This is a genomic window from Brevundimonas sp. FV1ps31S (assembly GCF_058681265.1).
On the sequence record NZ_CM178735.1, the window covers coordinates 1,976,089 to 2,033,759 of the forward strand.

Annotated in this window: 44 protein-coding genes (2 of these 44 only partly in view); 18 read left to right on the forward strand and 26 right to left on the reverse strand. The window is 67.1% G+C overall.

Translation table 11 applies throughout. The features are described from left to right. The 4 genes from pelA to ACVPT3_RS09350 form a co-directional block, all read right to left on the reverse strand. Positions 1-1,285 carry the 5' portion of a pectate lyase gene (pelA, locus tag ACVPT3_RS09335; RefSeq protein WP_492040639.1) on the reverse strand. 23 nt of this gene lie to the left of the window's left edge, so the window shows 1,285 of its 1,308 coding nt (coding positions 1-1,285); it begins with the start codon at positions 1,283-1,285; its stop codon lies beyond the left edge, outside the window. A gap of 88 nt (positions 1,286-1,373) precedes the next feature. Then, positions 1,374-2,507: an FMN-dependent L-lactate dehydrogenase LldD gene (lldD, locus tag ACVPT3_RS09340; RefSeq protein ID WP_492040640.1), complete on the reverse strand. Its 1,134-nt coding sequence runs from the start codon at positions 2,505-2,507 to the stop codon at positions 1,374-1,376. 18 nt (positions 2,508-2,525) lie between these two features. Then, positions 2,526-3,287: an L-rhamnose 1-dehydrogenase Lra1 gene (lra1, locus tag ACVPT3_RS09345; protein ID WP_492040641.1), complete on the reverse strand. Its 762-nt coding sequence runs from the start codon at positions 3,285-3,287 to the stop codon at positions 2,526-2,528. A 23-nt stretch (positions 3,288-3,310) separates the two neighbouring features. Continuing rightward, on the reverse strand, positions 3,311-4,117 hold the full coding sequence (locus ACVPT3_RS09350) for an IclR family transcriptional regulator (protein WP_492040642.1): 807 nt from the start codon (positions 4,115-4,117) through the stop codon (positions 3,311-3,313). 140 nt (positions 4,118-4,257) lie between these two features. Between ACVPT3_RS09350 and rhmD the strand changes: the two genes are divergently transcribed. The 8 genes from rhmD (at position 4,258) to ACVPT3_RS09390 (ending at position 15,981) form a co-directional block, all read left to right on the forward strand. Further along, positions 4,258-5,451 (forward strand): L-rhamnonate dehydratase, encoded by a 1,194-nt coding sequence (gene rhmD, locus ACVPT3_RS09355; protein WP_492040643.1) that lies wholly within the window; start codon positions 4,258-4,260, stop codon positions 5,449-5,451. 12 nt (positions 5,452-5,463) lie between these two features. Then, positions 5,464-6,312 carry a 2,4-didehydro-3-deoxy-L-rhamnonate hydrolase gene (locus tag ACVPT3_RS09360; RefSeq protein WP_492040644.1) on the forward strand — a complete coding sequence of 283 codons (849 nt, stop codon included), beginning with the start codon at positions 5,464-5,466 and terminating at the stop codon, positions 6,310-6,312. Further along, a complete protein-coding gene (locus ACVPT3_RS09365; RefSeq protein WP_492040645.1) occupies positions 6,309-7,058 on the forward strand; it encodes an SDR family NAD(P)-dependent oxidoreductase in 750 nt (249 codons plus the stop codon). The genes ACVPT3_RS09360 and ACVPT3_RS09365 overlap by 4 nt, the downstream gene beginning before the upstream one ends. Before the next feature lie 12 nt (positions 7,059-7,070). Next, entirely contained in the window at positions 7,071-7,973 is a 903-nt protein-coding gene (locus tag ACVPT3_RS09370; protein ID WP_492040646.1) for an amidohydrolase family protein, read from the forward strand. Between the two features lie 60 nt (positions 7,974-8,033). Continuing rightward, the gene (locus tag ACVPT3_RS09375) at positions 8,034-9,296 is read left to right on the forward strand and encodes a sugar MFS transporter (RefSeq protein WP_492040647.1); all 1,263 of its coding nucleotides are present in this window, start codon (positions 8,034-8,036) and stop codon (positions 9,294-9,296) included. Next, the gene (locus ACVPT3_RS09380; protein WP_492040648.1) at positions 9,296-11,575 is read left to right on the forward strand and encodes a hypothetical protein; all 2,280 of its coding nucleotides are present in this window, start codon (positions 9,296-9,298) and stop codon (positions 11,573-11,575) included. The genes ACVPT3_RS09375 and ACVPT3_RS09380 overlap by 1 nt, the downstream gene beginning before the upstream one ends. Positions 11,576-11,597: 22 nt before the next feature. Further along, positions 11,598-13,040: an oligogalacturonate lyase family protein gene (locus tag ACVPT3_RS09385; RefSeq protein WP_492040649.1), complete on the forward strand. Its 1,443-nt coding sequence runs from the start codon at positions 11,598-11,600 to the stop codon at positions 13,038-13,040. A 217-nt stretch (positions 13,041-13,257) separates the two neighbouring features. Beyond that, positions 13,258-15,981, forward strand: coding sequence for a TonB-dependent receptor (locus tag ACVPT3_RS09390; RefSeq protein WP_492040650.1), 2,724 nt, complete (start codon positions 13,258-13,260; stop codon positions 15,979-15,981). Positions 15,982-16,081: 100 nt separating this feature from the next. Here the strand turns inward: ACVPT3_RS09390 and ACVPT3_RS09395 are convergent, their stop codons facing one another. After that, positions 16,082-17,470: a glycoside hydrolase family 28 protein gene (locus ACVPT3_RS09395; protein WP_492040651.1), complete on the reverse strand. Its 1,389-nt coding sequence runs from the start codon at positions 17,468-17,470 to the stop codon at positions 16,082-16,084. Between the two features lie 217 nt (positions 17,471-17,687). Between ACVPT3_RS09395 and ACVPT3_RS09400 the strand changes: the two genes are divergently transcribed. Then, complete coding sequence (locus ACVPT3_RS09400) at positions 17,688-19,940, forward strand: glycoside hydrolase family 88 protein (RefSeq protein ID WP_492040652.1); 2,253 nt, start codon at positions 17,688-17,690, stop codon at positions 19,938-19,940. 57 nt (positions 19,941-19,997) lie between these two features. Here the strand turns inward: ACVPT3_RS09400 and manD are convergent, their stop codons facing one another. The 3 genes from manD to ACVPT3_RS09415 all read right to left on the reverse strand — a co-directional run bounded on the left by manD (position 19,998) and on the right by ACVPT3_RS09415 (position 25,471). After that, complete coding sequence (gene manD, locus ACVPT3_RS09405) at positions 19,998-21,239, reverse strand: D-mannonate dehydratase ManD (RefSeq protein WP_492040653.1); 1,242 nt, start codon at positions 21,237-21,239, stop codon at positions 19,998-20,000. Positions 21,240-21,392: 153 nt separating this feature from the next. Then, on the reverse strand, positions 21,393-22,652 hold the full coding sequence (locus ACVPT3_RS09410) for an alginate lyase family protein (RefSeq protein ID WP_492040654.1): 1,260 nt from the start codon (positions 22,650-22,652) through the stop codon (positions 21,393-21,395). After that, positions 22,652-25,471, reverse strand: a complete 2,820-nt coding sequence (locus ACVPT3_RS09415; protein WP_492040655.1) for a TonB-dependent receptor — start codon at positions 25,469-25,471, stop codon at positions 22,652-22,654. The genes ACVPT3_RS09410 and ACVPT3_RS09415 overlap by 1 nt, the downstream gene beginning before the upstream one ends. Positions 25,472-25,629: 158 nt before the next feature. On the opposite strand from ACVPT3_RS09415, the gene ACVPT3_RS09420 reads away from it, so the two are divergent. Both ACVPT3_RS09420 and ACVPT3_RS09425 read left to right on the forward strand, forming a co-directional pair. After that, a complete protein-coding gene (locus tag ACVPT3_RS09420; protein WP_492040656.1) occupies positions 25,630-26,808 on the forward strand; it encodes a glycoside hydrolase family 88/105 protein in 1,179 nt (392 codons plus the stop codon). Positions 26,809-26,915: 107 nt separating this feature from the next. After that, a complete protein-coding gene (locus ACVPT3_RS09425; protein WP_492040657.1) occupies positions 26,916-28,775 on the forward strand; it encodes a hypothetical protein in 1,860 nt (619 codons plus the stop codon). Positions 28,776-28,794: 19 nt separating this feature from the next. Here ACVPT3_RS09425 and ACVPT3_RS09430 read toward each other — a convergent pair whose 3' ends face one another. Both ACVPT3_RS09430 and ACVPT3_RS09435 read right to left on the reverse strand, forming a co-directional pair. Then, positions 28,795-29,499 carry a LamG domain-containing protein gene (locus ACVPT3_RS09430; RefSeq protein WP_492040658.1) on the reverse strand — a complete coding sequence of 235 codons (705 nt, stop codon included), beginning with the start codon at positions 29,497-29,499 and terminating at the stop codon, positions 28,795-28,797. 112 nt (positions 29,500-29,611) lie between these two features. After that, entirely contained in the window at positions 29,612-32,485 is a 2,874-nt protein-coding gene (locus tag ACVPT3_RS09435; RefSeq protein ID WP_492040659.1) for a TonB-dependent receptor, read from the reverse strand. Positions 32,486-32,861: 376 nt separating this feature from the next. On the opposite strand from ACVPT3_RS09435, the gene ACVPT3_RS09440 reads away from it, so the two are divergent. Then, positions 32,862-34,421, forward strand: coding sequence for a carboxylesterase/lipase family protein (locus tag ACVPT3_RS09440; RefSeq protein ID WP_492040660.1), 1,560 nt, complete (start codon positions 32,862-32,864; stop codon positions 34,419-34,421). A gap of 15 nt (positions 34,422-34,436) precedes the next feature. Here the strand turns inward: ACVPT3_RS09440 and ACVPT3_RS09445 are convergent, their stop codons facing one another. The 3 genes from ACVPT3_RS09445 to ACVPT3_RS09455 all read right to left on the reverse strand — a co-directional run bounded on the left by ACVPT3_RS09445 (position 34,437) and on the right by ACVPT3_RS09455 (position 37,668). Beyond that, positions 34,437-35,423 (reverse strand): alpha/beta hydrolase, encoded by a 987-nt coding sequence (locus ACVPT3_RS09445; protein WP_492040661.1) that lies wholly within the window; start codon positions 35,421-35,423, stop codon positions 34,437-34,439. Positions 35,424-35,483: 60 nt separating this feature from the next. Then, positions 35,484-36,767, reverse strand: a complete 1,284-nt coding sequence (locus ACVPT3_RS09450; RefSeq protein WP_492040662.1) for an MFS transporter — start codon at positions 36,765-36,767, stop codon at positions 35,484-35,486. 82 nt (positions 36,768-36,849) lie between these two features. After that, positions 36,850-37,668, reverse strand: a complete 819-nt coding sequence (locus tag ACVPT3_RS09455; RefSeq protein ID WP_492040663.1) for a 2-keto-4-pentenoate hydratase — start codon at positions 37,666-37,668, stop codon at positions 36,850-36,852. Between the two features lie 169 nt (positions 37,669-37,837). On the opposite strand from ACVPT3_RS09455, the gene ACVPT3_RS09460 reads away from it, so the two are divergent. From ACVPT3_RS09460 to ACVPT3_RS09480, 5 genes are all read left to right on the forward strand, one after another. Further along, complete coding sequence (locus ACVPT3_RS09460) at positions 37,838-38,887, forward strand: LacI family DNA-binding transcriptional regulator (protein WP_492040664.1); 1,050 nt, start codon at positions 37,838-37,840, stop codon at positions 38,885-38,887. Positions 38,888-39,031: 144 nt separating this feature from the next. Continuing rightward, positions 39,032-39,877 carry a 5-dehydro-4-deoxy-D-glucuronate isomerase gene (gene kduI, locus ACVPT3_RS09465; RefSeq protein WP_492043805.1) on the forward strand — a complete coding sequence of 282 codons (846 nt, stop codon included), beginning with the start codon at positions 39,032-39,034 and terminating at the stop codon, positions 39,875-39,877. Positions 39,878-39,897: 20 nt separating this feature from the next. Then, entirely contained in the window at positions 39,898-40,656 is a 759-nt protein-coding gene (gene kduD / locus ACVPT3_RS09470; RefSeq protein ID WP_492040665.1) for a 2-dehydro-3-deoxy-D-gluconate 5-dehydrogenase KduD, read from the forward strand. A gap of 21 nt (positions 40,657-40,677) precedes the next feature. Beyond that, on the forward strand, positions 40,678-41,721 hold the full coding sequence (locus ACVPT3_RS09475) for a PfkB family carbohydrate kinase (protein WP_492040666.1): 1,044 nt from the start codon (positions 40,678-40,680) through the stop codon (positions 41,719-41,721). 118 nt (positions 41,722-41,839) lie between these two features. Further along, positions 41,840-43,486, forward strand: a complete 1,647-nt coding sequence (locus tag ACVPT3_RS09480; protein WP_492040667.1) for a pectate lyase — start codon at positions 41,840-41,842, stop codon at positions 43,484-43,486. Positions 43,487-43,530: 44 nt separating this feature from the next. On the opposite strand, the gene ACVPT3_RS09485 is transcribed toward ACVPT3_RS09480, so the two are convergent. Genes ACVPT3_RS09485 through uxaC form a run of 3 tightly spaced genes read right to left on the reverse strand, consistent with a single transcriptional unit; the run spans position 43,531 to position 47,944 of the window. After that, positions 43,531-45,030, reverse strand: coding sequence for a UxaA family hydrolase (locus ACVPT3_RS09485; RefSeq protein WP_492040668.1), 1,500 nt, complete (start codon positions 45,028-45,030; stop codon positions 43,531-43,533). After that, a complete protein-coding gene (locus ACVPT3_RS09490) occupies positions 45,027-46,517 on the reverse strand; it encodes a mannitol dehydrogenase family protein (protein WP_492040669.1) in 1,491 nt (496 codons plus the stop codon). Before ACVPT3_RS09490 ends, ACVPT3_RS09485 begins: the two co-directional genes overlap by 4 nt. Beyond that, the gene (uxaC, locus tag ACVPT3_RS09495) at positions 46,514-47,944 is read right to left on the reverse strand and encodes a glucuronate isomerase (RefSeq protein ID WP_492040670.1); all 1,431 of its coding nucleotides are present in this window, start codon (positions 47,942-47,944) and stop codon (positions 46,514-46,516) included. Before uxaC ends, ACVPT3_RS09490 begins: the two co-directional genes overlap by 4 nt. A gap of 347 nt (positions 47,945-48,291) precedes the next feature. On the opposite strand from uxaC, the gene ACVPT3_RS09500 reads away from it, so the two are divergent. Next, positions 48,292-49,320, forward strand: a complete 1,029-nt coding sequence (locus ACVPT3_RS09500) for an SMP-30/gluconolactonase/LRE family protein (protein WP_492040671.1) — start codon at positions 48,292-48,294, stop codon at positions 49,318-49,320. 2 nt (positions 49,321-49,322) lie between these two features. On the opposite strand, the gene ACVPT3_RS09505 is transcribed toward ACVPT3_RS09500, so the two are convergent. The 10 genes in view from ACVPT3_RS09505 to gspD are tightly spaced (at most 13 nt apart) and all read right to left on the reverse strand, a layout consistent with a single transcriptional unit that may run on beyond the window. After that, positions 49,323-49,793: a type II secretion system protein M gene (locus tag ACVPT3_RS09505; RefSeq protein ID WP_492040672.1), complete on the reverse strand. Its 471-nt coding sequence runs from the start codon at positions 49,791-49,793 to the stop codon at positions 49,323-49,325. Beyond that, complete coding sequence (gene gspL, locus ACVPT3_RS09510) at positions 49,790-50,902, reverse strand: type II secretion system protein GspL (RefSeq protein WP_492040673.1); 1,113 nt, start codon at positions 50,900-50,902, stop codon at positions 49,790-49,792. The genes ACVPT3_RS09505 and gspL overlap by 4 nt, the downstream gene beginning before the upstream one ends. Beyond that, positions 50,899-51,885 (reverse strand): type II secretion system minor pseudopilin GspK, encoded by a 987-nt coding sequence (gene gspK / locus ACVPT3_RS09515; protein WP_492040674.1) that lies wholly within the window; start codon positions 51,883-51,885, stop codon positions 50,899-50,901. Before gspK ends, gspL begins: the two co-directional genes overlap by 4 nt. Continuing rightward, positions 51,882-52,496, reverse strand: a complete 615-nt coding sequence (gene gspJ / locus ACVPT3_RS09520; protein ID WP_492040675.1) for a type II secretion system minor pseudopilin GspJ — start codon at positions 52,494-52,496, stop codon at positions 51,882-51,884. Before gspJ ends, gspK begins: the two co-directional genes overlap by 4 nt. Then, complete coding sequence (gene gspI / locus ACVPT3_RS09525; protein WP_492040676.1) at positions 52,493-52,888, reverse strand: type II secretion system minor pseudopilin GspI; 396 nt, start codon at positions 52,886-52,888, stop codon at positions 52,493-52,495. The genes gspJ and gspI overlap by 4 nt, the downstream gene beginning before the upstream one ends. Then, entirely contained in the window at positions 52,881-53,381 is a 501-nt protein-coding gene (locus ACVPT3_RS09530; RefSeq protein WP_492040677.1) for a GspH/FimT family pseudopilin, read from the reverse strand. Before ACVPT3_RS09530 ends, gspI begins: the two co-directional genes overlap by 8 nt. Next, on the reverse strand, positions 53,350-53,799 hold the full coding sequence (gene gspG / locus ACVPT3_RS09535) for a type II secretion system major pseudopilin GspG (RefSeq protein WP_492040678.1): 450 nt from the start codon (positions 53,797-53,799) through the stop codon (positions 53,350-53,352). The genes ACVPT3_RS09530 and gspG overlap by 32 nt, the downstream gene beginning before the upstream one ends. A gap of 13 nt (positions 53,800-53,812) precedes the next feature. Beyond that, a complete protein-coding gene (gene gspF / locus ACVPT3_RS09540; protein WP_492040679.1) occupies positions 53,813-55,030 on the reverse strand; it encodes a type II secretion system inner membrane protein GspF in 1,218 nt (405 codons plus the stop codon). Continuing rightward, complete coding sequence (gene gspE / locus ACVPT3_RS09545) at positions 55,030-56,526, reverse strand: type II secretion system ATPase GspE (protein WP_492040680.1); 1,497 nt, start codon at positions 56,524-56,526, stop codon at positions 55,030-55,032. The genes gspF and gspE overlap by 1 nt, the downstream gene beginning before the upstream one ends. 4 nt (positions 56,527-56,530) lie before the next feature. Further along, a protein-coding gene (gene gspD / locus ACVPT3_RS09550) for a type II secretion system secretin GspD (protein WP_492040681.1) crosses the window boundary here: on the reverse strand, positions 56,531-57,671 show its 3' portion. It continues 1,016 nt past the right edge of the window; 1,141 of the gene's 2,157 nt are visible here — the last part of the coding sequence; the start codon falls outside the window, past its right edge — the gene reads right to left on this strand; it ends in the stop codon at positions 56,531-56,533.

The following is a 57,671-nucleotide window of genomic DNA, read 5'->3' on the forward strand; positions in this document are numbered from 1 at the left end:
CGGCGTAGAGGTCCAACGCCCTCTGCGGCGAGGCGATCCACCACGAGTAGCCGTTGCGCCGGCCGATCGAGATCTCGTTGACGTCGTCGTGGATGGTCTGGTCCTTGTCGCCGAAGATCGGCTGTCCCGTCACCAGATCATAGTTCCGCGACCAGAGGGGGCCGGCGCCGGGCTTGTCGATCAGCTTGCGGCCCTGGTCCGTCATCTCGAACGACTTGTCGTAGACGCGGACCGACTCCAGCCAGGCCGCCGCGCCCCGCACAGCCGCCTTGACCTCGGGCGACGGGTCCGGCTCGCGCATCAGGAAGATCAGGATGTCGGTGGTCTCGCCGCTGGCGATGGATCGGGGTTCGTAGTTGCGGGCGCTGGTCGGAACCAGACGCATCGGCTCGATCTGCTGGGGCCAGCCCATCAGGCGGTCGCCATGGCGCACCTGGGCCGCCAGGATCACGTCAACGGCCTTCTTGGTCGCCTCGGCGGCCCGCGCCTTCAGACCGGCGGGGACAAAGTCGAAGCCCTCGCGTCCATGGGCCACGTCCCGCAGCAGCATGGCGGCGTTGGCGACGGCGTTGTCGTTGAAGGTGATGGAGTCATGGAATCCGCCTTCCAGCGGCCAGATCTGGGGCCAGCCGCCGTTGGGATACTGGGCGTTCAGCAGATAGTGGACGCCCCGGACGATGCTGGCCCGCCAGCCCTCCCCCTCGGCTCCAGGAGCGTGGGCCGCGACCTTGGCCAGGAACCGCATCTCGCTCCAGGTCGCCTCGTTGTCCAGGGTGCCGACGAAGGTCCAGAACCGGTCGGCGGGCGCATCGAAGTTGGCCGGGTTCTGCTCCATGGTCTCGGCGTCGTTCGAGAACCGCTGCCCCGGCAGACGTGCGATGCTGCGGTCCTGATTCTTGCTCCAGCCGCCTGCGGGCGTCTGGAAGCTGACGATGGCGTCGGCGATCGCGCGCGCTTCCGCCGTGCCATACCAGTCCGAGGGGCGGTCCAGCGGCATATTGTAGTGACTGGGGCCGACCGCCTGGGGCGGCGGGGGCGGCGTCGCGCCAGGGGGCAGTTCGGCGGCCAGGGCCGCCCGGTCCGCGAGATGCTGGGCCTGCGAACGGGCCAGATAGTCCGCCCACACGCCGCGTTCCGCGTCCGGCAGGGCGCCGATCCGGTCGATCATCAGCCCGACTGCAGGCGTGTTCAGGCGCAGAACCTCAGCCTGGGCGCCCGCGCTCGCAAGGCCGGCGGCGGTCAGGGCGCCCAAGGCGACCAAGGAACGGACGAAAACCGATCTCATAAAGCGTACTCCCGTAATTTTGGGAAACACTTCTACATGCTGAGACAAAAGACGCAACCTGGCCCTGGTCGGGCGCTGGGCGGCGCAGTCATTCCGCCAGCAGGGTTCGGTCGATCGCGGCGATCGACTTGGCGCCGGTGAGGGTCATGGCCACGCGCAACTCCTTCTCGAGCAGGTCGAGCAGGTTCACGACCCCCGCCTCCCCCCCAGCCGCCAGGGCGTAGACGAAGGCGCGGCCCAGCATGACGGCGTCGGCGCCCAGGGCCAGGGCGCGCGCCACGTCCAGCCCGTTGCGGACGCCTGAATCGACCAGGATGCGCAGATCGCCCTGTACCGCGTCAGCGATCGCGGGAAGCGCGCGCGCCGAGGAGAGGACGCCGTCCAGTTGGCGCCCGCCGTGGTTCGACACCACGATCCCGTCGGCGCCGAAGCGCACCGCCTCGCGCGCATCGTCAGGATCCAGGACGCCCTTGATGATCATCGGACCGTCCCAATCGTCGCGGATCCACTGGAGATCCTTCCACGAGATCGACGGATCGAAATTGGCGCCGAGCCAGCCGATATAATCCGCCAGTCCGGTCGGCTTGCCCAGGAAGGCCGAGACGTTGCCCAGGTCGTGCGGCGTTCCGCGCAAGCCCACATCCCAGGCCCAGGCGGGATGGGTCATGGCCTGGACCATGCGGCGCAGGGCTGCGCGGGGCCCGCTCATGCCCGAATGGGCGTCGCGATAGCGGGCGCCGGGGGTGGGCATGTCGACGGTGAAGACCAGGGTCTTCACCCCCGCCGCCCGCGCGCGCTCAAGCGCATGTCGCATGAAGCCGCGGTCCTTCAGCACATAGAGCTGGAACCACATGGGCCGCGAGATCGCAGGCGCCACCTCCTCGATCGCGCAGACCGAGACGGTGGACAGGGTGAAGGGCACGCCACGGGAGGCCGCCGCCTTCGCCGCCTGGACCTCGCCGCGACGTGCGTACATGCCGGTGAGGCCGACGGGCGCCAGAACGATGGGCAGGCGAAGCGTCTCGTCGAACAGCCGCGTCTCCAGGCTCAGCGCGCTCATGTCGCGCAGCACCCGCTGGCGCAGGGCGATGGCTCGCCAATCCTCGACGTTGCGCCTCAGCGTTTGCTCTGCGTAGGCGCCGCCGTCGATATAGTGGAACAGGAAGGGCGGCAGCTTGCGACGCGCGGCCTCGCGATAGTCGTCGGGCGAAGAGATGATCATCTCGAACCGCAGCCGATCCTATTGGAGGTTCACGAAGGCGCCGCCGTCCACCAGCAGCGCCGCGCCGGTGACATAGGCCGCCATGTCCGAGGCCAGGAAGGCCACTGCGCCGCCGATGTCCTCGGGCTGGCCAAGGCGGCCGAGCGGGATCCGCCCCTCCATGTACCGGCGCTTGGCGGGATCGGCGAGATCGTCCTTGTTGATGTCGGTCAGGATGGTCCCCGGCAGGACCGAGTTGCACCGGATGCCGTGCCGCCCCAGCGCAATGGCGCAGGATTGCATCAGGCTGTGAACCCCCGCCTTGGTCGGGGTGTAGTGGGTCTGGAACTCGCCGCCGACCAGGGCGGAGATCGAGCTGATGGCGATGATCGCCCCGCCTTGTCCCTGTTTCACCATCTGGTTCGCCGCCGCCTGGGTCATGAAATAGGCTCCGTGGAGATTGACCTCCATCGTCCGTTTCAACACCTCGACCGGCATGTCGAGGAAGGCGTGGAACGGGCAGATTCCGGCGTTGGAGACGAGGACGTCCACCTTGCCGAAGGCGTCGACCGCCGCCTGCACGAAGGCCGTCGCCGTTTCCGGCAGGGCGACGTCCCCCTCGACCCACAGGGCGCGTCGACCGTGCGCCTCGACCGCAGCGACGACCGCGTCGACGGCGTCCCCACCGGCATGGCTGTTGATCGCCACGTCGGCGCCCTGTCTGGCCATTTCCACCGCAACGGCGGCCCCGATGCCTCTCGTTCCGCCGGTGACGAGAACGACTTTGTCTTTGAGCAGCATGGGGTCTCCAGGGCTGTTTCGGTTCAGGATTGGGGCGTCCAGCCCAGTTCGGCGCTGATCGCATTCGCCGCGCTGGTGACCGTCCGGGTCAGGTCGGCCATCCGTTCGTCGGACATGTATTGGGCGGCCGAGGAGACGCTGAGGGCGGCGACCACCTGGCCGTTCACCGAACGGATCGGGGCGGCGACGCAGCGGATCTGGTCCTCATTCTCTTCGAGGTCGAAGGCGTAGCCCTTCTCGGCGTAGCTGCGCATACGCTCAAGCCAGACGGCGCGCTGGGCCGAATCAAACGGCTGGCCTTCCGGGGCGTAGAACTGCATCCACTCGGCTTCGGTCTTGTCCAGGATCAGCGCCTTGCCCAGGCCGGTCGAGGCGATCGGGTGGCGTTCGCCCAGACGTGAGCCGATGTTGATCCGCCGCCGCCCCGGCACCTTGTCCAGATACAGCGCATGGCGGCCGTCGAGCACCCCGAGATGCACCGTGTCGTCGGTCTGGGCCGAGAGTTGTTCGAGCCAGGGCCGCGCGACGCGCGGCAGATGCATCTGCTGGCTGGCGGCGTGACCCAGCTCCAGCAGTTTGGCCCCCAGGCTGTAGCCCTCGCGCGGCCGGAACGACAGCAGGCGGCGGTCCACCAGGGCGGACGCCAGCCGGTGGGTCGTGCTGCGGGTCAGGTCCAGTTTCTCGGCCAATTCCGTCAACGGCAGCGGGCCGTCGACCAGGGCGTCGATCACGTCCAGGCCACGCAGCAGGGTTTGACTGCCGGACGCCTTGGCGCCGATCTCTTCTTCCCCATCGACCTGCGCGGTCCTGATTGACGCCGTTCGTCCCATTTCGTAATCCTCATTCTCAGAATGTAGCAAAACGCGCAAGTCACCCTGTTCCAGGGTTGTGAGTTTGACGCGGCTAGCGGAGGAAAGCCAGTGCCATCCCGCAATATGGGAACAAATCACCATTCGGCGCCCACGCGCCGATGAGTCGCTTGCCTCGCATCAAACATGTGCGCGCCTTCGTCGTGAAGAACGACGGGACGGGCGGCGGCGCGGACTATCACGACCAGGGCGACGGCCACTGGATCGACGACCACATCGCCACGCCGATGGCGAAGTATCCCGAGTATCGCCAGAGCCGCCGCAGCTTCGGCATCAATGTTCTGGGCACGCTGGTGGTCGAGATCGAGGCGGAGAACGGCGTCGTCGGTTTCGCGGTGACGACCGGCGGCGAACCCGCCGCCTATATCGTGGAGAAGCACCTGGCGCGGTTCCTGGAGGGGCGCGATCCGTCCGAGGTCGAGAAGATCTGGGACCAGATGTATTTCTCGACCCAGTACTATGGCCGCAAGGGCCTGGTCGTGAACGCCATCTCGGGCGTCGATCTGGCCCTGTGGGACCTGTTAGGCCGCCTGCGCCAGGAACCGGTCTTCGCTATGCTGGGTGGACCGGTGCGCGACGAACTGACCTTCTACGCCACCGGCGCGCGGCCCGACAAAGCCAAGGAACTGGGCTTCATCGGCGGCAAGATGCCCCTGCACCACGGTCCGGCCGAGGGCGAGGAAGGCCTGCACAAGAACCTGGCCGAACTCGAAGCCATGCGGAACGCCTGCGGCGACGACTTCTGGCTGATGTTCGACTGCTGGATGGCGCTGGACCTGAACTATGCGACCCGGCTGGCGCATGAAGCGCACAAGCTGGGCCTGAAGTGGATCGAGGAGGCGCTGAGCCCCGACGACTACTGGGGCTATCAGGCGCTGAAGAAGAACGCGCCCAAGGGGATGCTGGTGACCACCGGCGAGCACGAGGCCACCCGCTGGGGCTTTCGAATGCTGCTGGAGATGGAATGCTGCGATATCATCCAGCCGGACGTCGGCTGGTGCGGCGGCGTCACCGAACTGCTGAAGATCTCAGCCCTGACCGATGCCAAGGGCGTGCTGATGATCCCGCATGGCTCGTCGGTCTATTCCTACCATTTCGTGGTGACCCGCCATAACAGTCCGTTCGCGGAGTTCCTGATGATGGCCCCCGGCGCCGACGAAGTCGTGCCCATGTTCCATCCGCAGCTGATCGGCGAGCCAGTCCCAGTGAACGGCCGCCTCAAGGTCCCCGACACCCCCGGCTTCGGCGTGGAGCTGAACCGCGACATCGCCCTGCACCGCCCCTATGAACGATAAGAAAAGTCACCCATGAAACTGCTCCGCTATGGACCCAAGGGCCAGGAAAAGCCTGGCCTGCTCGACGCCGACGGCCGTATCCGGGACCTGTCAGGCGTCGTGGCCGACATTACGCCGGACCTGTTGTCCGCAGAGAACCTGAAAAGGCTGGCGTCGATTGACACCGGTTCCCTGCCCCTGGTCGACGGCGAGCCGCGCTACGGCGTGCCGGTCAGCGGCAGCCGGAAATTCATCGCCATCGGCCTGAATTTCGCCGACCACGCGGCGGAGTCGAACCTGCCGATCCCGGCCGAGCCCGTGGTCTTCACCAAGGCCATCACCTGCCTGAACGGACCGAATGACGACGTCGTCATTCCGCGCGGCTCCGAGAAGACCGACTGGGAGGTCGAACTGGGCGTGGTGATCGGCAAGACCGCGTCCTACGTCACCCGGGAAGAGGCGCTGGACCACGTCGCCGGCTATGTCCTGATCAACGACGTGTCGGAACGCGCTTTCCAGATCGAGAGAGGCCCCACCTGGGACAAGGGCAAGGGCTGCGACACCTTCGGACCCGTGGGGCCCTGGCTCGTCACGGCCGACGAAGTGGGCGACGTCCAGAACCTCGACATGTGGCTGGACCTCAACGGCCAGCGAATGCAGACGGGAAACACCCGGACGATGATCTTCAGCGTCGCCGAGATCGTGTCCTACCTGTCCGAGTTCATGACACTGGAACCCGGCGACCTGATCACCACCGGCACCCCGCCCGGCGTCGGCCTGGGCCAGAAGCCGCCCCTGTATCTGAAGCCGGGCGACACGGTTCGCCTGGGCATCCAGAAGCTGGGCGAACAGGGTCAGACGTTCGTGGAATGGACCCGATGAGCGCTTACGCAGGACGTTTCGCGGGCCGCACCGCCGTGGTGACCGGCGGCGCCTCGGGCCTGGGCAAGGCCTCGGCCGCCCGCATCGTCGCCGAGGGCGGCAGGGTGGTGCTGTGGGACCTGAACGCCGATGCGCTGAAGGCGGCGGCTGAAGAAGTGGGCGCGGTCCACGTCGTGGCCCTGGATGTCTCGGACGCGGACGCCGTGGCTGCGGCGGCCGAGGTCTCCAACAAAGCGCTGGGCCGCATCGACATCCTGATCGCCTCGGCCGGGATCACCGGCGCCACGGTCCCGGTGCACGAGTTCCCGATCGACAGCTGGAAACGGGTCGTCGACATCAACCTGAACGGCGTCTTCTACTGCGCCCGCGCCGTCGTGCCCTTCATGCTGGCCAACGGCTATGGCCGGATCGTCAACGTCGCCTCGGTCGCAGGCAAGGAAGGCAATCCGAACGCGAGCGCCTACTCCGCCTCCAAGGCCGGGGTGATCGGCTTCACCAAGTCGCTGGGCAAGGAACTGGCCGGCAAGGGCGTCATCGCCAACAGCCTGACGCCCGCCACCTTCGAAAGCCCGATCCTGGAGCAACTGCCCCAGACCCAGGTCGATTACATGCGCGCCAAGATCCCGATGGGCCGTCTCGGCGAGGTCGACGAAAGCGCCGCCATGGTCTGTTTCATGGCGTCGGAAGAGTGCAGCTTCACCACCGCCTCGACGTTCGACACGTCGGGCGGTCGCACCACCTACTGACGGAGACCGCAGGTGGCCTCGGACCTTCGCATCGTCGATCCGCACGTCCACCTGTGGGACCTGTCACGCGCGCGCTACGGCTGGCTGCAGGATGATCCCCTGCCGAACAATCCGGCGGGGGACATGACCCCTATCGCGCACAGGAACTATCTGCTGCATGACTATCTGTCGGACACGGCGGGCTGGCGCGTGGACAAGATCGTCCACGTCGAGGCCGGCCAGCCGGCAGGCGCACAGCTCGGCGAGACCGACTGGCTGCAGACCATGGCCGATCAGGACGGCTATCCGCAGGGAATCGTCGCGGGAGCCGACCTCCTGGATCCGGACCTCGACGCCTTGCTGGAGGCGCACGCCGCCCGACCGAACGTGCGCGGCGTGCGCCAGATCGTCTGCTGGCACGAGGATCCGCTGAAGACCTATACCGACCGCGACCTGCTGCGCGATCCGCAATGGGTCGAGGGGTTCACCAAACTGGCGCGCCACGGCCTGTCGTTCGACCTGCAGCTCTATCCGTCGCAGATGGCGACCGCCGCCATCATTGCAGCCCACCACCCCGACATCCCGATAATCATCAACCACGCCGGCCTTCCAACCGACCGGAACGACATCGGAGTGGAACGCTGGCGGATAGGATTGCGCCTTCTGGCCGCCCAGCCCCAGGTGTCGATCAAGATCTCGGGCCTGGGCATCACCGACCGCACCTGGACCTTGGACTCCATCCGACCGACGGTCCTTGAGTGTATCGAGGTCTTCGGGACCGAGCGGACTATGTTCGCCTCAGACTTCCCTGTCGAAAGCGTCCACGGGACTTTCGACGCCTTCTATTCCGCCTTTGACGCGATCACGGCCGACTTCTCGACCGATGAGCGCGACCGCCTGTTCGCCGCCAACGCCGAGGCGATCTACCGAATCTGATTTCACCGCCGAAGCCGCGCAAAGACGGCAAGGCCCCGGAAGGACACCAGGAGAGACATCATGGTCATAGAGACCGACGCGGCCCACACCCCCGGAGGGCTGGCCCGACCCGCCGGTTCCCTGAGGGGCCCGCTGGCCTTCGCCATCGCGTGTTTTCTGATCTGGGGACTGGCCTATGGTCTGCTGGACGTCCTCAACAAGCATTTCCAGGAGACGCTGAGCATCAGCCAGGCCGACAGCGCCTGGCTGCAGATCGCCTATTTCGGGGCCTATCTGCTGCTGTCGATCCCGGCGGGCATGTTGCTGCACGCGAGGGGGTACAAGTTCGGCATCGTGTCGGGCCTGGCGGTCACCGCCATCGGCGCTCTGCTGTTCATTCCAGCGGCAGGCGCGGGCGCCTTCCTGCCGTTCGTCGGCTCGATGTTCGTCCTCGCCGCCGGCCTGTGCATTCTGGAGACCAGCGCCGACACCTACGTCAACGTGCTGGGGGATCCGGCCAAGGCTTCGCAGCGGCTGAACCTGGCTCAGTCCTTCAATGCCCTGGGCGTCTTCTTCGGTCCGCTGATCGGCGGCGCGGTCTTCTTCAGCCCGACCACCACCGAGGCCCTGGGCGGCGCAACCCGCTCGATCCAGATCGTCTACGGCCTGATCGCTGTCGGGGTGGTCCTGTTCGCCATCGCCGTCTGGCGCGCCCGCCTGCCAGAGACCGGTCTGTCCGACCACGGCGGCGCGGTCGAGGGCGACGCCCCCGCCCTGCCCCTGTCGAAACAGCCGCACTTCATCGCCGGCGTGATCACCCAGGCGCTGTACATCGGCGCCCAGGTCGGCATCGGCGCCTATTTCATCAATCTGGTGACCCACAACTGGCAGGGGCTGACGTCGCAGCAAGGCGCCTTCATGCTGTCGCTGGCGGCCATCGGCTATCTGGTCGGCCGGTTCTTCGCCACCGCCCTATTGCTGAAGATCAAGCCGCGTGTCCTGCTGACCACCTATGGCCTGATCAATGTGATCCTGACCCTGGTCGTAGCCGCCGGCGTCGACAAGGTGTCGCCCATCGCCCTGCTGGCCGTCTTCTTCTTCATGTCCACCATGTTCGCCACCATCTTCGCCCTGGGCACCGCCGGCCTGGGCGCCGGCACCAAGAAGGCGTCTTCCCTGATGGTCATGGCCATCGGCGGCGGCGTTCTCCTGCCCTGGCCCATGGGCAAGATCGCCGACCTCTACGGCGCTAACGTCGCCTTCCTCTTGCCCGCCGTCTGCTTCGCCGTCGTCGCCTGGTATGGTTGGAAGGGCGCCGGGCTGGGCCGAGAGGAGGCCGCGTGATGCGTTTGCGCGCCGCCCTGCTCGCCTTCACCCTGCTGGCGGGTCCGACCGCCGTCATCGCCCAGAGCGTCGGCACGGAGACCGTGGCCCCCGCTGCGCCGATCGACCGCCACGCCCTGGTGACCCGCCATAACGTCGTCCTGACCGCCATCGACCGCCACGCGCCGATCCAGCTGGGCAACGGCGATCTGGGCTTCACCGTCGACATCACCGGGCTGCAGACCTTCCCGGACCAGTATTCGGAACTGGCTCCGCTGATGACCATGGCCCAGTGGGCCTGGCACAGTTTCCCCAATCCCGAGGGCTACACCGAGGAAGACGGGCTGATCGCCGTGCCGGTCGCCGGCCGGGGGGAGCAGCCCTACGCCTGGATGAAATCCTGGGACGTGGCCGAAACCAACCCCGCCTACACCTGGCTCAGGGCCAATCCGCATCGTTTCTCGCTGGGGCGTATCGGCCTGACCTTCGCCGACGGGAGCGACCCGGATTTCGCCAGGATCGCCGACACGCACCAGACGCTGGACCTGTGGGACGGACGCCTGACCAGCCGCTTCACCTACGACGGCCAGCCCGTCGAGGTCGTGACCCGCGTTCACCCGAGCCTGGACATGGTGATGGTCGAGATCGCCTCGCCCCTGGTGGCGAGCCGTGGTCTGGGCGTCCGCGTCCGCTATCCCGGCGTCAATCCGGCGATCAATCCCGACACGTCCGCGTTCGACGGCGACGGCGCCCAAAGCCTGGCCGTCATCGACCAGACGGACGGCGAGACGCGCCTGCGCCGGACCCTGGACGACACGGTCTATTATTCCGCCATCGCGGGGAACGGCCGGGTGAACCAGGCCGGTCCGGCCGAATTCCGGACGGCGTCGACCGGCGGCGACCGACTGACCGTCATGGTGCGTTTCGACCAGACGGACAGCCCTGCCCCCACGCCCGCCTTCGCCGAGGGCGCCCGGGCGACGAGCCTGTACTGGCATGACTTCTGGACGCGGGGCGGCGCCGTCGACTTCTCGGGCAGCACCGACCCGCGCGCGGCCGAGCTGGAGCGCCGCGTGGTCCTGTCGCAATACCTGTCGGCGGTGAACGGCGCCGGCGAACTTCCGCCGCAGGAAGAGGGTCTGTTCTCCAACAGCTGGTACGGCAAGTTCCACCTGGAGATGCACCCCTGGCATTCCGGCTGGCAGGCGATGTGGGGTCATGCCGACATGCTGGAGCGCAGCCTGCCCTGGTATGTCGCCAACCTGCCGCACGCCCGCGCAGAGGCCGCACGCCACCAGGTCGACGGCGCCTGGTGGCCCAAGATGACGGGACCGGAGGGCCGCAACAGCCCCAGCCTGGTGTCCCCCTTCATCATGTGGCAGCAGCCGCACCCGATCCTGCTGGCCGAACTGATCTGGCGGGCCGAGAAGGATCCGGCCGTGCTGGAACGCTACGGCGAGGTCGTCGAGGCCACCGCCGACCTCCTGGCCTCCTGGCCCCTGCCCGACGGCGACCGCCTGAACCTGGGCCCGCCGCTGATCCCCGCACAGGAGAACTACGACCCGCTGACCACGGTCAATCCGACTTTCGAGGTCGAATATTTCCGTTGGGCGCTGGAGACCGCCCAGGCCTGGCGCGAACGCCAGGGTCGGTCCCGCAACGCAGCGTGGGACGCCGCCCTGGCCCGGATCGCGCCGCCGCCGATGAAGGACGGCCTTTACCTGCCGGTCGAGAGCGCGCCGGACTTCTGGGAGACGGCCCTGTCCGACGCCTGCCGCAGACAGGCTGCGGCCGCCCAGTGCAAGAACCGCGACCATCCCTCCTTCCTGATGGCCTATGGTTTCATCCCGGGAGCGCGGATCGACCCCGCCGCCATGCGACGCACCTTCGCCGCGGTCGAGGCGAGCTGGGACGTGCGTCAGACCTGGGGGTGGGACTTCCCGATGATGGCCATGACCGCCGCCCGTCTGGGCGAGCCGGACAAGGCGGTCGACTGGCTGTTCGCCGATCTGAAGAACAATCAGTGGGGGCCGACCGGAATGACGCCGCGCGTCCATCTTGACGCCCACGCCGATGAACTGGTCCCGACCTCGGCCGGCGCGGGCGGGGTGGAGATGGCGGTCAACCCGGACGGACCCGGCTATCGCCGGGCGGCCGAGACCTATTTCCCCTCCAACGGTGCCCTGCTTATGGCGGTCGGCCTGATGGCCGCCGGCTGGGACGGGTCGACCGGCCCCGCGCCGGGCTTCCCCAAGCAGGGCTGGACCGTCCGTGTCGAAGGCCTGACGCCCGCCCCCTGATCCGAACACACAGGACCGCCTCATGACCACTTCCAGACGTTCCGCCCTGAAGGCCCTTCTGGCCGCTCCTGCCGTCGGCGCGCTGGCCGGTGCGGCTCAGGCGCGCGGCGCTCCGGCGCAGACCCCGCCGCCGACCGGCGCGCCGGTCTTTCCCGCGCCCAACACGGCCCCGCCCGTCCATCAGGCGGGGGAGACGCCGCCGCCTTGGCCGACCTGGGACGGGCCGGTCCCGACCGACTGGGTGGATCCCAGGACCGGTCACAGGGTCGTGCGCCTGTCGGGCGACGAGGGCGGCGGCAAGCTCTATTTCTACCGCAACAGCTTCACGCCGCAGGGCGACATCCTGGTGTTCTCTTCGCCCGAAGGCATCGTCAAGGTCGAGTTGAACAACGGCTTGCGACGGTCCGTCCTGGTCCCGGACGACAAGGCGGACCTGATGGTCACGGGCCGCAAGACCCGCACCGCCTACTACACCGTCTCGGATCCGGGCGAAGGCCAGCCCACCGACCGGCCGCGCACCCTCTATGCGGTGGACATCGACAGTGGGGAGACGCGGCGGCTCGCGCGGATCGAACAGGGCCAGTTCAGTTCGATCAACGCCGACGAGACCCTGGTCGTCGGCACGGTCGCCTATGGCGACGCTCCACTTCAGCCCGACGCCGCCGACCCGCGCAACCGTCGCGCCGGACAGGCCGAATACGCCGCCGTCGGCCCCGACGGCCGTCCGCTGAACTTCGCCAAGGCCAAGGGCGTGCGGATGCTGCAGCGCTGGGCCGCGCGCGTGCCGATGGAGCTGTTCGTCGTCGACCTGAGGACCGGCCAGCGCCGCGTGGTCCATTCGGCCACGGATTGGCTGAACCATCCGCAGTTCTCGCCTACGGACCCCGACCGCATCATCTTCTCGCATGAGGGGCCGTGGCATCGTGTCGACCGGATGTGGACCATCCGGACCGATGGGACGGATCTGCGCAAGCTTCACCAGCGGACGATGAATTTCGAGATCTTCGGCCACGAGTGGTTCAGTCCCGACGGCAGGCAGGTAATGTACGACCTGCAGACGCCGCGCGGCCAGGTCTTCTGGGTCGCCTCGGTGGATCTGGAGACCGGCAAGCGGGTCTATCGGCGACTGGAGCGCGACAGCTGGTCGGTGCATTTCAACACCGCTCCGGACGGGACCTTCTTCGCGGGAGACGGGGGCGACGCCGACATGGTCGCCCATGCGCCGGACGGCAAATGGCTGGTCCTGCTGCGCCCGGAACCGGTGGTCGACCACGACCCGGAGAGCGACCAGGACGACCTGATCTCGGTCGAATATCTGCGCACGGAACGGCTGGTCGACATGAGCCGCCACGATTACCGGCTGGAGCCGAACGTCACCTTCACCCCGGACGGCCAGTGGGTGCTGTTCGTCTCGAACATGCACGGACGAAACCACGTCTACGCCGCATCGGTAGCGCGGGCCTGAGCGGGGCAGCGCTCAAACCTTGGGTAAGCATATGAAACTCAATCGCTTTCCCTGATCTAGATATCAGATCTAAAGGTCGACGCCAGCGCATATTGCAAAATGCGAGAAGGTGTTGCACAAAACGGTACGTCGCTCATCCAACTATGTGCGACATCATACCAAAAAATGACACCGGTGCCATGCAGCACTGGGGTGGGGAGAAAACAGGATGCAGCGGATGAACCTCCGTAACTCGTGCGCCGTCGGCGTGTCCCTGGCGGCGCTCTCGTTCGCCGTCCCGGCCATGGCCCAGACCGGCCCGCAGGAGCCCGCGCCGACCGGCGTCGCGGCCGAATCGGCCACACAGGTCGACGAGATCGTCGTCACCGGCTTTCGTTCCAGCCTCCAGCAGGCCCTGAACATCAAGCGCAGCGAAGCCGGCGCGGTCGACGCCATCCTGGCCGAGGACATCGCCGACTTCCCCGACCAGAACCTGGCCGAAGCCATCCAGCGCCTGCCGGGCGTAACCATCGACCGGGTCAACGGCCAGGGTACGACCATTTCGGTGCGTGGCCTGAGCGCCGACTTCACCCGCACGCGCATCAACGGGCTTGAGGCCCAGGCGGCGTCGGGCGGCAACCGCAACCGCAGCTTCGATTTCTCGATGTTCGCGTCGGAGCTGTTCAACAGCATCAAGGTCCGCAAGACTCAGTCGGCGGAGATCGAGGAAGGCTCGCTGGGAGCGACCGTCGACCTGCAGACCGGCCGTCCGATGGATTTCGGCGGCAGTGGACTGAACTCGGCCCTGTCGGCGCAGGCGTCGTATAACGACCTATCGGAGAAGACCATTCCCCGCCTGGCCAGTCTGTTGAGCTGGACCAATGAGAATAGGACCTTCGGTGCGCTGGTGTCGGTCGCCTATTCCGAACGCGCGCCGATCCTGGAGAGCTTCAATACGACGCGCTGGCAGAAGGGCGATCCCAGCCGCGCCTATGGCGTGGGCCAGAACCTCGGCGGCTGCATCCCCTGCACCACCGAGGCGCAGCGGACCGAGGTGTTGAGCGCCTTTTATCCGCGCATCCCCCGCTACACGTTCGGCAGCACCGAGGAAGACCGCTTGGGCGTGACCGGCGCGCTGCAATGGCGCCCCAGTGATCGTACGGAAGTAGTGCTGGACCTCCTGTGGTCGCGCCTCAACTCCGAGCTTGAAAGCCCGAACGTCGAGGCCTGGTCGTTCAGTCGCGCCGCAGTGAACAACGTCGTCGTACGCGACTATGCCATCGACACGGCCAAGAACGCCTTCTCCTACGGCGTCTTCGACAATGTTCTGGTGCGCTCGGAGAACGGCTTCACGCGCAATGAAAGCACCTTCGCCCAGGCTTCGCTGAACGTCCGCCACGAGTTCACCGACCGCCTGCGCGGCAATCTGAAGCTGGGCGCCAACAAGTCGGAGGCCCGCACGCCGCTGAACGTCGCCTACGCCTTCGAGCAGTCGGACGTGGATGGCTATACAATTGACTTCCGCGGCGATGACCGCCTGCCAATGATCAACTACGGCTTTGACACCACCTCGGGCGAGGATTTCACTCTGATCCAGGCCACCCGGAGCTCCAGCGGCGGCGACTTCGAGAACAATGTCGCGGCGGGGGCGCTGCAGTACGACTGGAATCCGGCGGTCTCGTTCAAATTCGGCGGCGAGTACCGCACCTACGGCTTCAGCACCTTTGGGGTTTCGCGTGCGAACACCGCCACTGTGGGCGCCGACCGGCTCACTGGGGTGGATTCGATCGGCAAGGTCGTCAGCATCGACGGCAAGATCGGCGTGCCAGCGGGGTCGAGCCTGAACTACATCGTGCCCGACATCGAAAAGATCGCCGAGTTCCTTAGCGTCTACGACGACCCGCTCGTTCCCAACCGCAGCGAACGGGAAGTGGACGAGACGGACCAGGGCGTCTTCCTGCAGTCGGATTTCAACACCCAGTTGGCGAACATCACGGTACGGGGGAACGTCGGGGTCCGCTACGCCAAGACCGAAGTCGAGTCCAAGGGCTGGCAAACGATCACCACGCCGAGCGGCCCGACCTATGAATACGTCACCGCCAACAACGACTACGACGACGTCCTGCCGTCGCTCAACCTGGCGGTGGAGCCGCGCGAGGATCTGGTCATCCGTCTGGGCGCGGCCAAGGTGATGTCTCGGCCCTCGCTGGGCGACCTGACCCCCGGCGGCGGCGTCTCGCCCACCACCCGCACCGTCTCCTACGGCAACCCGCTACTCGATCCGTTCCGCGCCACCAACTATGACTTCTCCGTCGAATGGTACTTCCAGAACGAAGGCCTGTTGGCCGCTGCGGTCTTCTACAAGGACATCGACAGCTTCATCACCTCAGTGACGGAATCGGTCGTGTGGAGCGACCTCGGCCTGCCCGACGAGTTGCTGCAAGGCGCCGCGCGTCCGACCGACGTCTTCCAGGTCACGCGCAAGCTGAACGGCCAGGGCGGCGAGTTGCACGGGCTGGAAATCCAGTACCAGCAGCCGTTCACCTTCCTGCCGGGCGTCTGGTCGAACTTCGGCTTCATCGGCAACTTCACCTACGTCGATTCCGAGGTCGACTACGGCGCCGCCGGCAAGAACCGCCTGACCGGCCAGTCCAAGAACACCGTCAATGCGACGTTGTACTATGAGGACGGCCCCTTCCAGGCGCGCGTGTCGGGCGCCTACCGCAGCGGCTATCTGATGTCGTTCCCGGGCAGCAACGGCAACTCGGAAGAGGGGATGAACGCGACGACCTATGTCGACGCCTCGATGTCCTACGACGTCACCGACAACCTGACCTTCTCGCTGGAGGGCATCAACCTGACCGACGAATACAACGATCGCTATGTCGATGTGACGAACCGCATCTCGGATTACCGTCACACCGGCCGTGAGATCGCTGTGGGATTGCGCTGGAAGTACTGACTTCCCTCCCTGACTCTTTCAGCGCGATTGACTGGGCCCGGAGCGAACCGCTCCGGGCCCTTCTTTCATGAGGCCGCCGCCTCGGGATCAAGTCGGCGGATCAGGCGCGGTCTCGCAGGCCGGTCACGCCGGCGGAGTCCGTCACGCGCGGCGCGCTGCCGTCCAGGGTGTCGATGTTGCAGTCGACGAAGCGCCAGTTCTCGGCGTTGGCGATGGTCCCCGCGTCGTGGACGTCCCAGTCCAGGCGCTCGAAGACGAAGTCCTTCAGCGGCGCCTCGGGATAGGCGGCGGCCTCGAAGCCGACCTTGCCGCCCACGGCCTTGATGTCGGACAGACGGACGTCGTGGATGCGGGGAATGCCCTGCTCGCGCGGCACCGGCCTCGCCAGGGCGCGCCAGTAGTCCGGAACCTCGGCGATCCCAGGCGGAATCTGGGCGTAGCTGTAGTTGGGGTACCAGTTCAGGTTCACCCGGAACAGGGTGCGCACGTCCTGCAGGTGGATGTCGCGCAGGCGGATGTTGGAGATGACGCCGCCGCGCGTATGGCCCGACTTGAAGAAGACGCCCAGCGGCACCGGATATTCGATCCTGAGGCCGGACACCTCGATGTCTTCGAACCCGCCGGAAGTCTCGCTGCCGAAGGTCATACCCGCCAGGGCGTCGCGCACGACACAGTCCTTCACCCGCACCTGACGACAGGGCCGGGCCACGCGCAGCCCGTCCCAGTCGCGGCCGGCCTTGATGCACAGGGCGTCGTCGTTGACGGCGATGTCGCACCGCTCGACCAGCACGCGTTCCGAGGAATCGATGTCGACGCCGTCGGTGGACGGGCCACGCCCGCCGATGTTGTTGCGGATGATCAGGTCGGAGACCGTCACGTCTCGCGAATAGCAGACATGGACGCTCCAGAAGCCGGACCGCGCCAGGTTCAGGCCCGAGACTTCGACCTGATCGGACTCATAGACGTGGACAAGACGAGGACGGCGGCAGTCGTAGTCGGCGGCCCAACGGAGGTCGCGCGGATCATAGTCGCGCCGCATCGCCCAGTAGCTGTCCCAGAACACCTGGCCATCGCCGTCCACCAGACCCTCGCCGGTGATCTTCGCATTCTGCTGACGATAGACATTGAGCAGGGCGGCGGGCCAATCCATCTCGATCCCGGCCACACGCGTGCGGATCATCGGATAGGCCGCGATGTCCTGAAGCCCGCGGATGGTGGCGCCGCGGCCGATCATCAAGGTCACGCCCGACTTCACGAACAGCGAACCGGACAGGTAAAGACCGGGCGTGATCACCACGGTTCCACCGCCCTGCGCCGCCGCCGCATCGATGGCGGCCTGGATCGGGCGGGTGTTGATCGTCTCGCCGTCGCCGACCGCGCCATAGTCTCCAGCCTTGAAGACCTTGCCGCCCTGGGCCTGGGCGAAGACGGGAGCCGCCGAGGCCAGGGCCCCGGTCAGACCGAGGCGCAGGAGGGATCGTCGATGCATGGCTCAGCCTTTCCGGATCAGGACACGATGACGCATTTCGTCTCCCACATTCTGTTCTTCCGTCTCACGATAGCGGACGCTATGTTCAAGGCAAGCCGAAGCGGGTCGTGTGGACGCGCTTCCTGTCGTAAAAGACACCGGTTACCGGGGCGTCCTCGCCCGCAGACGACAACGAACCAGAGAGCGACGCCTCGACGCGTCGCCGGAGGAAAGACCCATGCCCCTGCCCTCTCGCGCCGGCCTCGGCCTGATCGCCATGCTGATGTCCGCCGCCGCGTCCGGTCCGGTCCTGGCCCAGGCCGCCGCCGCCCTGCCGCCGGGGGTCGAGGCCGAATGGCTGAGCCCGCGCGCGCGCCCCGTTCTTTATACCGAGGTCTCCGGCCTGCCCTCGCGCAACGACACGATGGCGGCGGTCGAATATGTCGCCTCGTCCCAGATCGCCGCCATGGCGGCCGAGCCCCTCGCCCTGTCGACCGGCAGCAATCTGACGCAGATGTCGTCGAACTGGGTGGCGGCGACCTTCTACGTTGGGGCGGCGCGCCTGGCGCGCGTGTCGGACGATCCGGAGACCCTGCGCTTCCTCAGCGCCGTGGCCGACCATTACAATTACAGCCTGCGCGGCGCGCGATCGGGCAAGACCCTGCTGAACGCCGACGATATCGCCATCGGCGACCTGTACGAAGAGTTGTACGCCCGGCGCGGCCAGGAAGGCGTGCTGATGCCGCTGCGCCAGCGGTTGGACTGGCAGGTCCCCTATCTGGCGCGCGCGCAGGAGACGCCCGCCCTGGTCTGGTGGTGGGCCGACGCCCTCTATATGGCGCCGCCCGTGCTGGCGCGAATGTCGGCGATCACCGGCGATCCGAAATACCTGAAGGCCGCTGACAAGGAGTGGCGGCGCACAGCGGAGCGGCTTTGGGTCCCAGAGGAAAGGCTGTTCCTGCGCGACGAGCGGTTCAAGGACGAGAACCACCGCGACGCCGACGGCGACCGCATCTACTGGTCGCGCGCCAATGGCTGGGTCATGGGCGGGCTGGCGCGCTGGCTCGAGTCGGTCCCGGCCGACCTGCCGGACCGCAGCTTCTACGTCGACATCTTCCAGAAGATGTCCGCACGGATCGCCGAACTGCAGCAGGACGACGGCCTGTGGCGCGCCAGCCTTCTGGATCCCGCAGCCTATCCCGAGGCGGAAACCTCCGGTTCGGTCTTCTACGTCTACGCCCTGGCCTGGGGGATCAACCACGGCCTGCTCGACCGCGAGACCTACCTGCCCCATGTGCTCAAGGGCTGGGCGGCGCTGAACCGTCATGTGCTGGCGAACGGCCTGGTGGGCGCTGCGCAGAAGACGGGCGACCAGCCGGTCTCCACCGCGCCCGGCGACACAGGCCTTTACGTCTCGGGGACCTATATCCTGGCGGGCCTTGAGATCGCGGCGTTGAACGGGCCCGCCCGGACCTTGCCGGAGGCGGAGCCCGCACGCGACACGCCGGAGGTGATCGCCGCCACCACGCCGATCCCGCCCGCGCCCACGACCGTAGTCGGCCCGGAAGAAACCCGCCGGCGCGAGGCCGAGATGCGCGCCACCGGCGCCCTGTCCTACGATCCCGCCGACCTGGGCCGGCCCTCAACCATCGAAAGGCTGGAGCCGCCGACGGCGGCCCAACAGGTCCCGCGCGCCGTCGCCCGGTTTGCGCCCGACCGTCTGGACGACCTATTGTGGGAGAACGACCGCGTCGCCCATCGTATCTATGGCCCGGCGCTGGAGGCGCGCGAGGCCCCGTCCGGCTCGGGCATCGACGTCTGGGCCAAGCGGGTCCGCTATCCCTTCATGGACCGCCAGCTGAAGTTCCCGAACTATCACACCGATCGGGGCGAGGGCCTGGACTATTATGACGTCGGCCGCGGACGCGGCGCGGGCGGCCTGGGCGTCTGGTATGACAACAAACTGTGGACCAGCCGCAACTTCTCCACCTACGAGATTGAACGCACAGGCGGGGACGAGGCGCGGTTCAGCGTGACCTATCGGCCCTGGCCGGTCGATGTGGTCCGCAACGTCTGGGAAACGCGTGACTTCAGCCTACCGCTGGGGTCGAACTTCACCCGCATGACCTCGACCCTGCACTCGAACACCGACGCTCCCCTGATCGTCGGCATCGGCATCTCCAAGCGGCGCAACGAAAACGGCGCGGGCTTCGTGACCCGTGACGCCGAACGGGGGCGGCTGATGTTCTGGGAGCCGGAGAATCCCGAACATGGAAGCCTGGGCCTGGTCATTGCTGTGGACCCCGCAATGGTCGAGGGCTTCGCCGAAGATGCGGACAATTATCTGATCCTGGTCCGCGTCACGCCGGGCCGACCCTTCACCTACTATATGGGCTCGGCCTGGTCCGGGGGCCTCGACTTCGCCGATCGGCAGGCGTGGGAGGGCTTTGTGGCCGGCCAGACGTTCGATTTCGACGCCCCGGAACAGTGATCCTGGCCCCAGGCGGCGCGGCCGGCGCGTCAGAACGCCGGCCGCGCCGCGCGGGTCTCACCAGCTGTGCAGCGTCCCGTCTTCAAGACGGTTCACGGGCAGGTAGGCGCGTTGATAGGCGTGCTGCGCCGCCAGAGCTTCGTCAATGTCGACTCCCAGGCCCGGCTGCTCTCCCGGGTGCAGCATGCCGTCGGCGAAACCATAGGCGTGAGGGAAGACGGCGTCGGTCTCCGGCGTATGGCGCATATATTCCTGAATGCCGAAATTCGGAATCGAGACACCGAAATGCAGGGCCGCCGCCATGGAGATCGGCGAAAGATCGGTGGCCCCATGGCATCCGGTGCGCACGCCGTAGAGGTCCGCCAGGGCGGCGATGCGGCGCAGATGGGTGATGCCCCCCGCGTGCACCACGGTGGCGCGGATGTAGTCGATCAGCCGCTCCTCGATGAGTTGCTTGCAGTCCCAGATCGAATTGAAGACTTCGCCCACGGCCAGCGGGCTGGTGGTGTGCTGGCGGATCAAGCGGAAGGCGGCCTGATCCTCGGCCGGAGTGGCGTCCTCCAGCCAGAAGGGGCGGAACGGCTCCAGGTCCTTGCCCAGCCGCCCCGCCTCGATCGGCGTCAGCCGGTGATGGATGTCGTGCAACAGGTGCATGTCCCAGCCCAGCGTCTCGCGCGCCGCCTCGAACAGAGCCGGGACGGAGCGAAGATATTTCGCGCTGGACCAGACGTTCTCCGTCGGAAGATCGGCGTCGGCGGGCTCGTAATAGCCGAAGGTTCCGGCCACGCCATAGGTCGATTTCAGTCCGGGCACGCCAGATTGAAGCCGGATCGCCTTGTAGCCCATGTCGGCGTACCGCTTCGCCTCGGCGATCGTCTGTTCGACCGTCTCGCCATTGGCATGGCCATAGACCATCACGCCCTCGCGGCAGGCCCCACCCAGCAGCTGGTACAGGGGCAGGCCTGCAGCCTTGGCCTTCAGATCCCAAAGCGCCATGTCGACGGCGGCGATGGCTGACATGGTCACCGGGCCGCGACGCCAATAGCCGCCCTTGTAGAGGTACTGCCAGGTGTCCTCGATCCGGTGCCCGTCGCGCCCGATCAGGCAGGGGATGACGTGGTCGGCCAGATAGCTCGCGACCGACAGCTCGCGGCCGTTCAGCGTGGCGTCGCCGACGCCCGTCAGACCGCTCTTCGTCTCGATCTTCAACGTCACGAAGTTGCGCCCCGGGCTGGTCACGATCACCCGGGCGTTGGTGATGGTCAGGTCGCCGAAACGGTGGAGAGATGAAGTCGTCATATAGGCCATGTGTCTTGTTTCGGCCGCGCCGACTCGACCGAGGGATGCAAACTACTCATATCAAAATGACCACTCCGGCGGCGGACACCCGAAGACTGCACAACGATGTCGCCGGCCGACGCCGGTTGCTGCGGCGCACGGCCATCTGACGCCTCAGTCGGCAGCATAGGGCGGCACACGCAGGGTCAGATCGCTTTCGGCGTGGCGCTGCTCATAGAGTTGCGCCTTCGCGGCATAGGTCGGATCGCCCCAGGCCCAGGCCGCTCGTGTCAGGACTTCATACAGGCTCAGGGTCTCGGTCTTATCCAATTCCGGCCACGGCCAGTCCTGCTCTCGCCCCGCCCAGGCCGCCAGGAAATCCGTCGCGCGGCGCAGGGAACGGCCGTCCACCGATCTATGGTTCCACAGATCCGCGCCCACGCAACGGGCCTCGTCCGCCAGATCGAAGGCGGCCGTCATGGTCCAGGTCGAATAATGCAGCGAGCGGGACCGCTCCAACTCGCGAGGCCAAGCGCCCTCCGGCCCGATCTGGGCGTCCAGCCGGCGCGCTCCTGCCCTTTCGGCGACCGCCCGGGCCACGTCGTCCATACCGGCGAAAAGGGCAAAATGCGTGATCAGAGTATCGTAGTAGAGACCGTGATTGTTCAGGGCCGCCCGTTCCTCACGGCCGATCGGGCTTGTCCCCATCCATTCCACAAGGTCGCCGAACCAGGCGCGGAGCCCGTCCTGTTCCGTATCCGTCAGAACACCCGTCGGCTCCAGAAGGCCGATGGATTCGACGACCCGCGACAGGCGGTGGGCGTCGATCACGCCCTCGGCCCGACCAGAGACGCGGCCCGGTACGGCCTGGCCGTGATTGAAGTTGGGATTCATCCGCGTCGCCGGATCGAGGAACCAGACGCGTATCATCTGGGCGGCCTTGTCGGCGTAGCGCCGATCGCCGGTGAAATAATGGGCCAGGGCCAGCGCCTGCACGTCCTGGCTCATTTTCTCCAGGTCTGCGACGTCGAAGCCGGCCCCGTCGCGCTCCGGATTGAACCGTCCGTCGCGGCGGATGTAGGGCAAGCCGTCAGGCTTCGCAGGGTCGGGCCACCAGTAGGGCCCCATGCTCATATAGTCGTGCTTGTCGCCGCTGGCGGGCGTCATGGTCTTGTCGACGACGGTATAGGGCTGTCGATCCAGGGCTGCGTCCGCCCTCGCCTTCAGCGGCCTCCAGGCGGGTTGGAGCGCGCCGTCGCCGAGCTCCGCCTTGGTCGTCGCCAGCCAGTCCGGGCGCCAGAGGAAGGTGCGACGGCCATCGAACTCCGCCGCATAGCCGTCCGAGCCGCGGCAGACGGGCGCCGCATGAACGCCCGTCGCCGCCGTCAGGGCGACGATCGCCCCCGCAACCGTCCGTAACCATCGGCCCTGCATCAGTAACGCAACCGAACGCCGACGAAGTAGCTTGGACCAAAGTAGCTGGATTCCGCCAGACTGCCTTCGACGGGCCGATACATGACCTGATGCTCGTCGCCGATATTGATGGCCTGGAGCTTCAGCTGGACATTGTCGGTGACGTTATAATAGGCCGAGAAATCTAGATAGCCGGCGTCATCGACCGTCCGAAGGGCGGTCAGGCCCGACGGCTTGAAGTAGTCGGACCGGTATTTGTAGACGGCCCTTAGCGACAGCGGACCCTTCTCGTAGTAGCCGGTCAGGGTGGCCACGTGCTTGGACAGGCCTGGAATGCTGACTGGATCCGTAAAGTCGATCAGCGGATTGGCCGGATCGACGGCCGACGGGTCATTATACTCGAAGTCGCTGTCATTGTAGGTGTAGCTGGCCTGAATTCCAAAGCCGTCGAAGGGCGCCGGCAGGTTCGAGAAGGCCCGGTTCACAGCGACCTCGAAGCCACGCAGATAGGATTCCTCGTCGCTGTTGGTCTCCTGCGCCACCGGCACTGTATAGCTGATCCCGTCGATGACGAAGGTCTCGCTCAGCGCACCTTGGTCGGCGGGCACGACCGCGGTCTTGATCGACTTGCTGTAGAGCGCCAGCGAATAGCTGGTGTCCCGGTCCGGATAATATTCGAACGACAGGTCGAAGTTCAGCGATTCCAGAGGCTCAAGGCGCGGATTGCCGCCGGATGCGCCCGCCAGCGCCTCTTCCGGCGTGGCGGCGTCGCCGTCGGTGATCAGGGTGCGTCCGGCGCCCAGATCCTCGATATTGGTCCGCGACAGAGCCTTGTAGACGGCGCCGCGCAGGAACAGGTTTTCCCGAAGTTCGGCGTTGAAGTTGAAGCTGGGCAGGATGTTTTCGTAGGAATGCTCGATCGTCACCGGATCGAAGGTGCCGGGTATGTTGTCGAGGCGGTAGGAGGGCACGCCCGTGACCGGATCGACCGTCGTTACAAGGGCGTAGCTGCCGCGATAGCCCTGCGAGGTGACGTCGGTCTTGACGTAGCGAACGCCGATGTTGCCGGTGACGGGGATCCCGCCGACGCTCGTGCGGAAGCTGCCCATCACATAGGCCGCGCCGATATTCTCCTGGATGTCCAAGTCGCTGGCGCTGCGCGCATCGTCAAGCGGACCCAGATCCTCGGTTCCGGCGAAGGCGGCGTACAGGCAACGGGTGTTGAATTGGGCCCAGCTGGAAATATTGGTTCCATTGTCCTCGCCCCAGTCGTCGACAACATTGTCGATCCGGCAGTTCTGGTTGCCGGCCAGCGTATTGGCCGTCGGTATGCTTTCGAGATTGTTGTCGTTATCGAGGTCGGTGACGCGGTTGTGCTCGGAATAGCGCGCGCCGACCTTGAACTGCTCCCAAAAGCCGAGACGATCATAAACGAGATCCACCCGCGCCGCGGCGATCTCGTCCACGCGATCTTCCAGGGCGCGACGCGCATAGGCGTTGCCGGTGAAGGCGTCGTGGTTGTTCAGATCAATGGGGTTCAGGAACTCGACGACCGGAATGTCGCTGCCGCCCTGGTCAAAGGTATAGGCCACGCGACCGCTGGGTCCGAAGAGGGTGTTGCTGCGCAGACGGGTGGCGAAGTCCACCTGGTTGCGATGGGTGCGGGAGTAGGACACGTCTCCGGTGACCGCCAGATTGTCCGTCGCCTGATAACGGACGTTCAGTCCGCCGCCGCCATAGTCCTCGTCGCGCGTCCGTTCCGTCGCGACCGTCTCAAGATAGCTGTTGCCGGCCCAACTGATCAGGGCGCCATTGTCCGCAACCTCGATCGGCGAAATACCGCGCCGACCCTCGGCGATTGACAGGTCGTGGCGATCTTCGAACGAGGTGCGGGTTGATAATTGCATGTCCAGGTTCACGTCCCACCGGTCGTTCGGCCGCCACTGCAGGGTGCCGGACAGGGCGCGGCGCGTGTCTTCGGTATTCAACTGCCGGAAATTGTACTGATTGGCGACGAAATAGGTCGGATTGGCGGAACCCGTGGTGAAGGTGCAGTTGCCCGTCCCCGTCCCGGTCACCAGCGTGGGGTTGGGATTGATGCTGTTGCAGGGCCGGAAGCTGGACGAGGCGGTGTAGAAATCCTCGGGCGCGGCCGAATCCGTCGTCGCGATCCCGAGCGAGACGCCGATGTCGCCGAGACCCGTTTCGAACTGGTCGACATAGGAGGCCGAGAACCGAGAGCCGATATCCGCGTCGGCCTTGTCGGCATAGGGGATGTAGTTGGCACGCGCCTCGGCCTGGAACCGGCGCCGGCCATATTCAAGGGGTCGGATGGTCCGCAGTTCGATGACGCCGGACACGCCGCCTTCGACGAAGTCCCCCTGCTGGGACTTGTAAACCAGAACGCCATTAGTCAGTTCCGATGGGAACTGCTGGAAGGAAACCGCCCGGTCGCCGCTGCCGCTCGACACCTCGCGCCCGTTCAGGGTCGAAAAGCCCAGATAGGGACCCAGCCCGCGAATGGAGATTTCTGAGGCGGATCCCTTGAATCGGTCCGCCGTGACGCCGACGATGCGCTCAAGCGTCTCGGCGACGGAATTGTCCGGCAAGGCGCCGACCTCTTCGTTGACGATGGCGTCAACGATAACAGTGGCGTTGCGCTTCACGGCCGTGGAGTTCCGCTGGGTGGCGCGGATGCCGGTGACGACGACCTCGCCGACCTCCGCCGGCCGGGTCGGTGACACCGTCCCCGCCTCCTGGGCCATGGCGGGAGCGGCGACGATCGTGATGGCCGCAGAAGCCAGCAATGCGGAACGCAGGCGCTTGGCTTGGATAATCATTGGAGTCTCCCCTCTGAGCGTTTCCCTCGCACCCGTGTTTCGGGTGTCGTATCGTCGCAGAGGCTAGACCAGATATGACACCGGTGGCAAGAATGGCCAGACCAAATTATTTGAGCCGTCCTCGATGGCGGCCGCACACCAGGGGAGGAAGAGAAGTCATGGGTCGTTTTCAAACAGCCGTCGCAAGTCTGCTGGCGATCGCAGTCTGCACGGGAATCCAGGCCTGCGCCGCCACACCGCACGCAGAAGCCTTGGCGGGCACACCCGCCGACGCCGGGGTTCTGGCCGAGGCGTCGCGTGTCGCAGACTGGCAGCTGAGCCACATGGAGCGGTTCGACTATGTCCGAACCTTTCAGCGCCAGACGGCGGATGAGACAGACTGGATCCAGGCAGCCTTCTACGCCGGCCTCGTCCGGTTCGCCGACGCGACGAACGCGGCGCGGTACGAAAAGGCTGTGGTCGATCACGGCCGCAAGAACGGCTGGGGCTACGGCGATCGACCACGCCACGCCGACGACGACGCCATCGGCCAGGCCTGGGTGTGGGCTGCCGCCAAGGTCGACGGCGCGGAAAGAGTCACCAGGCTTGCGCCTACGCGGGCGCGTTTCGACGCCGTACTGGCCGCCCCTTCCGACGTGCCCCTGCTGTTCGAGGACGCGCCGGGAGACCAGCCGTGCCAAGCACGATGGTGCTGGAGCGATGCTCTTTTCATGGCGCCGCCGGTCTGGTTCGAACTGTCGCGGCTGACCGGAGATCCCCGCTATGCGGCCCATGCGGACAAGGAATTTTGGGCCGCCACCGACCTGCTCTATGACCGCCAGGCGGGTCTCTACTATCGGGACAGCCGGTTCCTGGACCGCCGCGATGCGGACGGCCGGAAGATCTTCTGGAGTCGCGGCAATGGCTGGACCTACGCGGGGGTCGCCAAGGTGATCGGTTCCCTGCCGCAGTCCGATCCGAGACGGGCGAGATACGTCTCGCTGTATCGCGAGATGTCGGCAGCCATTGTTTCGCTGCAGCGGCCAGACGGGTACTGGCCGGTTTCCCTGCTCGATCCGTCCGGCCCACCAGAGACGAGCGGCACAGGCTTCTTCGTCTACGGCCTGGCATGGGGCGTGAACAATGGCCTGTTGGACGACGCCCGTTTCGGTCGGGCCGTGTCACGAGGTTGGGCGGCGCTGGAAAAGGCCGTCAGTGCGGATGGAAAGCTGGGCTGGGTGCAACAGGTGGGCTATGCGCCCGATCAGGTCCGGGCAGAAGATACTCAGCTTTACGGCGTGGGCGCCTACCTTATGGCCGCCTCGGAAGTCGCCGTCGCGACTGGTACGGCCAGTTGAAAATGTGGCCTGACCTGTTAGGGTCGAGCTGCTGCCCCTCCTAGGACAGTCTGTATCTCGGGACGGCCGTGTTGTGGCCGTCCCCATCTTTCCGACAAGGACATCCCATGCCGAGCAAGCTTCTGATGGGCTGCGCCCTGGGTCTGGTTGTGGCTGCTGCAGCCCCGCGCGCGGCTACCGCCCAGGTTCAGCGCGGCGTGCTCTATCACCAAGCCCCAGCCATGAACGCCGTCATCGAGACCCGCGTCAGCCCGCAGATGGACGACCTCCTCACACGACTGATCACCGAGGGGCGGGAGATGAGGCTGGACGGCGTCAAGGTGTTCGAGGCGAAGGACAAGTTTCTGCCGGGCAAGATCGCCATCGGCCTGGCCCACGCCGCCCTCGACGCGCCCGAAGACGATCCGCGCCGCGCCCGCTTCCTCGCAGGTTTCCGCCGCCTGTCGGATCTGACCATCGAGGACGTAAACGACACCTGGGGCATATATTACTACATCTCCGCCCTGCATCAGTTGGACGAGGCGGGTCTCCTCGACGAGGCCGTTTCGCCCGAGATCCTGGCCCGGCTGCGTCAAAGGCTGGACTGGCGCACCTTCGTGCGCACGGACACGCTGACCCTGGTCGATCTGCCCAACAACTATTTCGGCGTAGCCTTCAGCATCGCCCGGCTGCGTTTCCTGTTGGGGTGGGAAGACGCCTCCGCGAGCGAGGCCCTGCTGGCCAAGACCCTGGACCACTACCGCGAATATTCCGGCCAGTATGGCTTCGCCGACGAAACGGCCGGCGAGGGCCGATTTGACCGATACAGCGTGTTGCTGATCGGAGAGATCGCCCAGCGCTTCATCGAGACCGGGGTGGAGCCTCCGCAGGAGGTGCGCGACTGGCTGCGGGGGTCTGTCGACCTGCTGCTGCCCCGCTTCAACCTCCGTGGCGAGGGTTTCGAGTACGGCCGCAGCATCGGCGCCTATGGCGAAACAGCTTTCCTGGAGGTGCTTACCGCAGCTGCGGCGCTGGACCTGTTGACCGAGGAGGAAAAGCACATGGCCTACGCCTTCTCCTCCCGCATCGCGGCGCGCTACGCCCACTTCTGGCTGGACGCGGGCACGGGGTCGGTCAATCTGTGGGATCATGGTCGCAAGACCGACGCCTATCGCGGCAAGCACCGCATTCTGGGCGAGAACCTCAGTCTGTCGCACCAGCTGTTCTACACCAACGCCATCTGGAACCGGCTGGGCCTGCGCGACCAGGTCCCCGACGCCGGGTTCGAGGACTGGCTGGAGCGGCTGCCCCGGTCCAGCACCGCCTGGTTCTCGCGCGGCGAGACGGACCGCCTGTTGGTCACCTACCGCGACGGCGATCGCCTGATCGGCCTGCCGCTGATCAATGGCGCGGCTGGCCAGCATATGAACAGCCCCTATTTCCCCATTCCCTTCTCACCCGGCGTGCTGGCTGGCTCTCCGGACGAGACCTACCCGCAATTGCTGCCTCGCATCACCTTGTCCGACGGGTCCGTGCTCCAGCCCCTGGCCTGGTTCACCGAGGTGGACGTCCAGACGGAGGGCGATGTCACCCGCATCCGCTACACCTCCCCTGCCCTGGACCGGATGGGCGGCGACGCGCCTGTCCGGGACGATCGGGTGTCCGCGCGCACCACCTATATCCTCGAGCCCGGACGGGTGACACGGCGAGACGAGGTCTCGACCCGCGACGGCGCCGTGATCGAGAGCGTCGACATGGAGTTCGCCAATTTCTCGCGCGTCCCGGAGGTTCGCGACGGAGAGATCGTATTCGCGGCCGGCGAGGTTAGCGCGCTCGCGTTTTCCGGAATGGCGTGCACCGCCGCGCCGCCGCCGGACGACGAGGTCTATCAGGTTCCGGTCGGGCCGTTCTCGAACCTGGTTCGTTGCCGGACCCCGGTGGCGGAACAGACGTGGTCCGGCGGCTGGACGATCGAATTCAGGGATTGAGGGGCGCCCGGGCCCGGCCTCACGCCCTCGCGGGCCGATTGCCGCCCAGGGCGAACCGCTCAGGCCCCATCGCCCGGCGCGAGAAGGCGGCGGCGCGGACCGCGCCCTGGAAGGGGCTCACCCCATTGTAGCGGCGCCCGACCGAGGAACGGCCGGCGCCTTGCGGGCGATAGGCCAGAGGCGCCTCGTCCTGGAGGACCCCGTCGACGAAGCTTCGGTACATCCGGCCGTCGAAGGTCTGAGCCACGTGGAACCACCGGCCGACCGGAAACCGTTTTTCGGCGGTGATGAGGGTATGGCTGTAGCCGGGGCCCTTGGCGAAGGCGTCAAGCCACCATTCCCCGTCCCGGGTGCGGATTTCGAACAGGATGCGCGTGTCCGACGGCTGGCCGCCGGGAGAGATCTCCTGAAGGTGGAACCAGCGCTGTTCGAAGGCGCCCCCCTCGGGCCGGAACAGCGCCTCGAAGGTGAAGGTCTCTGCCCCGGCCAGCGGATGCGCATCCAGGTAGATCGCGTCGTCCTGTCCATCGAAGCGGACGGCCGCGCCCCAAGGCGAGTCCGTCAGGGCCGGCGCACCTTCGAGGTGGACCGGCAGCCCCCCGACCTGTTGCAGATTGTCGAACACCCAGTCGGTCCGGGGCGCCTCCACCGCGCGCGCCGTCACGGAAGCGCAGCCGCTCGCCGCCAGGCCGAGCCCCGCCGTCAACAGACGTCGTGTGATCATGGCGGGCTCTCCAGGCTTCTGTAAAGATGTCGCCCGCCTCGCCAGCAGGCAAGAAGAAGGCGGCGCCGGGACAAGCCCGGCGCCGCCGTTCGCAGTTGGTGTTGCGGAGGGATCAGAAGCGATACCGGGCGCCGACGAACACCTGACGGCCGGTGTGGTGATACACATAGGTGCTGTCGCGCGATCCACCGAGATCACCGTGGTTCTGGCGATTCTCCTCGTCCGTCAGGTTCAGACCTTCCAGAGTCACACTGAGATGCTCCGTGAGGTTGTACGAGGCCGAGGCGTCGATCGTCGTCGTCTCCGTCTTGCCCTGATAGGGAATGCCGTTCGAGCCCCCGTTCGAGCCCGGGACCGACTGGTAGTAGGCGTCACGATAAGCCGCCGACACCCGCGCGTTGAACTTGCCGTCGTCGTAGTAAAGCGTGGCGTTCCAGGCGTTTGGCGAGAGGTTCACCAGATCTTCGGTTGCAAAGGCCTCGCACGTCGGGGTGACGCAGTAGTCGATTTCTGACTCGACATGGGTGTAGTTCAACTGCGTGCCCAAGTTGGCGAGCAGTCCTGGGAGGAAGGTGAAGGTCTGCTGGTAGCTGATTTCAAAGCCCTTCAGAGGACCGCCGTTCGTATTGACGGGCTGACTGAAATCATATTCCGCCGGTTGTTGCCCAGGAAGCGGGTTACGAGCGGGGTCCGGAGGAAACGCGATGGGGTCCATCGCCGTCAGCTCCTCATAAGTCATTTTTACCCGCGTCGTCTGAACGTAAGTCGATATGTCCTTGTAGAAATACGCGAAGGAGATCAGGGCCTCGGGCGCGAAATAGTATTCAACCGACAAATCGTATGTCTTGGCTCGGTACGGATCGAGCGCGATGTTTCCTAACGAGGCCGTATTGTTCGCGGCATTGAGCGCGCTCAGGGTGAAGACCGGGATCAGGCTACCGACGGGCGGGCGGGCCATGACTTTGGCGGCGCCGAAGCGGACGATCAGATCCTCGAACGGTTCAATCGCCATGTTCAGCGACGGCAAGGTGTCGTCGTACTCGTTCTCGCCGGTCGTGGGCGTCGCAACGCCGCCGACGTTGGAATAGCCCAGGGCGTTGACCTCGGTCTTGACCTGACGAACGCCGAGGTTGCCGCGGAAGGGGATGGAACCGATCTTCGTGTCCCAGTCGGCCTGGACATAGGCGCCGGTGTCTTCCTCCGACACCTCACGCCAACCGCCGAAGGTCGACGTGTTTTCGTTCAGGCCCAGCAACCGGAAATCACCGCCGGGAACACCGGTGTTGCAGTTGCAGCTGTAATCCCAGACGTCATCGAGCGCGCCGAGATCCGGACGGACCCAGGAGGTCGCCGAACCCGCAGGCAGGTCCAGATTGGCGCCGAAGTCCTCCAGCAGGTTGGTGACGTCGGCGAGGCTGACGCCCGCCGGCAGTGCAGGCGCGCCGTTGTTGAGGCGCGCGAAGCTTCGGCTGCTGGATTCGAACTTCTTCCAGCTGACGCCGGCCTTCAGCGTCAGCCAGTCGCTCAGATCGTAGACGAAGTTGGCCTCTGCCGTCGAATAGACGTTGTCTTGGAAGTTGGCGCTGGAGCGAAGTTCGGAACGCGGCTGGGCGCCGGTCGGACCGACGATCGACCATTGCGCCGGATCGGTGACGTCAAAGCCATAACCGATCAGCGGCAGGTTCCGGTTCTCTCGGAAATCAATGGTGTAGCCATCGACGTTCTGGCGATCGATGATGGCGCTGACCTGGGTCGGATTGCCGAACTGCGAGTCTGCGCGACCGACCAGGCCGTTGAAGCGGAACCTGTCCGAGAACTCATGCTCGACGCCGAACGTCAGCTGGGTGAACTCCGTCTCCAGGATGTCGAAGCGTTGCTCGCTGCGAATATCCATATTGTTGAGCTCTGCGTAGATCATCTCGCCGGTGTCGGGATCGATCTCGTAATCGACGATCTCGACCTGGGGCTTGCCGCCCTGGCTGGCGTTGCGGCTGAGCGACCAGGCCTGGAGGAAGTTCTCGCTGCGTGTCGAATCCAGCTTGGAATAGAGGGCGTCGAAGGTGAACAGGGTCGGCCCGTTGTCCGGACGCGCCTGGAACGACAAGGTGGCGCCGAGACGCTTCTGGCCGTGTTCGAGGCGACCATAGCGCGGGATGCGCGGATGATAGGTGCCTGCGGGATTGGGGAGAACGCTGGTATTCAGGAAGCCATTGTCGCCGCTGGCGGGCCCCCAACGCACCGAGCTAAAACCTTCTTCAAGGCTCTCTTTTTCGCTGTAGGCGATGGAGAACAGGGCGCCCAGCTGGCCGTCCGCCCAAGTATTGGAGATCAGGCCCGCGAAGCGCGGGTCCCAGTTCTCGGACAGGTCGTTGTAGCCGTACTGACCGGACATGGCGGCCTGGAAGCCCGGCTTGTCAAAGGGACGGCTGGTCTTCAGATCGACCGTGGCGCCCAGCGACCCCTCCTCAACCTCAGCCGAGGCGGTCTTGCGCACCGTTATGTTGTTGAACAGCTCGGAGGCGAAGACGTTGAAGTCAAAGCCACGGCCACGGTTTACGCCGCCCGAGGAATCGGTGGCGCTGGTCGTCGCCTGCGCCTCAATGCCGTTGATTCGGGTGCGGGTGAACTCCGAACTGAGGCCGCGCACGGTGATCGAACGCCCCTCGCCAGCGTCACGGTCGATCGACACGCCGGGAATGCGCTGAATAGATTCAGCCAGATTGGTGTCGGGGAAGTCGGCGATATCCTCGGCCGAAATGGCGTCGACCACCCCGGCCTCGCGACGCTTGATGTTCAGGGCGTTCGCCAGGCTCGCTCGGAAGCCGGTGACGACGATTTCGCTGACTTCACTGGCCTGTTCCGTCGGCGCAGCGTCCGGGGCGACCGTCTGGGCGGCGGCGTCGTAGGCCATCATGGCCAGCGCCAGGGCTCCCACGGACGCCGTGGCGGTCAGCGCGGCGCGCGCAAATTTGTTGCGTTGGGTCATATCTTTCATGTCTCCTCCCAGTTGCGGCCTTTCAGGGATCAAGTGTCCCCGTGAAGCCGTCCGCTGCTCGCGGACGACACCGGTGTCAGGTTTGGTTTGCCAAATCTCTGCTACCGGTGTCATACAAAGCTACGCACAGTTTTCCGTATGTGACAAGAAGGTGGCGAAGCGGTTATCCCGATTTTCGCCGACGTGTCGCAGCGGCGACAGTGATGGCCATTGCATGACCAGGCGCGACAGACGCCCGGCGGGAGGAAATGATGGGATTGACGGCCAGTTCGGATGCTGACGCCACCCTGTGCGGTAGGGGCGACGGGGGGAGCTTTCGTTCAAACCGCCTCGCCCCGGTCCGGAGGCCGATAGAGGGAGAAGCCCCATGATCACGCGACGCGCCACCCTCATGACGGGCCTCGCCACAGCGGGCCTGGCCATGGCCGCTCAGGCCAAGCCCGAGGCGGGAGACCCCATGGTCCAAACGACGGCTGGACCGGCGACGGGCCTTAGGCAGGACGGGATCAATGTCTTCAAGGGCCTGCGCTATGGCGCCCCGACCCGCCGGTTCCAACCGCCGCAGAAGCCGGCGCCCTGGACCACCCCTGTGCGGGCCGTCGAATACGGGCCGGCCAGCCCCCAGCGCGGCAACGCGCCGAATCAGTCGGAGGACTGCCTGTTCCTGAACGTCTGGACGCCCGGCGTGGACGCGGGGCGGCGGCCGGTGATGGTCTATATCCACGGCGGCGGCTACTCGGGCGGCTCGGGCTCCGACCCGCTCTATGACGGGACCCGGCTGGCGCGGCGCGGCGACGTCGTAGTGGTCACCCTGAACCACCGCCTGAACCTGTTCGGCTACGCCTATCTCGCGCGGCTGGCGCCGGGCTTTGAGGATTCCGGCAATATCGGTCAACTGGACCTGATCCTGGCGCTGGAATGGATCCGCGACAACATCGCGAGCTTCGGCGGCGATCCGGGGCGGGTCATGCTGTTCGGCCAGTCGGGCGGCGGGGCCAAGATCGCCACCCTGATGGCGACGCCGCGCGCGCGCGGCCTGTTCCACAGCGCCGCGACCATGAGCGGTCAACAGGTCACCGCCCAGGGGCCGATCAATGGCACGACCCGTTCGGTCGCCTGGCTGGCGGCGCTGGGTCTGACGCCGGATCGGGTGGGCGAGGTCTTGGAGATGCCGGCGGAACGGTTGCTGGAGGCGACGACGACGGAGGACCCGATCCTGGGCTTCGGCGGACTGTCCTATGCGCCGACGCTGGATTTCCGCACCCTGCCGCGCCACCCTTTCTATCCCGACGCTGCGCCGCAAGGATTCTCGATCCCCATGATCATCGGCAACACTCGCGAAGAGACACTGGGCTTCATGGGCGACGATCCGGCCAACCTGGGCCTGACATGGGAGACTCTCCCCGCCCGCCTGACGCCAGGCGTGATGCGCATCGACATAACGCCTGAACCCATCATCGCCGCCTATCGCCGGATGCACCCCGACTGGTCGCCCGACGCGGTCCTGATCGCCGCGACCACCGCTGGACGTTCATGGCGTGGCGCAGTCATCGAGGCCGAAGAGCGGGCCAGGGCGGGCGCGCCGGCCTGGGTCTATCAATTGGACTTCCCCGGTACGACGGCTTCGGGCCGAAAGGGCGCCTTCCACACCGCAGACATCCCCCTGGTTCTGGATAATGTCGAGGCTGAAGGGTCGCGGACGCGAGGACCGGGCGCCCAGCGGGTCTCCGACCTGATGAGCGAAGCCTTCATCGCCCTGGCCCGATCGGGCGATCCCAACCATGGGCGGCTGCCGCAATGGGACCGCTACGACCTGCCCCGCCGCCAGACGATGCTGTTCGACGTCCAGCCGCGCATGGCCGACGATCCGCGCGGCGACCAGCGCGCCTTCTTCTCGGCCATCCCCTACATCCAGCCCGGCACCTGACCGGTTGGCAGGTCCCTAAAGCGCGAAGTCCAGCCGGGCGGCCCAGGCGCGGACGAGTTCGGGCCACACCTGGGCCGGTCTGCCCTCGATCAGCCGGACCCCGAAGCCGTGGCCGCCTTCCTGGAACAGGTGCGCTTCGACTTTCACATGGGCGGCCCTGAGCGCCGACAACAGGCCGAGGCTGTTCTCGACCGGCACGGAGCCGTCGTCCATGGCGTGGACGACGAACATCGGCGCCGCGCCGCGCCAATCCATCTTCTCTAGCGAATAGGCCTCGCGCTGTTCGGACGTCGGGTTCGCGCCCAGCAGGTAGTCGCGCGATCCGGCGTGGACGAAGGGGTCCGCCATGGTCGCGACCGGATACATCAGCACCGACAGGTCCGGCCGGAAACTTCCACTGTCGGCGGCGTCGATCGGCGCATAGACAGGGTCCGTCCGCACGCTGCCCAGTCCCGCCAGATGGCCGCCGGCCGAGGCGCCGAGCAGCGCCACCCGGTCGGGCCGGACCCCGTACTGGTCCGCCCGGGCCCGGATCAGACGCATCGCGCGCTGAACATCCTGTAGCGGCGCGTCGGGGCCGGCGGCCCAGCCGTCCCCCGGCAGGCGATTGCGCAGGACGAAGCAGGTCGTGCCGGTGGCGGCGAACACACGGGCGACGTCGAAGCCCTCCTTGTCGACCACCACCCAGCGATAACCGCCGCCCGGCGTCAGCAGCATGGCCGAGCCGTTTGGCCGACGTGGGCGGAAGACCGTCAGGATCGGGTCGGTCGTATATTGGGCGTACCGATCATGATAGGCGGGATCGGTCGAGCGTTCCGGAACGATCGGCGTGACCGTCACCCCCTCCCCGCCCGGCGCGCCGTTCGGCCAGAGGCGGACGGTCTCGGTCGGATCGGGCGGCGCCACGGCCGGCGTGCGCCCCTTGGCCCGGGGGGCGGTCGTCACGCCCGCGACGGCCGCGCCGCCCGCCAGTCCCAGCAGCATCCTGCGTTCGATCTGCATCCCGCCCTCCAGATGGAAGAACGGCCGGGCGCCGACGCCCGGCCGTCTCCGGTCCTTCGATCAGACCTTGGCCGGCTCATATCTCGGCGACAGGAGGTGAACCACCAGAAGGGCGATCAGATAGGCTGAAGCGGCGACGATGAAGATCGGGGTGTAGGTGCCGATCTTCTCCAGCACGAAACCAGCGTATTTGGCCATGGCCATGCCGCCGATGCCGCCCAGCATGCCGCCGATGCCGACCACCGAGCCGACGGCGCCGCGCGGGAAGACGTCGCCGGGGAAGGCGTAAAGATTGGCCGAGAAGCCCTGGTGGGCGGCGGTGGCCAGGCCGATGATCCCGACAGCCAGCCAGACGTTCGACGCATAGGCGGCGAAGGCGACCGGAACGGCGCACAGGGCGCAGATCAGCATGGTGGTCTTGCGCGCCGTGTTCAGGCTCATGCCGCGGTGCATCATGCGCGACGACAGCCAACCGCCGCCGACCGAGCCGACATCGCTGAGCAGATAGATGGCGATCAGCGGCGGACCGAAGCTGAGCAGGTCCAGTCCATAGCGCTTGCCCAGGAAGTCCGGCAGCCAGAAAAGGAACATCCACCAGATCGGGTCGATCAGGAACTTGCCCAGGGCGTAGGCCCAGGTCTCGCGGACGGTCAGCAGCTTTTTCCAGCCGATCTTCTCGACCGAATCCGCCGGATCCTGCTCGATATAGGCCAGTTCAGCCGCAGAGACGCGCTTCTGCTCACGGGGGCGGCGATAAACGAGCAACCAGATCGGCAGCCAGATCAGCCCCAGCAGACCGGTGATGACGAAGGCCATCTGCCAGCCGAACGCCACAACCAACGCCGGCACCACCAGCGGGGTGACGATCGCGCCGATATTGGTCCCGGCGTTGAACAGGCCCGTGGCGAGCGCCCGTTCCTTCTTCGGAAACCATTCCGCGACAGCCTTGATCCCGCCCGGAAAGCCGCCGGCCTCGCCGACGCCCAGGACGACGCGGGCCATGATGAAGTGCGACAGATCGCGGGCGGCGCCGTGCATTATATGCCCGACCTGCCAGATGGCGAAGGCGACGCCCAAGCCCCAACGGGCGCCCACCCGATCCATGATCCGGCCCCAGAGCAGATAGGCCACGGCGTAGGAGGCCTGGAACCAGAAGACGACGTCGGCGTAGTCGGTCTCGGACCAGCCGAACTCGTCCGACAACATCGGCTTGAGGAAGCCGATCATCTGCCGGTCGACGTAGTTGATGACCATGGCCGCGAAGAGCAGCCACATGATGACCCAGCGGTACTTGCCAGGCGGCGGAGCCTTCACCTCGATCGGTGCGGCGGCGGTATCGGTCATGGTTTTACCCGTTCCTGTTTCCTCGACGCCTCCCGTCTCTTGCAGCCGCCCTGACGGCGGACGGGTTGGCGCCTTGATGATGCTACTTGCTTTCGGCCCTCACGACCGAGCAGTGAATTTCGGCTATCCCCTTGAAGATGCAGACCGCCTCGTCGCCGGCATGGGCGCGGTGGACACCCGTCACGGCTCCGGTCGAGACCAGCATTCCCTTCTTCAGGGGGCGGCCCCAGCGGGCGCAATGCTCAAGCAGGAAGCGCACCGATTCGAAGACGCCGCCCTGCAGGGAAGCGGAGCCGCCCATGCCGACGCTGGCGCCGTTGATGACGGTTTCGACCTTGATCGATTCCAGAGTCTCGCGCCAATCCGCGATCTCGGGTCCCACCACCAGGCCGCCGTTGTTGCCGAAGTCGGAGGCCACCACGGTCGGCCCCAGGTCGTTGATGGCGGACAGCGGGCTACCGGCCAACTCGACCCCGATGAAGATCCTGTCGATCTGGGCCCGGGCTTCCTCCAGGGTCCAGTCCAACTTCCCCGGATCGGCGTCGGCGGCGATCCGGGCCACGAATTCGGACTCGATGGCGGCGAACCCGCCTTCGATCTCCGGCAGGGGGACAACCTCGCGGCCCGTGGCGCTCCACAGGTTCCGCGAGAAGATGGCGCCGGCCAGCCGGTGCGCGCCCAGCTGCTCCTGCAGGGCGGGCGGCACGCCGCCGACCTTCCAGCCCACCACCTCGTCGGGAAACAGGCCGATGGCCAGGTCCTGAACCGCGTAGCCTTCGGCCATCGACGCCGGAATTCGACCACCCGGGTAGTCGGGCGTGCAACGCGCGGCGAGCCGCGCCGACACGAACGCCCGCGCAATCGCCGCAGCTTCGGTGTTCTGAACGGGTTCGACGCTCATCGACGGCCGCTCACGAAGGACAGTTTGAGATTCAAGGAGAAGCCTCACGAAGAAGATCAATAATGGGCGGGTTAGGAAACCGGTGTCAATCCGCTTTGGACGGATGCCATGGCGCCGGATGCGACTCGGGTTTATGGCTGTGACGAAGACAGGATAGGAGAAGCCGGACTTGGCTCAGGACGAAGCGCCTCTGGCGAAAGCCGGCAAGCGGGCCACGATCAACGACGTCGCGCGGGTCGCGCAGGTCTCCAAGAAGACGGTGTCGCGTGTCATCAACCAATCGCCGTTCGTGCGTGAAGCCACCCGCGAACGCGTCAACGCCGTCATCAAGGAATTGGGCTTCAGCCCCGACCCCCAGGCCCGGGGTCTGGCGTTCCGGCGATCGTTCCTGGTGGGACTGATCTATGACAACCCCAGTCCCACCTACGTCGTCAACATCCAGCAGGGCGTTCTGGACGCCTTGCGGGGCTCGGGCCTGGAACTGGTCGTCCATCCGTGCAACCGCAACTCCCCTACCCTGCTGGAAGACATACGCAGCTTCGTCGACCGTCAGCGCCTGTTCGGGGTGGTCATGCCGCCGTCGGTGTCGGAAGATGAAAGGGTCATCGCCCTGCTGCGGGAACTCGACTGTCCCTATGTGCGAATCGCGTCGGTGTCGCTGGACGCGCCCGAGGCGATGGTCGTCACCAACGACTGGATGGGCGCGGCGGAAGCGGCGCGGCATCTGGCCGGGCTAGGCCATCGGCGGATCGCCCTGGTGCGCGGTCCCGAGTTGTTCCGATCGTCTGAAGTGCGGGGCCGCGGCTTCAGTGAGGCTTTGGCGGAATGCGGCATTCCTCTGGATCCGCAATACGACGTCAAGGGCGCCTATACGTTCGAATCAGGCGTCGAAGCCGGCCATAGTCTCCTTGGCCTGGCGCAGCCGCCGACCGCCATCTTCACCCTGAACGACGACATGGCGATCGGCGTCATGCAGGCGGCGCGCGAGCGGAATCTGGAGCTTCCGCAGGACCTGTCGGTGGTGGGTTTCGACGACCTGCCGATGGCGGCGCGAGTCTGGCCGAACCTGACCTCCGTGCGCCTCCCGGTCCGGGACATGGGCAGGATGGCGGCCGAAAAACTGCTGGCGCCGCTGCGCGGGGTCGACCCGGCGCGTCTCGAACAGCCGGAGGTGCGGCCGGCTCTGGTCGTACGGAACTCAGCCATCCCCGCGGTCTGATCGACGCTCCCGACACGATCCGGACCGCGGCGCTTGCTACACGCTCTGACACCGGTTACCTAGACGCCAGACGAAGGGCGCGCATCACGCGCCCCAGGACCAAAAAAGCCCGAACGACCAAGGGAACGCGGCATGTACGACGAGATGTACGACAAGGTTTACCAGGCCACCCACCCGGACATGATGGAGGGCGCCTCCAACGATCAGTTGCGTGAGCGCTATCTCGTGGCCGGCCTGTTCCAGCCTGGCAAGATCAGCCTGAACTATTCGCACAACGAGCGGATGATCATCGGCGGCGCCGCCCCCGACACCGGCGCCCTGGCCCTGCCCAGTCATTCCGAACCCGCCTCCCTGGCCGGCAAGCCCTTCCTGCATGCCCGCGAACTGGGCGTCGTCAACATCGGCGGCGCCGGTTCGGTGACCGTCGACGGCGAAAAGATCCAGTTGGGTTTCCGCGACGGTCTCTACGTCCCGATGGGCTCGACGGAAGTGGTCTTCGCCTCAGACGACGCCGCGAACCCGGCCAGGTTCTACCTGATCGCCACGCCGGCCCACGCCCGCTACGAACTGGCCAAGATCTCGATTAACGAGGCGGTGCCCCTGGAGATGGGCGCGCTTGAGACATCCAACGAACGGACGATCTACCAGTATATCGTGCCGGCCAAGATCAAGTCCTGCCAACTGCTGCTCGGCGTCACGGTGCTGAAGCCCGGCTCGGTGTGGAACACCATGCCGCCGCACCTGCACGACCGCCGTTCGGAGGCCTATCTCTACTTCGGCCTGGGCGAGAACGACCGCGTCTTCCACTTCATGGGCGAACCGGACAAGGCGCGTCACATCGTCGTCCAGAACGGCGAGGCCGTCATCAGCCCCCCGTGGTCGATCCACATGGGCGCCGGGACGTCGAACTACACCTTCATCTGGGGCATGGGCGGCGAGAACCTCGACTACACCGACATGCACAAGCTCGACATCTGTCAGCTGAAGTAAGCGGTCGGGGGGAGGATATCATGAGCCATATGTTTGATTTGAGCGGCAAGGTCGCACTTGTGACCGGCGGCAACACGGGGCTGGGCCAGGGCATCGCCCTGGCGATGGCTGAAGCCGGAGCGGACATCGCCTCGGTGGCGCTGCACGACTCCGAAGAGACCATCGAGAAGGTCCAGGCCCTGGGCCGCAAGGCGATAGGGATCAGCGCCGACCTGACGTCGATCGAACCGATCGACCGGGTTCTGAAAGAGACGCTAGAGGCGTTTGGCCGGGTGGACATCCTGGTCAACAACGCCGGCCTGATTCGTCGGGCCGACGCCGTCGACTTCTCTGAAGCCGACTGGGATGTGGTGATGAACATCAACCTGAAGACCGTCTTCTTCATGAGCCAGGCGGTGGCCCGGCAAATGATCGCCCAGGACGACGGCGGCAAGATCATCAACATCGCCTCGATGTTGTCCTTCCAGGGCGGCATCCGCGTGCCCTCTTACACGGCGTCCAAATCAGGCGTGGCGGGACTGACCAAGTTGATGGCCAACGAATGGGCCAAACATCGCATCTGCGCCAACGCCATTGCGCCCGGCTATTTCGCCACCGCCAACACCGCGCAACTGCGCGAAGACGCGGCGCGATCGGCCGAGATCCTGGGCCGTATCCCGGCGGGACGCTGGGGTGATCCGTCGGATCTTGGCGGCCCCGCCGTCTTCCTGTCCAGCCGCGCCTCCGACTACGTCAATGGCTCGATCATCGCCGTCGACGGCGGCTGGCTAGCACGTTGATACCGCGCTAGCCTAAGGTCCATGAACACATCTTCTTCGGGCGGCCGCATTCTCTGCTTCGGCGAGATGCTGCTGCGATTGTCGCCCAACAACAACGAACTGCTGATGCAATCCTCCGCCCTGACGATCCGTCCGGCGGGGGCTGAGGCGAACGTCGCCGTGTCGCTGGCCCGCTTCGGCGCCCCGACCGGCATGGCGACGGTCCTGCCCGACAACGCCCTGGGCCGCGGGGCGCGCGACGAGGCGCGCAAACATGGCGTCGACACCACCTCGGTCGTGTTCAGGCCGGGCCGGATGGGCCTCTACTTCCTGACGCCCGGCGCCGTGCGTCGTCCGTCCGAGGTGCTGTACGACCGCGCGGGTTCGGCCTTCGTCGACCACGTGGACAAGGCCTTCGACTGGGACGCCTTGCTGGACGGCGTCGAATGGCTGCACGCCTCGGGCGTCACACCCGCGACCGGACCGAATGGCACGGCGGCGGCTGTCGCAATCATTGAGACCGCCGTCCGCAGGGGCGTGAAAGTCTCCTATGACGGCAATTTCCGCAGCGCCCTGTGGAAACAATGGGACGGGGATCCGCCGACGACGCTGAGCCGGATGCTGTCCGGCGCCACCGTGGCCTTCGCCGACGATCGCGATTTCGCCCTGGTGCTGAAGACCCGGTTCGACAGCGCGGATCCGGCCGAGCGCCGCCGCGCCGCGGCCAAGGCGGCCTTCGCGGCCTTCCCCCGCCTGCAACGCATCGCCTGCACCCTGCGAGTCCAGGACAGTGTCGCCGATCAGGCGCTGTCGGCCGTCATGCTGACGCGCGGCGCCGAGGGCGTGATCGAGACCGACGCTCCAGCGATCCACATGGCCGGAGTGGTCGACCGCGTCGGCGGCGGCGACGCCTTCGCCTCGGGCGTCCTCTTCGGCCTGTGGAGCGGGTGGACGGACCAGGAGGCGCTGGACTTCGGTCTGGCGGCGGCGGGTCTGAAACACTCCGTGCCGGGCGATTTCAACCTGTTCACTGCGGCCGATGTGCGCGCGGCGATGAGCGACGGCGGCTTCGACATCCGGCGATAGGCCGGCGCGACCTCGACAATGGGCCGCCCGGGGCACTAGGAAACCGGTGTCATTCATGCTTCTATCCCGGGGTGAAACGGTCGCGAAGAACCGTTCAGAGGACATCCAGGAGCTCAGTATGCCAATCATGAACCGCCGCGCCCTGCTGGCCGCCGGCGCCGCCGCCACCTTTGTCGCCGCCTCCGCCCCCGCCCTGCCCGTGGCGGCCCAGGCGGCGCCGAACCGCGCGGCCATCCTGGACGCGATGAAGCGGGCGACCCGGTTCATGAGCGAGGAGGCCGCCGTAGGGGGCGGCTATGTCTGGCAATACCTGCCCGATTTCTCGCGCCGTTGGGGCGAGCTTGAAGCCAATCCGACGATGATCTGGGTCCAGCCGCCCGGCACCGCGACCGTCGGCCACCTGTTCCTGGACGCCTATCACGCCACGGGCGACCCATATTACTACGCGGCCGCCAAGTCGGCCGCCGACGCCCTGGTCCGGGGCCAGCACCCGGCGGGTGGCTGGAACTATGTCATCGACACCGCCGGCGAGGAGTCGCTGAAGCGATGGTATGCGACGGTGGGGAAAAACGCCTGGCGGCTGGAGGAATTCCAGCGCTACTACGGCAACGCCACTTTCGATGACGCCGGCACGGCCGAGGCGTCGCAGCTGATGCTGCGCATATATCTTGAGAAGCGCGATCCCAAATACCTGGCCCCGCTGAACAAGGCGATCGCCTTCGTGCTGGACAGCCAGTACGAGAACGGCGGCTGGCCCCAGCGCTATCCCTTCGTCCAGGGCGGCGGGCTGCACGGCCACGCGGACTACACCCCCTACATCACCTTCAACGACGACGTCGCCGGCGAGAACCTGGAGTTCCTGATCTACGCCTATCATGGTCTGGCCCGGAACGGGCGTGGCGATCCCCGGGTGCTGGACGCCATCAACCGGGGCATGGACATCTTCGTGAAGACCCAGCAGCCCCAGCCCCAGCCGGCCTGGGGTCTGCAGCACTTCCCCGACACCCTGAAACCGGCCGGGGCGCGGACGATCGAGCCGCAAGCCTTCGTCACCCACGCGACGGGCACGAACATCCGCTCGATGATGGGTTTCTATCGCCTGACCGGGGATCACAAATACCTGGCCCGGCTGCCGGAAGCCCTGGACTGGCTGGACCAGGTCGCGTCACCGCCGGAACTGCGCGGACCGGGGCGGACCCATCCGACCTTCATCCTCGAAGGCGCCAACACCCCCGTCTACATCCACCGTCGGGGCTCCAACATCGCCAACGGCCAGTACTACGCCGACGACAACCCGACGAATCTGGTCGTCCACTATGGATCCTTCCGTAACGTCGACACCCCCGCCCTGCGGGCCGAATACCAGCGGCTCTCGGGCCTGCCGGTCGAGGAGGCGACGCGGGGATCGCCGCTGAAGGCGCGGCCCGGGTCGCTGAACCTGCCGAAATACTTCACCCTGCAGGACGTGGACGTGTGGGACATGTCGACCGACGCCCGTCGACTGAACCGACCCGCGCCCGGTCGCGCGGCCGAGATCATCGCCGCCCTAAACACGCGCGGCTACTGGTCGACACCGCTGACCACCACGTCCAATCCCTATCGCGGCGACTCGCCGGCGGAGGTGACGGGCGGCGAGTACCAGATGACGCGCGTCGGCGACCTGTGGGACACCTCGCCCTATCACACCGACTTCCCGGTCGAGGGGGTCTCCACCTCGGTCTTCGTCCGCAACATGGGCGATCTGATCGAGGCGCTGGCCGACTGATCAAAAGAGGGGCCGGCCTGATGATCAGGTCGGCCCCTGCCTCATCAGAGGTAGGCGCCTACCTGCCAGGGCACGAACTCGTTGTCCCCCACGCCCAGCGCCTCGGATTTCGACGGCTCGCCCGAGGCGACGGCCAGCATCTTCTCGAAGATGGTCTGACCGATGTTCTCCAGGCTGGTCCCGGTCAGCACCGGCGAGGCGTCGATGTCCATGTCCTCGTCCATCCAGCTGGCCAGTCTGGCGTTCGAAGCGACCTTGATCGACGGCGCAGGCTTGGCGCCGAAGACCGAGCCCCGTCCCGTGGTGAAAACGATCAGATTGGCGCCCGAGGCGATCTGGCCTGTCGCCGAGCAAGGATCATAACCGGGGCTGTCCATGAAGCTGAGACCCGCCGTACGCAGCGGTTCGGCATAACCGATCACGTCGTTCAGCGGCGTGGAGCCCGACTTGGCCACCGCCCCCAGCGACTTCTCCAGAATGGTGGTCAGCCCGCCCTTCAGATTGCCCGGCGAGGGATTGTTGTTCAGCTCCATCGCGTGCCTGTCGGCATAGGCCCGCCACCAGTCGAGCCGCGCCATCAGCCTGTCCGCCACCTCGGGCGAGGCCGCGCGCCGCAGCAGCAGGTGCTCGGCGCCCCAGATTTCCGGCGTCTCGGACAGCATGGCCGAACCGCCGTGCGCCACCAGCCGGTCGACCGCCGCGCCCAGGGCCGGATTGGCCGTCACGCCGGACCATCCATCCGACCCGCCGCATTGCAGGCCGACGACCAGGTGCGCGGCCGACACCGTCTGGCGGCGGACCTTTGACGCCGCCTCGACCAGTTCCCCGACGATCGCCACGCCCGCCTCAATAGCGCGGCCTGTGCCGCCCGCCTCCTGGATGGTGAGCGCGCGCAACTGCGGGCCGGCCTCAAGTCCCTCGTTCGCCAGCCAGGCCGGAATCTGGTTCGCCTCGCAACCCAGGCCCACGATCAGGATGGAATGGAAGTTTGGATGCCGGGCGTACCCCGCCAGGGTGCGCTGCAACAGGGTGACGTCGCCGGAGAGCGAAGAGCCGCCGCACCCCCCCTGGTGCGTGAAGGCCACCACGCCGTCGACACCCTCGGGCAGGCTGGAGTCGGAAAAGGCGTCGGCGATCCGGCGCGCCACGGTCGCCGAACAGTTCACACTGGTCAGCACGCCGATGTAGTTGCGCGTGCCGACCCGGCCGTCGGGCCGCACAATGCCTTGGAAGCTCGCGCCCGAAAGCGGCGCGGGCGGCCGGGCGTCCAGCCCGACCTCGACCTCGCGGCCGTCCTCGGTGACCGCCAGATTGTGGACATGGACGTGATCGCCGGCGGCGATGCGCCGGCTGGCCCGGCCGATCACCTGGCCATAGCGACGCACAAGCCCGCCCTCCTCCACGGCGCGGCGCGCGATCTTGTGACCGGTCGGAATGTCGGCGCGGGCGTCGACATCCATCCCCTGCGGCGTGTCGCCGACGGCGACATCGTCCAGGGCGATGGCGACGTCGTCGGCAGGGTTCAGCACCAGGACACGGCTCATGTCTTCGCTTCCGTTATGCGACGTGCGGCCTCGACGGCGCCGTTCGCGCTGAGCGACAGATAGGCGTCTGCGACCGCGTGCACGAACCGCGCGTCGCCAGCCAGGTCCGGCGGGAAAACCGCCGACAAGGTCAGCAGCGCCTCGACCCGCGCGTGATCGCTGTCGGCGCCGGCCACGAGCTCGGCCGTCTTCGCCGCCAGGGGATCATCGACGACCACCGGTTCCCCGCTTTCGGTCAGGCCCGACTGCCAGCGCATCCAGGCGGCGACGCCGAGCGCCAGGGCGCGGATCCCCTGCCCGGCCTTCAGCCGTTCGGCCGCCCCGGCCAGCAGCCGCTGAGGCAGTTTCTGCGAGCCGTCCATGGCGATCTGTCGCGTCCGGTGCATCAGGGCCGAGTTGGAGAAACGCGACATCAGCTCGCGTCGATAGGCGGCGAGGTCCAGGCCGGGCGGCGGGTCGAGGGTCGTCTGGGCTTCGTCCCACAGCGCCTCGACATAGGCGCGCAAGGCGGGGACGGCGACCGCCTCGTCGATATGGTCGTAGCCGGACAAGGCGCCGAGATAGGCGAGGGCCGAATGCGCCCCGTTCAGCAGGCGCAGCTTGGCGTCTTCCCACGGCTCGACCGCGTCGGTCAGTTGCACGCCCAGTGCGGCGAAATCCGGCCGCTCGCCGGCGAACCGGTCCTCGATCACCCACTGGGTGAAGGGCTCCGCCTTGACCATTCCCTCGTCGCGGACGCCCAGGCGGCCCTCCAGCCGCTGGATGTCGTCAGGCGTCGTCGCCGGGACGATGCGATCAATCATGGTCTGCGGGAAAGCTCCCTCGGCATCGATCCATTCGGCCAAGGCCGGGTCGATCCGCTGCGCCATGGCCAGGACGCCCGCGCGGATCCGCCGGCCGTTGTGCGGAAGATTGTCGCAGGAGATGACGGTGAAGGGCTTCAGCCCCTGGGCCTTCCGCACCCGCAAGGCCGCAACGATGAAGCCCGGCGCGGTGCGGGGCGCAGTAATGTCGGCGATGTCGGCGGCGACGTCCGGATCGTCCAGCAACAGGGCGCCGGTCGCCGGATCCAGCCGATAGCCCTTCTCCGTGACCGTCAGGGTCACGAGGTGCACGTCCGCCTCGGCCATGGCGGCGACCAGGGCCGCAGGGTCTTCCGGACCGACCAGAACCCCCTTCGCCGCCCCGATGACACGCAGGCGTTCCTCGGCGCCGTCGCGGACGACAAGAGTGTAGAGGCCGTCCTGCGGGTTCAGTTGATCCCGTACGCCCGGCGACCGCAGCGAGGCGCCCAGCACGCCCCAGCGGAGGTCGCCGCCCCTTATCGCATCGTCGAAGACCACCGCCTGATGTGCGCGGTGGAAGGCGCCGATCCCCAGATGGACCACGCCCGTCCGGACCGCGGCGCGGTCATAGCCCGGGCCCGCCACCGCGTCGGGAAGGCGGTCCAGGACCGTTTCGTCCAGTCTCGAGTTCGGGCGCGTCACAGCTTGTAGGCCGCCTTGACCAGGTCATAGGTCAGGGCGCGGGCCACCTCGTGCGCCTCGTCCTCATCCAGCCGGTGCTCGACCACCAGCTGCGCCAGCCAGCCGCAGTCCATGCGCCGGGCTACGTCATGCCGCGCCGGGATCGACAGGAAGGCGCGGGTGTCGTCGTTGAAACCGACGGTGTTGTAGAAGCCCGCGGTCTCGGTCATCTGCTCGCGGAAGCGACGCATCCCCTCCGGCGCGTCGTGGAACCACCAGGGCGGACCGGCGCGCAGGGCCGGATAATGGCCGACGAGCGTCGCCAGCTCGCGGCTGTAGCTGGTCTCGTCCAGAGTGAAGAGGATCAGGGTCAGGCGCGGGTCCGAGCCGAACCGGTCCAGCAGCGGCTTCAAGGCATGGACGTAGTCGGTCTGGGTCGGGATGTCGGCGCCCTTGTCGCGGCCGAAGCGTGCGAAGACCAGGCCGTTATGATTGCGGAACGACCCCGGATGGAGTTGCATCACCAGCCCGTCCTCCACCGACATCGCCGCCATCTCGGTCAGCATCTGGCCGCGGAACAGTTCGGCGTCCTCACGGGTCGCCGGGCCGGTCGATACGCGATTGAACAGGGCTTCGGCCTCGGCGCGCGACAGGTCGGCGGTAAAGGCGGTCGGATGGCCATGGTCGGTCGAGGTCGCCCCCATGGAGGCGAAGAAGGCGCGGCGGACGCGCAGGGCGTCCAGATACCCTGCCCAGGTCGTCGTGTCCTGCCCGGTCTGGTCCGCCAGAAGCGCGAGATTGTCGCGGAACCCTTCGTAGTCCGGGTCCAGCACCGGGTCGGGCCGATAGGCGGTCAGCACCCGTCCCTTCCAGCCCGAGGCGCGAATGGCCTGGTGGTGTTTCAGGTCGTCGAGCGGCGATTCCGTCGTGGTCAGAACCTCGATGTTGTACCGATCGAACAGGGCGCGCGGACGGAAGGCGTCCGTCTTCAGCGCCGCATCGATGACGTCGTAATAATGATCGGCCGTCTCGGCCGACAATTGCACGTCTATGCCGAAGGCTTCCGCATAGACCCAGTCGTGCCAGATGCGCGACGGCGTGCCCCTGAACAGATGATAATTCTCGGCGAAGCGGCGCCAGATTCTGCGCGGATCGGTCTCCACCGTCCCGCCGTCGGCGCCCCCTGGACCTTGCATGGGCACCCCCAGGTCCTCCATCGCCACGCCCTGGCTGTAGAGCATCCGGAAAACATAATGGTCGGGCGTGATCAGCAGTTCGGCCGGATTGGCGAAGGGTTCGTTGAGCGCGAACCAGGAGGGATCCGTATGTCCATGCGGGCTGACGATCGGCAGGTCCTTGATCTCGGCATAGAGACGACGGGCCACGGCGCGCGTGGCGGGGTCCGAGGGGAACAGGCGATCAGGATGGAGTCTCAGAGGCTTGGGCATGGTCTTTTGGTTCCTCACGCGGCGTTTCCCGAAGGACGACCGAGCGACAAATACAACGCGTCGCGAAAAAAGACACCGGTTACCTTGGCCTAAACGGACACTTGTGCGTCTGCCGGCTGTGCCCGATTGAGGAAACTGGGTGGCGCGCTTTCGATCCCTGTGGCCGGCGCCAGCCCTTGCACGAGAATGGATGCGACAGGTTGATGGCTTGCCGCCGGAGAGGAAAACAGCTCTCTATCCGGATCCTCCCAGACTCGGTTTTGAGACCGGAAAATCCTGTCGCTGGATCTCATGACGCCGTTTCGCTCCACCCCTCGTCGTTCGACCGCCGCCCCTGGAGACTCGCCTTGCCCCTTTCCCGTCGCCTGGTCCTCGCCGGCGGTCTCGTCGGCGTCGTCGGCCATTCCACCCTTTCCGCCGCGGCCTCTGGACCGGCCATGAACCCGCGCGAACCTGCGATTCTTCGACACGATCCGGCGCTCGACCGGTTGATCGCCCCCGAGGCCCGGCCCGAAATCCTGGCCGAAGGATTCACCTGGTCCGAGGGGCCGGTCTGGATCGCCGATGGCGGCTATCTTTTATTCAGCGACGTGCCGGAAAACCGGATTCATCGCTGGTCGCGGGAAGACGGCGTCTCCGTCTTCATGGAGCCCTCGGGATACGACGGCCCCGACGCCTCCGGCTTCCGCGAGCCGGGATCGAACGGGCTGATCGTCGGACCAGAGGGCTCGATCCTGATGGCTGACCACGGAAACCGCGTGATCGCCCGCGTCGACCTGGCCGACCGGAGCAAGACCCTGCTGGCCACGCGGCACGAGGGCGCCCGGTTCAACTCGCCCAATGATCTGGTCAAGGCGTCGGATGGGGCGATCTTCTTCACCGACCCGCCCTACGGCCTGAAGGACATGGATGAGTCGCCCCTGAAGGAGATGGCGCAGAACGGCGTCTATCGGCTGGATCCGAACGGCGACGTCACCCGGCTGGTGGACGACCTGACCTTTCCCAATGGCGTCGCCCTGTCGCCCGATCAGCGCACCCTCTATGTCGCCGTGTCCGATCCCGCACGGCCGGTGCTGATGGCCTATGATCTCGACGCCGAAGGCCGGGCTCGCAACGGAAGGGTCCTGAAGGACTTCTCCGCTGTGACCCGAGAAGCCATGCCGGGCCTGCCGGATGGGCTGGCGGTCGATGTCGAGGGGCATCTTTTCGCGACCGGGCCGGGCGGCGTCCATGTGCTCACGCCGGACGGCCGCGCCCTGGGCCGGATCGACACCGGCGGCGCGGCGGCCAACTGCGCCTTCGGCGAGGACGGCCGGACGCTGTTCATCACCGCCGGCGACCGGCTGCTGCGACTCAGGACCCTCACGCGGGGATAGGGTCAGGCGGCGGGAGCCAGGGCGCCTTCCAGGCTGATGGTGGCGTCAGCATTCTCGACGACGTTCAGGGTGGTCGCCTCGACCTTGCGATCGTGCAGGGCGGCGAGCCAGCCGAAGGCGGCGGTGGTGGAGACGTTGGTCAGGCTGAAGCCCAGACCGCCGTCCGCCGACATCCCCATGACTGGCGTCAGCCCCGTGACGCCGCCGACCTCGGCGACCACGGCCGAGACGTCGACGCCGGTTGTCCCGGCGCCGCCGGACAGGCGGCCGGTCGCTGTCCGCACCATGGCCAGATCGGCCTCCGCGACGGCGCGCGCTTCGGCGGCGTCGGCGCGCCAGGCCCAGGCCGGGCGCACGATCAGCAACCAGATCAGGACGGCGGCGATCGCCAGCCCCATCACCGCCAACATGCGCTGCTCGCGCAGGGTGCGGCCGTCCCACCAGGCGGCGGCTTGAGACATCAGGCCGTTCATGCGGCGCCTCCCACGATCACTTCGCTGACGACACGGCCGCCGTCCTCGACAGTCGAGGCGTCGGACAGGGAAAGGCCGGACACGGCCAGGGCGGTGCGGATGGTCTCCAGGTCCGAGAAGGCCGGATAGCTCAGCGTCGCGCGGACGCCCTGGCCGGGATCGGCGGTCAGACTGTCCAGCTCGGCGCCCTCGACCTGTTCCACGGCGGCGAACAGGGCGGCCGAGGCCGCGGCCAGACCGCCCGGCGGCGCGGCCACGGCCAGCAGCCGCCTCGCCTCCTCCACGGGATCGGCGGCCCGGGCCGCGTCCGGCAGCGCCTGCTGGATCAGGGCCAGCGTCTCGCGTTCGGCGCGGTCGGCGGCGACCTGATCGCGCGCGCCTGCGGCCAGGGTCAGGACAAGGGGCGAAACCACCAGGGCCGCCGCCAATCCGGCCGCCAGCCGCCAGCCGCCAGTCCGCCCTCCCTCGCGCTTGCGCTCCAGCCCGGAGAGAAGATCGACGGCCGGCCCTGCGGCGGCGGCGGCCAGCAACCGCTCCATCGTCTCGGCGTCGTCCATGCGGCGTAACGGACGCCCGTCGGCCACCACCTCAACCAGATCCGTCTGGACCGTGGCGGCGAAGGCCACGCCGCGCAGCCCCATGTCGGTCCCGAAGACAGAGGCGTTCAACGCGTCCCCCTCCGGCGGCGGCAGAACCAGGCAATCGGGCACGATGGCGGCGGGCGTCACGCCCAAGGCGCCGAGATAGTCGGTCCAGGCCTCCAGAAGTCCGGCGCTCACGGCCGCGACCACCCGCGGGGACGCCTCGGCGCCCCGGAGCATGGGGCCGACCGCCACCACGGTGCGGTCTGGATCGCCGGCGAGTTCCTCTTTCAACGCCCAGCGGGCCGCCGCCCGAACCTGGGCCGCGCCGCCGACGGGCAGATCCAGCCAGCGCACCAGGATATCGGCGCCCGGCGCAATCGCGACGGTGCGGACGTCCGGCGCGGAGACGATATCCTCGATCAGCAACGAACCGCGCTGAAGCACTCGTCCTGCGGCGTCGAAAGTCATGAAGGGCGCCGGCATCGAGGCCGCCGGCGGGATGATGACAATACGGGTCTGGCTCATTCTTCGGGGGTCCATCGGCGGATGACGGTGCGCACGCCGCCGTCCGGCGCGGCGTGGAGCAAGGCGGTGCGGACGGCATGGGCGCCGCCGTAGTCTATATCGACCCGAAGATCGAAATATCGCGTAAGCAAAGTGACTTGCGCGCGTGTCTCATCATCGGGCGTGAAAGCTTTAAGCGCCGGCTGGCCCCAGAAGGCGTCAATGCTGGTCCAGCCCGGAACCGGCCGCGCGGCGATCGCGGCCCGGGCCGTCTGCAAGCCGATCGCCCCGCCTGTCAGCATCACCAGCAGGGGCGCCTGGGCCGGGGTCAGGGTGTTGACGTTCAATGCGGATGTGGCGGTCGTGGGCAGGGCGCAGACATAGGGCCGGAGCCGGCGGTAGAGTTCCGCGTCGATATTGGCCGCCGCGCGCATCTCGCTGACATCCGCCAGGATGACGCCGCCGGTGCGATAGGGGATGGTCAGGCCGGCGTAGCGCGCGTCCTCGCCGCCATTGGGGCGGCTCTCGGCGTCTTCGTCCATCCAGTCGGTCAGGGCGGCGGCGGCGGCGGTCATGCGCGCCCGCGAAAGACCGACAGCCTCGCCGAGGGCGATGAACTGGGCCGCGCCCTCGGGGCGGGCGAACAGGTCTTCGCCCTGGCCATAAACCAGGGAATTCAGGTTGAAACAGGCTTGGCCGTCCGTGACGACGGCGCGGATGGAGCCCTCCTCCACCGGAAACTCCATCACCCGACCATTCCAGCGCGGCTCGAGCGGGGTGCGGGCGGGATCGACCTTCATCAGATCGGCGATCTGACGTCGGGCCAGACTCTCGGCCCCGGCGGCGTACCACTGGGCCTGGGCCTGGGTCTCGCCATTGGTCGTACGGCGGACCGAGAAGCGGACATCGTCCAGAATCGCGACCGCAACGACGGCCATCACCGCCACCAGCAGCAGGACGGTCAACAGGGCCATACCCTCGCGCGACGCCCGGCCCTTGCTCATGCGGAGGCGACCAGGAACAGTTGATCCAGGCGGCCGACGCCGTCCAGGGTCATGACGATGCGGACGGCGTCCGGCAGGGGCCTGTCGCTCGAGGCCGAGAAGGCCTGGGCCTCGGAGCCGTTCAGGATGAAGGTGACGGCGGCGTCCTTGACCCCGCGATAGAGCACCTGTGGCGGTCCGGCGCGAGCGCCGTCCAGATAGGGCGACACCCGTCGCTCCAGCCGATCCTCGACCACCCGGTATTCGACCCGCTGCAGCGACGGACGCGCCGCGCCGTCAGGGTTGGACCAGCCGTTGCGCACCAGGGTCAGGATCGGATCGCCCGGCGCCTCCTGCCCCATCAGGGCGCGCGGCAGGGGGCGGCCGGTTGGGGCGCGGGTGCGGCGGGGGGCGGCCTGGGCGAGGTCGGCCTTCAGCAGGGCCCGCATCCGTTGCAGGTCCCCGATCCGGTCCGTCTCGGCCCGGATAGCGAACCGTGTGTCGATCGTCTGGCTCAGCACCAGGGCGCCGGCCCCGGCCAAGAGGGCGAAAATGGCCAGGGACACCAGGACCTCGACCAGGGTGAAGCCCGCCCGGGCTCGGCTCCCCCGAATGCGCGGCGACGCCCTCATGCCCCGGCCGACCGGAACAGGACGCGGTCCGCCACCTGACCCTCGTCGGTGGAGACGCGAACATCGATCCGCCCCATGCCGGGGACGTCCGTCCCCGTGACGACGCGACGCCAGCGCCAGACGCGACCGGCCATCAGGGTCTCGCCCGACGTCTCGCCGACCGGCAAGCTCTGCGCGATCATCGCCTCGGCGGCGATGTTCTCGGCCACGATCCCGCCCAGGGTGCGGGCCTCGACGCGCACGGCCGAGCGGGTGCTCTCGCCCGACAGGTTCAGCAGGGCCATGGCCGCCAGGGCGAAGACCGCCAGAGCCACCAGCATTTCGATCAGGGTGAAGCCGGCCGCCCATCCACCCTTCGGGCAGGGCATGGCCGATGAAGGACGATCAATCATGGATCGCCACCTCCCCCGCGCCGTCGACCTCGACCGTGCGGGACTGGTTGTCGCGTGTCAGCCGCACCTGGACAGGGTCGGCCACGCCGGTGGGATCGAAGACGACGCGCACGGGCTCGCGCGGCGCGACGACGCCCTCGCTCCAGGTCCGGGCCACGAAGACGCCGTTCAGCGGCGTCCAGACGGCGCCGTCGAAACTGGAAAACCCATAGCCGGACGCGTCCACGTCCGCCGCCACCGACCGGTTGGTCAGGATCGCCTCTTCACGGGCGCGCGACAGCCGCGCGGCGAACTGTTCCGCCTCCAGCCCCACGGCCGGGCGGGGATCCGGCATGGACAGAACCACCGCCCCGGCAGCCAGTCCGATCACCGTGATTGTGACCATCAGCTCGACAAGGGTGAAGCCTGCTCTTGTTCTTGCGCCAAAGCGCGCCGCGCGGCGGCGCGCTGCTTGAGCGAGGCTAGCCCTGCCAGTTGCCGAGGTCCGCGTCATTGCCCTCGCCCCCTTCCTTGCCGTCCGCTCCCAGGGAGAAGACGTCGAACTGCTGACCGTGCGCGCTCTGGCGACGATAGCGGTAGGGGTTGCCCCACGGATCTTCCGGCAGGCGGCGCACATAGCCGCCCTCACGATAACGTTCCGGCTGGGCCAGGCCGGCGGGCGCGGACACCAGGGCCTGAAGCCCCTGCTGGTCTGTGGGGAAGTTCAGATTGTCGAGGCGATAGGTCTCGATCGCCTGTTCCAGAACCGAGATGTCCGCCTTGGCCTTGCCGACCATGGCCCGATCCTGGCTGGGCAGGACATTCAGCGCCACCACCGTCGCCAGCAGGCCGATAATGACGATGACCACCATCAGCTCGACCAGGGTGAAACCCTGGCGTTTGCATCGCTTGTTCTGATTTTCTGACGTCATGACTAAACTCTCCTCACCCCATGGCCAGGGTGTTGATCTGAAGTATGGGCAGCAGGATCGACAGGACGATCATCGCCACCACCCCGCCCATCACCACAATGATGGCCGGCTCCAGCAGGCTCAGCATCACGGCGGTGAAGGTCGAGAACTCGCGCTCGAGATAGTCGGCGGCGCGTTCCAGCATCGGCTCCAGCCGCCCGCTGCTCTCGCCCGAGGCGGTCATATAGACCAGCAATGTGGGAAAGACGTCGGCGCGGCGCATGGCGGCCGACAGCCCCCCGCCCTCGCGCACCGCCTCGGCCATGGATTCGGTGGCCCGGCGCAGCGCCATGTTGGACACGGTGCGAGCCGTGATGGTCAGGCCTTCCAGCACCGGCAGGCCGGCGGCGATCATCGTCGACAGGGTCCGCGCCATCTTGGCCCCATGCAGGTCGCGCGTCAGACGGCCGATGACCGGCAGCCGCAGCATTGCCTGGTCGATCCGCAGGCGGATTTCGGGCCGGCGCCGCGCGACTACTCCCGCGACGACCAGCCCGGCCAGCACAATCAGGAACAGCCACCCCCAGTTCCGCATCAGGTCCGACACCCCGATCACCAGCCGCGTCAGCAGCGGCAGAGTCTGGTTCATGCTCTCGAACTGATCAACCACCTTGGGCACGACGAAGGCCATCAGAATGGCGATCACGCCCAGGGCCACCACGGCCAGGACGCTGGGATAGACCACGGCCGTGATCACCTTGCCGCGCACCTGCTGGTCCCGCTCCAGCCCGTCAGCCAGGCGTTCCAGGATCGGCTGCAAGGCGCCCGACTGTTCCCCCGCCGAGACCATGGCCCGGTACAGCGGCGGAAAGGCCTGGCCCTGCAAGGCCATGGCGTCCGACAGGCGCCGCCCCTCCATGACCCCTGCATGCACGCCTTCCAGCACCCGCCGCACCACCGGCCGATCGGCCTGAAGCGCCAGGGTCCGTAGGGCCTCTTCGATCGGCGAGACCGAAATCAGCGTCGCCAGCTGGCGCGTCGTCAGGGCCAGGGTCTTGGCGTTCAGGCGGTCGCCCCGGCCGGCGCCGCTCGTCCGCTCGGCACGCGGCGCGTTTCGCGCCGGCGTCAGCTCCAGCGGCATCAGCCGGCGCTTCTTCAACCGCCCCCGCGCCGCCGTCTCGTCCGGCGCGGTGACGGCGCCCGAAACGGTGCGACCCGCCGCATCCACGGCCACATAGTCGAAGGCCGCCATCAGGCCGCCTCCGCCGGGTCCGTCGCGGTCTCCTGGCGGGCGACGCGCACCGCCTCCTCGACCGAAGTCACGCCGTCCAGCACCAGGGCGCGCGCGCGGTCGGTCAGGGTCCCGCCCCCGGCGAAGGCGGCGGCGACCACGGCGTCCTCGTCCGCCTCGGCCGCAATCAGACGCCGCACCCGGTCGTCGATCTTCAGCACCTCGTACAGGCCGACCCGGCCGACATAGCCGGTATTGCCGCAATGGGCGCAGCCGTGCGGACGCCAGACCTGCACCCCGGCCTTGGCGCCGACCAGCTTGGCCGTCTTCTTGTCGGCGATCTCGGGCGTGCGGCAATGGTCGCACAGGCGCCGCACCAGCCGCTGGGCCACGATCAGCCGCAGGGTCGAGGCCAGCAGGAAGGGCTCCACCCCCATGTCGCGCAGCCGCGTCACCGCCCCCGCCGCGTCGTTCGTGTGGACGGTGGACAGGACCAGGTGACCGGTCAGGGCGGCCTGAACCGCCACCCCCGCCGTCTCCACGTCGCGGATTTCACCGACCATGACTACGTCCGGGTCCTGGCGCAGGATGGCCCGCAGACCCGCCGCGAAGGTCATGCCGACCTTGGTGTTGACCTGGGTCTGGCCCACGCCGTCGATGGCGTATTCGACCGGGTCCTCGACCGTCAGAATATTGCGGGTCTGGTCGTTCAGCAGGGCCAGGCCGGCGTAAAGGCTGGTGGTCTTGCCCGATCCCGTCGGGCCGGTGACCAGGATGATGCCGTTCGGCTCGGCCAGGGCGGCGCGGAAGGCGGCCAGGGCGTCGGGCGCCATGCCCAGACGGTCCAGGGTCAGGCCCGCCTGATCCTTGTCCAGAATCCGCATCACCACCCGCTCGCCGCCGCGAGACGGCAGGGTCGAGACCCGCACGTCCAGCGTCTTGCCGCCCAGGGCCAGGGGGATGCGCCCGTCCTGCGGCACCCGCTTCTCGGCGATATCCAGCCGCGCCATCACCTTGATCCGCGACACCAGCAGCGGCGCGATGCGCGGGTTCAGGCTCAGGGCCTCGCGCAGCACCCCGTCGATCCGCATCCGAACCAGCAGCGCGCTCTCATAGGTCTCCAGGTGGATGTCGGACGCGCCGGTCCGCACCGCCTCGGCGATGATCCCGTTGATCAGCCGGATCACCGGCGCGTCGTCGGCCGTATCCAGCAGGTCGGCCGCCGCCGGGATATCGTCGATCAGACTATCCAGCCCGGCGGGCATGTCCAGATCCTCGCCGTCCGCCGCCCCCAGATGGTCGCCGGCATAGACTTCGGACAGCTGACGGTCGAAGGCCGCCTGGCTCAGGGTCTCGACCGCCAGGGGCCGGCCCAGCACCCGCCGCGCCTCGATCAGCCCTTTCGGGTCCGCCCCCTCGCGCAGCCCCACCCGCGCCACATCGCCGGCGTCCAGCAGCAGGACGCCGTGCCGTTTGGCGAATCCATAGGGGAGGCTGGGACTGACCAGGGTGATCATGAGATCAGTTCCCGGTCGGCGGCAGGGGCGCGGCCTCGACCGAGCCCACGGGCGCCGTCACGCCGGTCGGGGCGATCACCATCGGCTGGCCCGTCGCCGGGGCGGCCGGGGCCTGGGTGCGCATATAGTCCCGCACCAGGGCGTCGAGGCTGGGCTCGCGATCCGGCTGCACAGCCTGCTGCTGGTCGCGCATATAGCCCCAGCGGTCGGCGGCCAGGCCTTGAGCCTCCTCGCGCGTGCGGATGATGGTGGGCCGCAGGAAGACCATCAGATTGGTCCGCCCGCGCTGACGGCTGTTCGAGCGGAACAGGGCGCCGACGCCGGGCAGGTCGCCCAGGCCGGGAATCTTGTCCGTCTGGATGATGTCGTTCTGGTCCAGCAGGCCGCCGGCCACTGCGATGTCGCCGTCGTCGACCACCAGCGTCGTCTGCAGTTCGCGCTTGTCCAGCACGAGGTCGGTCGAACTGCTGCTCAGCCCGCCGTTGATGGCCGAGACCTCCTGGCGCAACGTCAGAGTGATGGAGCCGCCGGCGTTGATCTGGGGCTTGACCGTCAGCCGCACGCCGATGTCCTTGCGGTCGGTCGTGGTGAAGGGGTTGGAATTGCCGTCCAGCAGGGTCTGGCCCGTGGTGATCGGCACCTCCTGCCCGACCAGGAAGGTGGCCTCTTCGTTGTCCAGCGTCATGATCGACGGGGTCTGGAGCAGGTTGGAGCCCTTGTCGGTCTTGGCCGCATTGATGATGAAGCCGAACAGGCCGTCGCCGACCTCGAACCCGCCGCCGCCGACGAAACCGTTGGCGCCGACCAGACTGTTCAGGGCCAGGGTCTGCAACTGTTCGCGCAGCGGATCGTCCTCGTCCAACTGGCCCGCATAGGCGCCGCCGGCGATGTTCACCAGGGGCGTGGCGTTGTCGGTATAGTTGGTCATGCCGACGCCGTTCTCGCCGCCGTACAGCCACTGAACGCCCAGTTCGCGTACGGCGTTGTCGCTCAGCTCGACCACGATGGCCTCGATCAGCACCTGCTGGCGGCGCACGTCCAGCCGCCGGATCACGTCGGCCAGGGTCCTCTGCATATCGGCCGGACCGGCGATGACCAAGGCGTTGGCGCCGGGGAAGCGGGCGATGGTGGCGCGCTGTCCGGTG

Coding starts and splice junctions, on each gene's coding strand:
- uxaC (WP_492040670.1), bottom strand. CDS start 47,944: ATGCCCAAGCCTCTGAGACTCCATCCTGATCGCCTGTTCCCCTCGGAC.
- ACVPT3_RS09415 (WP_492040655.1), bottom strand. CDS start 25,471: ATGATTATCCAAGCCAAGCGCCTGCGTTCCGCATTGCTGGCTTCTGCG.
- ACVPT3_RS09425 (WP_492040657.1), top strand. CDS start 26,916: ATGCCGAGCAAGCTTCTGATGGGCTGCGCCCTGGGTCTGGTTGTGGCT.
- ACVPT3_RS09365 (WP_492040645.1), top strand. CDS start 6,309: ATGAGCGCTTACGCAGGACGTTTCGCGGGCCGCACCGCCGTGGTGACC.
- ACVPT3_RS09440 (WP_492040660.1), top strand. CDS start 32,862: ATGATCACGCGACGCGCCACCCTCATGACGGGCCTCGCCACAGCGGGC.
- ACVPT3_RS09505 (WP_492040672.1), bottom strand. CDS start 49,793: ATGAACGGCCTGATGTCTCAAGCCGCCGCCTGGTGGGACGGCCGCACC.
- ACVPT3_RS09360 (WP_492040644.1), top strand. CDS start 5,464: ATGAAACTGCTCCGCTATGGACCCAAGGGCCAGGAAAAGCCTGGCCTG.
- manD (WP_492040653.1), bottom strand. CDS start 21,239: ATGACGACTTCATCTCTCCACCGTTTCGGCGACCTGACCATCACCAAC.
- ACVPT3_RS09430 (WP_492040658.1), bottom strand. CDS start 29,499: ATGATCACACGACGTCTGTTGACGGCGGGGCTCGGCCTGGCGGCGAGC.
- ACVPT3_RS09445 (WP_492040661.1), bottom strand. CDS start 35,423: ATGCAGATCGAACGCAGGATGCTGCTGGGACTGGCGGGCGGCGCGGCC.
- ACVPT3_RS09420 (WP_492040656.1), top strand. CDS start 25,630: ATGGGTCGTTTTCAAACAGCCGTCGCAAGTCTGCTGGCGATCGCAGTC.
- gspE (WP_492040680.1), bottom strand. CDS start 56,526: ATGATCACCCTGGTCAGTCCCAGCCTCCCCTATGGATTCGCCAAACGG.
- kduD (WP_492040665.1), top strand. CDS start 39,898: ATGAGCCATATGTTTGATTTGAGCGGCAAGGTCGCACTTGTGACCGGC.
- ACVPT3_RS09530 (WP_492040677.1), bottom strand. CDS start 53,381: ATGACGCGGACCTCGGCAACTGGCAGGGCTAGCCTCGCTCAAGCAGCG.
- ACVPT3_RS09485 (WP_492040668.1), bottom strand. CDS start 45,030: ATGAGCCGTGTCCTGGTGCTGAACCCTGCCGACGACGTCGCCATCGCC.
- ACVPT3_RS09455 (WP_492040663.1), bottom strand. CDS start 37,668: ATGAGCGTCGAACCCGTTCAGAACACCGAAGCTGCGGCGATTGCGCGG.
- gspF (WP_492040679.1), bottom strand. CDS start 55,030: ATGGCGGCCTTCGACTATGTGGCCGTGGATGCGGCGGGTCGCACCGTT.
- lra1 (WP_492040641.1), bottom strand. CDS start 3,287: ATGCTGCTCAAAGACAAAGTCGTTCTCGTCACCGGCGGAACGAGAGGC.
- ACVPT3_RS09480 (WP_492040667.1), top strand. CDS start 41,840: ATGCCAATCATGAACCGCCGCGCCCTGCTGGCCGCCGGCGCCGCCGCC.
- lldD (WP_492040640.1), bottom strand. CDS start 2,507: ATGATCATCTCTTCGCCCGACGACTATCGCGAGGCCGCGCGTCGCAAG.
- ACVPT3_RS09390 (WP_492040650.1), top strand. CDS start 13,258: ATGAACCTCCGTAACTCGTGCGCCGTCGGCGTGTCCCTGGCGGCGCTC.
- ACVPT3_RS09385 (WP_492040649.1), top strand. CDS start 11,598: ATGACCACTTCCAGACGTTCCGCCCTGAAGGCCCTTCTGGCCGCTCCT.
- ACVPT3_RS09475 (WP_492040666.1), top strand. CDS start 40,678: ATGAACACATCTTCTTCGGGCGGCCGCATTCTCTGCTTCGGCGAGATG.
- ACVPT3_RS09375 (WP_492040647.1), top strand. CDS start 8,034: ATGGTCATAGAGACCGACGCGGCCCACACCCCCGGAGGGCTGGCCCGA.
- gspK (WP_492040674.1), bottom strand. CDS start 51,885: ATGAGCAAGGGCCGGGCGTCGCGCGAGGGTATGGCCCTGTTGACCGTC.
- ACVPT3_RS09400 (WP_492040652.1), top strand. CDS start 17,688: ATGCCCCTGCCCTCTCGCGCCGGCCTCGGCCTGATCGCCATGCTGATG.
- ACVPT3_RS09395 (WP_492040651.1), bottom strand. CDS start 17,470: ATGCATCGACGATCCCTCCTGCGCCTCGGTCTGACCGGGGCCCTGGCC.
- ACVPT3_RS09350 (WP_492040642.1), bottom strand. CDS start 4,117: ATGGGACGAACGGCGTCAATCAGGACCGCGCAGGTCGATGGGGAAGAA.
- rhmD (WP_492040643.1), top strand. CDS start 4,258: ATGAGTCGCTTGCCTCGCATCAAACATGTGCGCGCCTTCGTCGTGAAG.
- gspG (WP_492040678.1), bottom strand. CDS start 53,799: ATGACGTCAGAAAATCAGAACAAGCGATGCAAACGCCAGGGTTTCACC.
- gspJ (WP_492040675.1), bottom strand. CDS start 52,496: ATGAGGGCGTCGCCGCGCATTCGGGGGAGCCGAGCCCGGGCGGGCTTC.
- ACVPT3_RS09410 (WP_492040654.1), bottom strand. CDS start 22,652: ATGCAGGGCCGATGGTTACGGACGGTTGCGGGGGCGATCGTCGCCCTG.
- ACVPT3_RS09435 (WP_492040659.1), bottom strand. CDS start 32,485: ATGACCCAACGCAACAAATTTGCGCGCGCCGCGCTGACCGCCACGGCG.
- kduI (WP_492043805.1), top strand. CDS start 39,032: ATGTACGACAAGGTTTACCAGGCCACCCACCCGGACATGATGGAGGGC.
- ACVPT3_RS09380 (WP_492040648.1), top strand. CDS start 9,296: ATGCGTTTGCGCGCCGCCCTGCTCGCCTTCACCCTGCTGGCGGGTCCG.
- gspI (WP_492040676.1), bottom strand. CDS start 52,888: ATGATTGATCGTCCTTCATCGGCCATGCCCTGCCCGAAGGGTGGATGG.
- ACVPT3_RS09450 (WP_492040662.1), bottom strand. CDS start 36,767: ATGACCGATACCGCCGCCGCACCGATCGAGGTGAAGGCTCCGCCGCCT.
- gspL (WP_492040673.1), bottom strand. CDS start 50,902: ATGAGCCAGACCCGTATTGTCATCATCCCGCCGGCGGCCTCGATGCCG.